This is a genomic window from Ideonella sp. A 288 (genome assembly GCF_002198735.1).
Lineage (GTDB): Bacteria > Pseudomonadota > Gammaproteobacteria > Burkholderiales > Burkholderiaceae_C > Pseudaquabacterium.
The window spans coordinates 1-56,920 of record NZ_MWLO01000065.1 but is presented as its reverse complement, the minus strand read 5'-3'; the positions used below and the strand labels follow the sequence as shown (position 1 = coordinate 56,920).

The following is a 56,920-nucleotide window of genomic DNA, read 5'->3' as shown; positions in this document are numbered from 1 at the left end:
TCGAACAGGATCGCGCCAAAGGATTTGGAGTCTCGTCGCGCGGGCGAGACAACGCCCGCGGCAGAGGTCGCCGCTTTGGGTTTCGGGTCAGTCTGTTCGTGCACGCAGTGAGGACGGAAATCCATCCCACTGTGCACAGTCTCGACACACAGGTCTAGGCAGAAACTCAGGTACGTTTTCCGTACCAAGTCCCCGCTGCAGGGCGTTTACGATGGCGCCTGTCATGTATACCGACCTTGCCGTCTTCTCCAACGCGTTTGACAGCCCGGCGGATCTGCCAGTTGTGCAATTGGTTGGTCCGGACCTCGCGAGCTTGACCAAACGTGAGGCGGCACGCCAGATCGAACGATGGCAGACCCAGGCGTTGACACAGGCTCTCTTCAACTCGTGGCAGGTGAGTAACGGTTACCAGCTTGAGCAGAAGCTGATGACAGAAATCTCTCACCTCGACTTTCAGATTGATCGACCTCGGTTGTTCCATCGCATGTTGGCAAGCGGTGAGCCGGCGGTTTTGCGTGAGCTTGCGCGGAACGACTCGAGCAGCGCACCATGGATACGGCGGGCCCTGTCACGCGCTCCAGAAGTAGAAGACCTCTTGTACGAGCCTACATGGAGACTGCTCGATCCGACGCCCATGAGCCACATTGAGTGGCATCTGGCTGCCGAGACGATGCAGCGGCTCGCCATGTCGGTGCTGGAGCGGCGGGAGAAGTTCGCAGCCTGGGTTGTGGAATTGCCGATCGATCAGGAAGGTCGTGAGGCCTTGGAATACTTCATTCCCCGATCCCATGGTTCATCAAGATGGGGCCTGCTTCTGACACTGCTTCAACTGCGCCGGTGGGAGGTACACGGAAATCTGATCGCCTACTACCTTCAGTTGCTCGAGGTAATCGAGCGATGCATTGTTCCAGTCCCAGATCCTGACTTCGCGTTCATGCTCCCAGCACTCAAGGACTACTTGACTGCGTGCTTTAGCCGGATTCATGTGGGACCTACCCACCCTGGGAACGTCGAGTACCAACTCGCCAGACTCATGAGGGCAAGGAAGGCGTTCATCGTGGTCAGGGGAGATCTGGCAAGTGGCGAGCCGAGCGTCATTCGCTCAAATGGAGCAGGCTCACTGCCGACGGTCTTTGACATCGGCACCGCAGGCGAGTCGTGAGCAGCACTCCGACCAAGGAGTACGGCGTGGTTGCCGACGCTAATAGTTGCGTAGGCGCCACATTCACCAGAAGCCGTAAGTGGAGGACCCTCATGAAATTGACTGAGAAGCTTGAGTTGGCGCAGTGGATGAGGGACGTCGTGGTCCCCGTGGTGCGCGCGAAAGGAAAGCGCCACGCGGCAGAAGTGAGGTAAGCGGTCAGTCAACCGCGTCCTTGCGCTGTGCGCCGGTCATTGATCAGCGATCGGCCGCGGCAATGCGCCAGGGCAGCAGGGCCTCGTAGTCTTCGACGGTCTTGGCTCTGGGCAGCGCAACCAGCAACGCACTGAGGTAGCGGTAGCCATCGATGGCAGCCGACAGATATCGTTCGAGTGGCGCATGGTCCCTGGGTTCAGAGCCTGACTAGTTTGGTGAACCCGGAGAGCTGAACAAGCTCGCGAGCGAAGGCGGTGACATGGCGGCTGCAGACTGCCAGCAGCCGTTCGGTTCTGGCGGACGAATGTCGGTGCACGCCGATACCTGCCGCTCAGGGTTCGCCGGGCCAGTTGGCCGCTCTGATCAGATACCTGCCGTTCGTCCCCAACTTTGTGGATAAGTGGTGAGGCCACTAGGTCACCGCATCCAACGACAGCTCCCATGTTTCGCGAACGGGTGCTGCCGACCCAAACCGGCCGGTCAGGTGCCCCCCAGCCTGCCTGACACTGGGACCGACTTCTTCCGGGCTGTGAGTCTACGAAGCCGCCGTTCGCGGCCACCTAGAGCCGGCCATGAGCTGTCACTCAGTTCATCCGCACAAAGCCGTCATTGATGCTCAATTTCCGCATTCGAACGCGCATAGCCAACTTGCGTTGCTGCGAGTTGATCAACCCGTCAATGCGGTATTCGATAGACAGCAACTGGGTTCAATCCAGGTTACTGCCGGGCTTCCAAACGGCGCGTGCGAGCCGCATCAAGTTGCCACCGAGTACGGCTTGCAGGTCCGCATCGCCGTAACCCCAGTTCTGCAGTGTCTCCACGATACCTGGCAACTGTTCCGGTGCCACCATGCGCATGCCCTTCACGTAGCCCAGTTCAGCCGGAAAGGTGTGGCCCATCTTGGCCAGGTAGTCATCCAGCTCTTGGGTGTCGAACACATAGTCCAGGCCCAGTGCCACGTGCTGCGGCCCGACCAGCTGCGCCACATGGTCGATGTGGCGGGCAAAGGTCTCGCTGCTGTTGTCGTTCTGGCCCAGGAAGCTGCCGATGCCATTGATGCCCACCACGCCGCCGGTTGCGGCGCAGGCTCGGATCAGGTCGTCGGGGATGTTGCGCGGGTGCGGATGCAACGCGCTGGGGTTGCTGTGCGAGAAGATGACGGGCCGGGTCGCCACGTCGAAGACATCTCGAACCGTCCGGTGCCCGGTGTGGCTGCAGCAGACTTGCATGCCAACCCGCTCCATCTCTGCGACGACTTCGCGGCCAAACGCCGTCAGACCGGTGTCTTCGTCCTGACAGCCCCCGCCGACACGGTTGTTGTTGTTGTAGGCCAGCAGCATCCAGCGCACGCCCAAGTCGTAGTACAGCGACACCAGACTGGGCTGGTCGGCCACCGCGTTGGCGCCTTCGATGTCGAATCCGACCGCCAGCCGGCCCGTGGCATGCGCCTGCTCGACGTCCTCGGCGGTGCTCAGCAGGATGTATTCCTCGGGCCGTGACCGGATCCAGTGGCGCAGGCTGGCCAAGGTGCGCACGTGCTCTTCGATGCCCATGTCGCCGAAACCCACATTGAGCATCACCGCACTCATGCCGGCTGCACGGTAGCGCTGCAACTGCGGGAGGAAGGATGTGTCGTGAGGGCGTGCTACCGGCATGCAGCCGTGGTTGTCCCAGACGATGCTCTGGCGCAGCAAGGCTGCCGCTTTCTCTCGGGCTGGCTTGGGTGTCGGGTTCATGCAGAGCGAACCATAGGCCAGCTCGGGCCTGGATGGGTTAGGCTCTGAACACGGAAATTTAGGAGTACCGAACGCATGCCCAGCCGTGCAGCAAAGCCCACCGAAGACGCCTGGTCGCCGCTGGACTTCGACCAGGAAGCCTTTCGCGCCGGCGCCAGTGAACATAGCTTCAAGCGCTTTGCACGCCAAGGCGTGCGCACCTTGCATGCTCACGAAGGCGGCAGCGGCACATCGGACACCGTGCGCCTCGACCAGGACCTGCTGCTGACGGTGATCAACTGCGTGCTGCCTCGCACCACACGCTGGCGCTACGACACCGATGAGGCGTTGATCATGCTGCGCGCATCGCTGTGCTGCGATGTCGCCTTTGAGGTGGGCAGTTCGGCACAACTGGTCTTCAACCGTCCGGAAGTGACGCTGGTGTGCCTGCCCAAAGGCCGGCCGCAAACCGTCGACATCGCAGGCGGCGTCCGCCAGCAGGGCCTGGTGGCCATCTTTCGTGCGTCAGCCTTCGCGGCGCGCTATGGGCTGCTGCCGGGCGATCTGCCGCCTTTGGTGCGAGACGCGGTCACCGGATCGGCCGAGGTCGGTCGCATCGCGTCGTTTCCGCTCGACCATCGTTTGGCTGCGCTGCTGGCCGACACCATCGACACACGCCTGGAAGGCGAGATGCGCGTGTTGCAATACGCCGGCCGCCTGGCTGAACTGGTGGCCTACACCCTGGACGCCATGCAGCATGTGCCGCTGCTGCGTGGCACTGCGCTGAACCGGCTGCGCGACGTGGAACTGGCGCATGCCGCCTTGGCCCGGCTGGAGCACAGCTATCGAAAACCACCGCTTTTCGCCGAGCTGGCCAGCGAAATCGGCACCAACCAGAACAAGCTCAAGGCCGTCTTCAAGGAAGCCTTTGGCGTGACGATGGCGGAGTACTGCCTGGAGCGCCGGATGCGCGAGGCGCAGCAACTGTTGCTTGCCGCCACGCTCACGATTGCCCAGGTCGCCGAGCGCGTGGGCTACGGGCACCAAAGCAGCTTTGCGGCGGCATTCAGCGGCCATGTGGGGATGTCGCCGCGCCAGTATCGACAGCACCGCGCGCCCTTCAACCTGTCGCTGAACGCAGGCGATGTGGGCGACCCTGCTCGAACCTAGGGTTCACCCGATCAGGCAGGCCATGCGAACGCGAGGTCGTGCCGATCGCCTAAATCTTTGGTGCAAGTTCAAATGCTGCCGGTTTGACGGGCCCCTATCGTGGCATGGAGTCTTCAGCCCACCTGCCCAAAGAAGGACCCGCACCATGACAAGCCCGCAACGCTTTCCCTTTCGCTTGACCGGCCTGGGAGCCGCCCTCGCCGTGGCGGGTTTGATGGCATCGCAGCCAGCCGCGGCGCAGCAGTCGCCGGCAGACAAGGCTGACGAGGACCGCACGCAAACCATCGTCATCTCGGCCAACAAGCGGCTCGAGAAGCAGCGCGAGGTGGCCGGCACGGTGTCGGTGTTGCAGGGCAGCGATCTCGAGCGCCGCGGTGCGCGCGACCAGGAAGACTTTCTGAAGCTGACGCCCGGCGTCCAGCTCAACCGAGGCGATCCCAACGGCAGTGGCATCACCATCCGGGGCCTGAGCAGTCAGGCCTCACCCGAGAGCGGCGGTGCGCAGCAGAACGCGAGCGGCTCGTACCTGGAAGACGTGCCCCTGGCCTCGCCCATCTTCAAGGGTGTGGTGACAGACATCCTGCCCTTCGACCTGGACCGCATCGAGGTGCTGCGCGGGCCGCAGGGCGCACTGTTCGGTTCGGGGTCACTCGGCGGCGCGGTGCGCTATCTGCTGGCCAAGCCAGAGCTGAAAGCCTTCGGTGCCGCGGTTCAGGTGGGGACCAGCAGCGTGTCGCAAGGCAAGACCGCGGCGTCGCTGTACGGCATGGTCAATGCGCCTCTCGGTGACGCGGCGGCGCTGCGCGTGGTGGCCTTTGATCGAACCTCACCGGGTTACATCGACAACAAGGGCACCAACACCCAGGACGCCAACGAAGTGCGCCAGACCGGCGGCCGGGTGCTGGTCACCGTGAAGCCCTTGCGTGAACTGACGGCCACCTTCTTGGCCAGCACGCAGAAGACCAGGCAGGACGACTTCAGCTATGTCTTTGGTGACCCGAAGAGGCTGGAACACGACAACCCCACGCTCGGCCGCGGCAGCTCGCAGTTCGACTTCTCCAGCCTGACGGTGGACTACGACCTGGGCGGCGCGATCCTGACGTCCGTCACCGGCTACTGGAAGACCAAGACCAACGCCAATGGAGACGACACCCGGCTGTTTGGCACGCTGGGGCTGCAACTGCCGCTGGTGGCGCGTATCGCCGCCAGCAGCAGTGACGCCAAATCGCAGGAACTGCGCATCAGCAGCAAGCCCGGTGGCGCGCTCAGCTGGGTGGCTGGCGTGTTCTACCAAACCAACAAGGGCAACAGTGCGGCCAAGCAAAGCGACGCCACGGCAGCGTTTGGCGTCGTGGACCTGGTGGACTTGAAGACCACCTCGAAAGGCACGGAGAAGGCGGCCTTCTTTGACGGCGAGTACAGCCTGGGCGGCGGCTGGAGCGCAGGGCTGGGTGGCCGTGTCTACAAGACCAGCACCTCGTTCCAGCAGACCGGTTCGGTCTTCGGTGCCCCGAGCAACGGGCCAGTGCTGGCCGGCGGCGACAGCGGCAACACGCCCAAGGTCAGCGTCAAGTACCGCTTCGGAGACAACATGTGGTACGCCCTGGCTTCCAAGGGCTACCGTTACGGTGGCGTGAACGAAGGGCCGCCGCAGTCGACCTTCAAGTCCGACAGCCTGTGGAACTACGAGACGGGTGTTCGCCTGTCGCCGGCAACGGGTGTGCAACTGGACCTGACGGCCTTCCTGCTGGACTGGACCAACGCGCAGTTCACCTACTTCGAGCAGCGTGGCCAACTGGCCTTCTCGGGCATCGGCAATGTCGGCAAGGCCCGCAGCACCGGGCTGGAAGCCGCGCTGCGCTGGCGCATCAACCCGGCCTTCGACGTGGCGGCCTCGCTGGCCAGCATCGACGCCAAGACCACCAAGGACGTGCAGACGCTGGCGGGCCGCAGACCCGTGACCATCGCCTCCGGTGCGCGGCTGCCAGGCACCGCCAAACTGCAGACCGCCCTGCAGGGCAATTACCGCTTCACGGGTCCGCTGGGCTCGGCGGGGCGGTTCAACATCACGCACACGCATGTCGGTGAACGTGTGATCGATCTCACTGCGTTCTACAAGGCGCCCGCCTACGACACGGTGGACCTGGGCGTGAACTTCAACAAGGGCAACTGGACCCTGGCGGCAGGCCTGAGCAACCTGGCCGACAAGCGGGGCATCATGAACATCCAGGGCACACCGGACGGCAACCAGGCCTTCCAGCAGTACTACCTGCAGCGCCCCCGCACGCTGGATTTCTCGGTGCGCTACGACTTCTGAGGCTGGATGGACGCGACCGCCCCACGGCCTTCACCGCAGGTCGCGCCCCTCGACTCCGCTGCCAGCTGGCGTGCGCTGGCCGGCAGCGGCGTGCTCGCCATGTTCGGCGTGTCCGCGCTCTATGGCAGCACCTTCGGCCTGTTTCTGCTGCCCTTGCAGCAGAGCCTGGGCTGGAGCCGCGGCGAGATCGCCTTTGCCCTCACCCTGGCCACCTTGTTCACGCCGCTGGTCGCGCCGCTGACCGGGTGGGTCGTCGACAAGGTGCCGCTGCGCCCGCTGATCCTGGCGGGCGTGGTGCTGCAGTCGCTCAACTTCGCCGCCTTCTCGATGATGCAGGGCAGCGTGTGGGTGTACTACGGCTTGTGTCTGGCGTTGATGGTGACCGCCGCCGGCGCGTCCTTGCTCAGCCTGGCCAAGCTGGTGCAAGGCTGGTTCGACCAATCCTTGGGCAGGGCCCTGGGCCTGCTGTTCGCGTGCGGCGGCGTCGGCGGCATCCTGCATCCACTGTGGACGCAGGCCGTCATCAGCCAGTTCGGCTGGCGCCAGGCATTCATGGTCATGGCGGGCCTGAGTCTGATGACCTGCGGCGTGGCGGCGCTCTTGTTCGTCCGCGAACGCGACCCGGCGGCGCGCCGCGGCGTATCAGCCATGCCGGATGCGCGCCCACCTGCCTCCATGGCAGCGGCTCCCGGTGCCAACGGCCCCGGGTCGATGGCCGCCTTCCTGCGCGACGCCATCTGGTGGAAACTGGCCTTGTTCAACATGCTGTTCGCCCTGGGCGTGGGGGCCATCTTCATGCACTTCGCCGCACTGCTTCAAGACCGCGGCGCCACCCCCGGGCAGGCGGCGTTCGCGATGAGTCTGGTCGGCCTGGGTGGCCTGACCGGCAACCTGCTGGCCGGCTGGCTGGCCGACCGCATGCCAGCTTCGCGACTGGCGGTGATCGTGATGGCCGTGCCCATGCTGGCCACGCTGGTGATCTATGCCGGTGGGGGGCTGTGGGTCAGCATCGCGGCGGGCGGCTTGCTGGGCTTGTGCTCGGGCGGGGACAACAGCGTCAGCCTGCTGCTGGCGCGGCGTTACTTCAGCGCCGAAACCTTCGGCCGCGCCAGCGCCACGCAGATGGTGGCCACTGCAGCGGGCGGCGGCATCTCGCCCTGGCTGGCCGGCCTGGTGCACGACCGTACCGGCAGCTACGACCTGGCCTTGATCATGGCGGCAGCCTGCATGGGCGCCGCGGCGCTGGCTGCCTGGTGGCTGCCTGAAAGCCGCGAGGCCACCACTGGTGGTGAATCCACCTTGACCAAGGTGGCCTGAGCCGTGAATCGCTGGCGCAACACCCTGCTGGCCGTGCTCAGCCACGATGCATCCGGGCTGCTCATCGCCGCGGTCGTCGGCCTGCCCTTCTTCGGCCTGGCAATGGTGGCCCCCGCCGCGTTGCGCTGGCCACTGGCCACACTGGGGGTCGTGCTGGGCGTGGTGCTTGGTTCGGCCTCCATCCACCATCTGTGGGCACTGTCGCGCGCACGCCGGGCCACGCCGCCGCCCGGCCGGCTGGTCGATCTGGGCGGCTACCGCGTGCACCTGACGGCCGAAGGCAGCACACCGCCCGGTCGTGTGCCCGTGATCTGGTTTGCCGGCGGCCACGCCAGCGGCTACGCCATGCACCACCTGCACCGCGCGTTCCGCGGTGAGACCCGCTCGATCCTGATCGACCGCCCCGGCACCGGGTGGAGCGACGCCGGCCCCTTCCCGCGCACCACCGCGCGCGAGGCCGACGAGATTGTGCTGGCGCTGGAGCGTGCTGGCGAACAAGGCCCGTTCATCTGGGCGGGTCATTCCTTCGGCGGGCTGCTCGCAGCCAACATCGCGCGCCGCCGGCCGGACCTGGTGCACACGCTGGTGCTGCTCGACCCCACGCCGCTGGAAACCATCGTGTTCGGCCCGCGCCTGGGCGCGCTGAAGGAGATGCGCCGCACCGCCTGGCTGGGCGGCTTCGCGCAGCTCTTTGGCGTGAACCTGCTGGCCCGGCACAACGCCCGCATGGCCCAGGTGCCTGCCTACAAACAAGCCATGGAGGCCACCCAGGCCGTGCTGGGGCCCGAGGTGGCCGCCGCGCGCACGGTGGAGGCGAACGCGGGCAACTTCTTCGCGCAAGCGTCCATCTACAGCGAACTCAGCCCCGAAGGCGTGGCCGCCGTGGCCTGGGACACGGTGGTCTATGACCGCGACCTGGGCGACCTGCCGGTGTGGCTGGTGGGCCCGAAGGACGACGAGGACGGCGACATTGCCTTGTTGCCCGAAGCCCAGACCGGCGGCGCCGAGAACGCCCGGCGCATGTTCCACTTCTTTGCAGCCACGCGCGAACGCTACCTGGCCACGTCCACCCGCTCGCGGCGCATCGTCGCGCCCAAAGGGGCTGGCCACAACTTCGTCTACGAGATGCCGGACTGGACGATTGCGGTGATGCGCGAGGCGATCTGCGGCGCACCCAGGGAGCAGGGCCCATGAACGAGCAGACCCAGCAGATCGCACCGCAGGCGTTGGCAACGCTGGCTGAGCACTATTGGGCCTTCGAGTGTCGTGAGCTGCCCTTGTCGGCCGTACTCGCCGGCCAGACGCTGCACGACGCGGTGCTGTTCCGTGAATCTGCGGCCGACCACCAACGCCGCGACAACGATGCAGGGCATTTGCTGGCGCTTGCGGAACAGATCGACGCCGGCCCCTTGAATGCCCAAGAGCGCGCCACACTGGCGCTCATCAAGCGCGAATTGGCGGGGCTGCGGGCGCAGCACGCTGTCGATTCCTGGCAGCGGCCCTGGTTGTTCCCGGCCGGGCCCGACTTCACGGCCATGTTCTGGGCCAACTCGACCAGCCTCACCGATGCCGCGGCCGCAGCGCTGTACGTGGACCGTCTCGCCGGCCTGCCAGCCTACCTGCGCGACGTGCAGTCCAACATCGAAGCCGGCCATGCGCGCGGTTACCGCTATCCCCGGGTCGTGCTGCAGAGCGCGGCTGCCAACACGCGCGGCATCCTGGGCGCCATACCCGAAGCCTCGGCCTGGATGTCGCCCTTCCAGCGTTCACCGGCTGCGGCGCAACCTGGGGTGCGGGCCCAGTCCGAACGCGCCCTGGGCGTGGTTCGCGACGCCTTGCTGCCCGCACTGCAGGCTTGGGCCGATTTCGTGGAGAGCCTGGTGGAGCGCGGCGCGCGCGAATCACTGAGTTGCGTGGACGGCCCTGCCGGTGCCGCGTACTACCGTACCTGGTTGCAGCACTTCACCAGCACCACCGCCGATCCCGAAGAGGTGCATGCACTGGGCCTGGCCGAGGTGGCGCGCCTGGAACGCGACATCCAAGCCGTCGCAGGCGACGCGGGCCACGCCGGCGACGTGCCGGGCTACCGCGCCTTCCTGGCGTCAGACCCTCAGTTCATCGCCCCGTCGCGCGACGCCTTGCGTGAAAGCATCGAGGCCTTGTGCAAGCGCGTGGACCGGCGCATCCCGGAATTCTTCGGCCTGATCCCACGCATCACCTACGGCGTGCAGAGCATCCCGGACGCCGTGTCGGCGCGCATGCCGCCGGCCTACGCGCAGCCCAGCCCGGCCGACGGAACGTCTGCCGGCATCTTCTGGATCAGCGGGCTGCCGTCCAAGGCGCCGAGCTATCTGCACCCCGCACTCGTCGTGCACGAAGCCTGGCCCGGCCACCTGATGCACATGGCGCTGATGAACGAGCAGACCGAGCTGCCGGCCTTCCGCCGCTATGGCGCGGTGAAGTACACCGCCTGCGTCGAAGGCTGGGCGCTGTATTGCGAGACGCTGGGCGTCGAGATGGGGCTGTACACCACGCCCCATGAGCACTATGGCCGCCTGGAAATGGAGATGTGGCGCGCCGTGCGCCTGGTGGTCGACACCGGCATCCACGTGCGCGGCTGGAGCCGAGAGCAGGCGGTGGCGTATATGTCCGAACGCCTGAGCCTCTCGCGCGAGACGATCGAGGGCGAAGTCGACCGCTACGCTGCGCTGCCAGCGCAGGCGCTGGGTTATCAGATCGGCAACCTCAAGTTCCGCGAACTGCGTCGCAGGGCCGAAGCGACACTCGGCACGCGCTTTCGGCACCGCGACTTCCATGCTGCCGTGATGAACGCCGGCGCGGTGACACTGCCGGTGCTGGATGACCTCGTGAGCGACTGGCTGCGGCGCCAGACCTCCGCCCTGGGGAAGCCCGACGAGGTATCGCATGCCCCTTGACCCGGCCAGCGGCGTGTTCTACGACGTGCAGGGACATGGCCAACCCCTGCTCATCGGCCTGCCGCTGATGGCCTCGTTCACCGAGCTGTTCGGCAGCGAGATGCAGCCGGTGCTCGACGGCTATCTGAACCGGCTGACCGACCGCTACCGTGTGCTGCGCGTTGACTACCCCAGCATCGGCGGCAGCCGTGACATCGCGCCGGAAGCTCTCACGGCCGATCGCGTGTGCGCCGATCTGCTGGCCGTGGCCAGCGCGGCCGGCTTCGACCGCTTCGTCTACTGGGGCTATTCCTGGGGCGCCGCCGTCGGGCTTCAACTGGCCGCGCGCACCGACCGGCTGACGGCCTTGGTGCTGGGCGGCTGGCCCCCGCTGGGTGCGCCCTATGCGGGCATCCTGCAGGCCACGCGGCTGAAGCAGGCCGACCCCGAGCCTTCATCGCTCAAGGTGCTGCGGTCGAAGGGCCAGTACCGTCAGTGGGAAACCTACTACGCGAGCATGCTGAACTGGCCCGAGGCCGAGGCCGAGTCCGTGGCCCGCATCGCCTGCCCGAAGATGGCGTTCTTCGGCGGTGAAGGCGACCTCATTGAGGCTGGCATCCCGATCCGCATCGCGTCGATCATCCGGGAGCACCGCGTGCAGCTCGAGGAGCAGGGTTGGACGGTGCACGAAATCGCGGGCCAGGGCCATGGCGTGTGCATGGTGCCAGAGCTGGCGGTGCCGCCAGTGCGCAGCTTCCTCGATTCCGTGCTGACGTGAAACCGTCAAGCTCAACACCTTTGGAACAGCCGGGCGTTGCTGGCGCAATGGCCTGGGATCAAGCCGCCCTCGGCGACCTGGCGTCGTACTGCGAGAGCCAGCGCACGACCGGCCTGCTCGTGCTGGAGAACCGTCGCACGGTGCTCGAACGGAACTGGCCGGTGGCCGCCGGCAGCGACGTGTTCGAGCGGCGCTACCTGCATGGCACTGCGTGCGACGGCGCTCTGCGCGAAGACGTGGCTTCGCAGCAGAAGAGCCTGGTCGCGCTGTTGGCCGCGATCGCGGTTGACGATGGCCGGCTCGACCTGGAACAGCCGGTATCGAACTACGTCGGCCGCGGCTGGTCGCATGCAGACCCAGCGCAGGAGCTTGCGATCGTCGTGCGGCACCTGCTCGAAATGTGCTCGGGCCTGGACGACTCACTTCGCTTTGAGGCGCCGGCCGGTACCCGCCACCACTACAACACGCCGGCTTATGCGCTGATGCTGCCCGTACTCGAAGCGGCGGAAGGTCAGTCGATCGGTGCGTTGACCCAGACGAGGTTGACGGGACCACTTGGCATGGTGGACACCGGGTGGTGTCAGCGCAGCAACGAACTCGCTGCCCTCCTTGGCAACTCGCGCGGCCTCGTGACGACGCCGCGCGACATGGCGCGCCTGGGCCAGTTTGTGCTCGACGGCGGACTCGCTGAGAACGGTGCACGCCTAGTCAGCTCAGCGGGACTGTCGGCGATCTTTCGCCGCACTGCCCTGCACCCGGCTTACGGCCGCCTGTGGTGGCTCAACGGCGGCACGCATTGGATCGTACCGAACCGCGGTCAGGGCGACGGCAGCCTGGTGCCGACCGCGCCGGCCGATGCCCTGTTTGCCCTCGGCTCGGAGAATCGCGTGCTGATGGTCGTGCCGTCACTGGCTCTGATCCTGGTGCGGCTCGGCCAGCAGGCGCCCGATGCCGACCTGCGCGAGAGGATGGCCAGCGGCCTGGCACGCGCGATGATGCGAACTGCGATCGAATGACGATGGAACCGAACGCAACCGTCTCGGCCGACGCCCAGGCCCTGCTTGCCCCCTGGCCCGGCCCCTATGGCGGCCTGCCGCCGCTGGAAGGTGTCAGCCCTGCCGCCATCGAAGATGCCGTGCGCGCGGCGATAGAGATGAAGCGTGCCGAGGTGCAGGCCATTGTGTCGAGCACCGCACCGCCCACCTTCGAGAACACGGCCGAGGCCCTGGAAGCCTGTGGCTGTGCCCTGCGCCGGGTGCTGTGCGTCTACCAGGTGCACGCGAACAGCCTGAGCCTGGGCGACATGCCCGCGGTCACGCGGCGCATTGCGCCCATGCTGGCAGCGCTGGACAACGAAATCGCGCACGACGAGCGTCTGTACACGAGGCTGAACGCCGTGTGGGACAAGCGCATGCAGGCTGGCCTGTCGCTCGAGCAGCAACGGCTGGTAGAAGTCTTGCGCAAGCGCCTGCAGCGCCTTGGCGCCGGGTTGGCGCCTGCGGCCAAGGCGCGGTTGGCAGCCATCAACGGGCGTCTGGCCACCCTGTCTTCGCGTTACAACCAGAACCTGATCGAAGAGGCCGGCGAGCAAGTCGTCTTCATCGGTGACGAGTCAGGGCTGGACGGCTTGCCCGATGCGCTGCGCGCCGCCGCCGCAACGGCTGCGGCCGAGAGGGGCCGGCCGGGCCAATGGGCCATTCCAAATGCGCGCGGCGCCGTGTGGCCATTTCTGACGCTGTGCACCCGGCGTGACCTGCGCGAACAGGTCTGGCGCATGTGGACGAACCGCGGCGACAACACCGGTCCCCAGGACAACAAGCCCGTGGCCACCGAGATCCTGCAACTGCGCGGCGAACTGGCGCGCCTGATGGGCTACCCGAGCTACGCGCACCTGGCGCTGGCCGACCGCATGGCTGGCACGCCTGAAACCTCACTGGCCCTGCTGCATCGCACCTGGGCCAGCGTGAAGCCGCGCGCGCTGGCGCAGATCGCGGACTATCAGGCCCTGGCCGACCGCGAAGGGGCTGGCATCCGACTGGCCCCCTGGGACCGGCAGTTCTACGCCGAAAGGCTGCGCCGCGAACGCTTCGGCCTCGACGGCGACGCTGTGAAGGCGCATTTCCCACTGGATGCCGTACTGCAGGCCATGTTCTGGGCCGCGGGCCGCGTGCACGGTCTGGCCTTCAAGGCCATCGAAGGCGCGCCACTCATCCACCCCACGGTGCGCGTCTTTGAGGTCAGCCGCGGCGACGAGGTCATCGGCGTCATCTACTTCGACCTGTTCAACCGCCCTGGCAAGGCGCACGGCTCTTACCAGACCCAGTACCGCGAGGCCGAGCACTTCCGCGGCCGCGTGCTGCCGATCTCAGGCGTGTACTCCACATTCCCACCGCCGCCTGACATGGACAAAGGCCAGCCCGCGCTGCTGCCCTGGGAGTACGCCAACGTCTTCTTCCACGAGTTCGGCCATGCGCTGCACATGCTGCATTGCACCTCCGCGTACCGGTCATTGGGCAGCCAGCATGTGGCCTGGGACTTCGTCGAACTGCCGGCGCTCATCAACGAACGCTGGCTGCGCGACCGCGAACTGCTGGCCCGCTTTGCGCGCCACCATGTCACCGGCGAGCCGATTGCGCCGCAGTTGGTCGACCGCATCGAACAGGGCCTGAAGTACGACCGCATCTTCAGCCTGAACCCCGACTTCCTGCTGCCGGCCATCGTCGACATGCGGCTGCATCTGCGGGCTGATGGCAGCGGCCAGCCGATCGACCCGGTGCAGGTGGAGAACGATACGCTGGCCGAACTGGGCATGCCCGAGGCCTGGGACCTGATCATGCGCGTGACGCACAACTTCCATGTCTTCATCGGTGCCTATGCGGCCGGGCTGTACGCGTACCTGTGGGCCGATGTGATGGCGGCCGATGCGGTGCAAGCCTTCGAGCTTTCGCCCGGCGGCATCTACGATGCAGCCACGTCCAAGCGGTGGATCGACCACATCCTGAGCGTGGGCCACCGCGTGCCGGCCGACCAGGCGTTCCGCAGCTTCGCCGGCCATGACCCCGACCCGACGCCGCTGCACCGGCGATTCGGGTTGCAGCTCCCTGCCGAAATGCCAAAGACATGACCCGCAACCCTGACCCGTACATCCTGGAGCCGCTGCCCGCCTACCGCGAGTACCCGCAACCAGAGATGGTGGAGCGCGCACGCGCCTTCCATGCCGATCTGCAGCGCCGCCGTACGGTGCGCGACTTCGACAGCCGGCCCGTGCCGCGCGAGGTCATCGAACACTGCCTTCTGGCCGCTGGCACCGCGCCATCGGGCGCCAACCAGCAGCCCTGGTTCTTCAGCGTCATCACCGACCCCGAGCACAAGCGTCGCGTGCGCGAGGCGGCCGAGGTCGAGGAGCGCAGCTTCTACAACGAACGCGCGCCGCAGGAATGGCTGGACGCACTGGCGCCGCTGGGCACCGACTCGAACAAGCCCTTCCTGGAAGAGGCGCCGGTGCTGATCGCCATCTTTGCGCAGAAGTACGGCGTGCATCCGGATGGTGAGAAGTTCAGCCACTACTACGTGCCCGAGTCGGTGGGCATCGCCTCGGGCTTCCTGATCGCCGCACTGCACCACGCCGGGTTGGCGACGCTGACGCACACGCCCAACCCGATGAGCTTTCTCAACAAGCTGTGTGGCCGGCCGAGTTCAGAGAAACCGATCATCCTGCTCGTCGTGGGCTACCCGAAGGCGGGCTGCCAGGTGCCGGTGCACGGTGGCATCAAGAAGCCGCTGACCGCTATTGCGCAATGGCTTGGGTAGGACCCGCCGAAGACTGAAGGCCAAGACGCCCCGCGGCGCAATGCAGCAGGGCTTCTGCGCCACTTCAAGCGCGCAGGCGGATGCTCAGCCCGCCTCCACGGCGCGCGCTGCGCGTGTGGTCTGCACATAGCCACGGCCGCAGAGCAGCATCAATCCAGCGGCCAACATCAGGGCGGTCGTGGATGTGGCCGTCATCGCCAGCATCAGGCCATCGGGACGCGACTTCAGGGCGTCGGAGATGGCGCCCACCACGGCGGGGCTCAGGGAACCCAGCACCATGTTGAACATGATGACCAGCGAAATCAGGCGCGCACGCATAGGTTGCGGCGTCATCTCTTGAAGTGCCGTGGGGAAGACCATCGTGCCGGCCATCAGGAAGGTGTGGTGCAAGGCCATCAGTGTGAACAGCTCCACCGGCGTCCTCGCCAAGTAGAGCGTTGCGGCAAAGACACCGCTGGCTGCCGCGGCGAAGGCCAGAACCCGCACGGGCAACATCGGGCCCAGCCGAGGTGTCAGCCACTTCATGCCCACATTGGCGATCAACAACCCCACGGCCGATGACACGAACGTGGCGATGCCCATCGCATTGCCCAGGTCCAGCGATGTCACGCCCATCTGGCGCATGGCCACCACGGGGATGAAGGCGCCGGTGGCGCCAAAGCCGAACACCAGCAAGCCCACCGACAACATGAAGGTGGCAAACGAGAAACGCTGGCTGCGCAAGAACGGCCAGACCGACGGCTGCTTGGCTTGCACAGCCGTCGCGGCACCCGGGGGCGGTCGGGCCGGCCCACGCTTGTTGATGGGCAGCAACAGGATCATCGGCACGAACACGATGCCCGGCAGGGCCGTGGCAAAGAATGCCAGTCGCCAGGTCGGCAAGGCCTGCAGCACGTCGGGCAGCAGCGGCCGCCAGAGGTCAATGGCGTGGATCATCCACCCGCACATCGCAATGACCAGACCCACCACCAAGCGCCCGGTGACGATGAACAAGGAGTTGGCCAACTGCCGCTGGCCGCCGCGGAACAGTTCAGGAATCAAGGCATAGGCGATCGGCAGCAAGCCGGCCTCGGCCGCGCCCACCAAGGCACTGGTGACAAACAGTTCGTTGAAGTCACGCGCCAGGCCGCAGGCACCAACGGCCAGGCTCCAGGTGGCGATGCAGCCGGCCAGCACCGTGCGGCGGTCAAAGCGGTCTGACAACCACGCGATGGGGTAGCCGACCACGGCCGCGAACAGGGCCACACTGACCCCCTGCAACAGGCCGAACTGCAAGTCAGACAGCCCCAGCGCCTTGCGCAAGGGCTCGGCCTGCAATCCGAAGATCTGCCGGTCCATGTAGGTGTACAGGCCCAAGGCCACCAGCACCAGCAGGCTGACCCATGCGGACATCGGCGCCCGCTCGGCGGCAGCGCCCTCTGGCAGTGGTACTGCGGCCTCAGTGGAGGCGGCCATGGCGCTGCTCCAGTTGCTCACGCAGTGCGGTGGCGGACAAGGGTTTGCCGGTGGCTTGTTTCAACATGGCATCCAGATCGTGGCGCGCACCCTGTTGCCAGATGCGCGGGGCGAGCCAATCACCGATGGGCCTGCAGTTGCCGCCCGCCACCTGGTCTGGCAGGTCTGGCACTTCACGCCGCAGGGCGTCGAAACACTGCGCCGCCACCATGGCACCCAGCAGGTAGGCCGGGAAGTAGCCGAACATGCCGTGCACCCAGTGCGGGTCTTGCAAGGGGCCTTGGCTGAAAGCGGCCTGCGGTCCCACGCCCAGCAGAGCTTGCATGCGCTCGTGCCACCAGGCGGGCACGTCACCCACCCCGATCTCGCCCGCCACCAGAGCCTGCTCGATGTCGACGCGAACGATGACGTGCAGTGGGTAGGTCAACTCGTCGGCCGCAACGCGGATGGGGCCGGGCCGGATGCGTTGCAGCAGCCGCGTCAGGTTGCCCGGCTCGAACGCGGGCTGAGGACCAAAGGCCTGGTGCAGCAGCGGCGCCAGCAGCTGGCAGAAGGCGGGCTCGGGCGCCAGCTGGCGCTCGAAGATCAACGCCTGGCCTTCGTGCAGGGCGGCCGAGTGTGGCCCGGCCAGCGGCTGGCCCAGCCAGGCCCGTGGCAGGTTCTGTTGGTAACGCGCATGCCCCGTCTCGTGAATGGTGCCGACCAGGGCCGGCAGGAAGTTGGCCTCGTCGAAACGGGTGGCCGTCCGCACGTCTTCGGGCACGCCACCGGTGAAGGGGTGCTGCGTGGTGTCCAGGCGGCCGGCATCGAAGTCGAAGCCGAGCAAGGCCATCACCTGTTCGCACAGCCGTTGCTGCGCTGACGCTGGAAAAGGGCCGACAGGCTCCAACGGCTGCGGCGAGTTGGCCTGCGCAACCAAGGCCTGTTCAAGCAGCGGCGGCAGCCACCCCTGAACTTGCCCAAACAAGGCGTTGACCCGAGCCATGCGCAGGCCCGGCTCCCAACGCTCCAGCAAGGCGTCCATGGGCTGCAGACCCAAGGCATCGCCCAGCCGCGTGGCCGATTCGCGCGTCACGGCCACCACCGGCGCCCACGCGTCGGCAAAGGTGTCCCAGTTGTCGTCCTGCCGGGCGCGGCCCCAGGCCTGCATGGCCGCACCAGTGGCGAGTTCACGGCGTTCGGCCAGGGCCGCGGGAATCGCGGCTTCGATGCGACGCGCCTGTCGCATGCGCGCGAAGTTCAGTGCCGCATCGCCCAGCAAGGGCTCGTCAGCGGCGGCCTCGAACTGCCGGGCGAGGGTGGGATCGGCCTGCAACTGCTTGATCAACACGGCAAGCGCCGCCTGAGCGGCCGCGCGAGCGGGTCCGCCTGCGGGCGGCATGTGGGTCATTCGGTCCCACGTGGCGATGGCCTGCAGATGCTCCAGGTCATGCACGCGTCGGTGGTGTGCCACCAGGGCGTCGTAGGCAGGCGACGGGCTCATTCAGACCTCTCGGCATTCGGTTCCCGGCAGCGCCGCGTCTATCGCCGAAAGGCGAAGCGCACGCCGCGCGCGATGCCTGCGGGCGGCACCATGTTGTGGTCGTCGCCCTCGTGCACCACGGTTTCCACATGGAAGCCGGGCGATGCGAGCGCTGCGAGCCTGGCGCCGAGCTCGACCGTGTTGGGCACCATGCGGCACTCTTCGGTCATGTCGCGGAAGTCTTGCTCGCCAGCGGGAAGTCCGGGGACAAAGCGAAACGTGGACTCCAGCGCGCCCACCGTGATCAACGCGCGGGCCTTGACCTGCCCCGACCGGACCCGGTCACTGAAGCCGGCCTCGTTCGCCAGCACCGCACGGTCGTTGTACCAAATGGATGGGCTGATGGCCACGAACTGCTGGAACGACGCGGTGTGGCGGAACAACGCATGCAGCGTCGTCAGCCCGCCCAGCGAATGGCCCATCAGCACCTGGTCCTGCCGGTTGATGGCCACCAACGCCTCGACACGCGGCTTGACCTCTTCCTCGATGACGCGAAAGTAGTGGTCCATGCCGCCAAAACCTTCGGATGGCCGAGGCATCTTCGCGATGAAACCCTTCTTCAACCGTTCTTCGGAGATCGGCGTCGTCAGGTCGATCATGCGCAGGTCCAGCGCGGTGCTGACACTGTCGGTGGGGTAGCCGATGCCCACGACGACAGGGTCGATGACATCGGGCCAGCAGGCCTGGATGCGGGCTGTGTCGACGGCGATGCCGAAGTGCAGGTTGCCGTCGATCAGGTAAAGCACCGCATGCCCCTCGGGCGGTGTCGGCCGCCGCGTGGGGATGGAGACAAACAGCCGATAGGCACGGCCGTTGACCTTCGAGGTGAAATCGATCACTCGGGCGTTCAGGGCCATCTCGGCGGTGGGCGCTGTGCTCTCGGCAGGTTCCATTGGGTGCTTCCTGATGGGGGTGGGTGAGGGGTCGTCTTGCATCTGCGCGGTCAACCCCACAAGGCGGTCTCAGGCGGCTGCACGATGCCCAGGTGGAAGGTCATGGCCGCAGCGCGGTCGCCCACCTGCAGCAAAGGTCCGTCGAGATCGGCCCACCGGGCGAACTGGGCCACCAGGAAGGCGGGTGCCATGCCCAAGGAGGTACCGCACATGTTGCCCACCATCAGTTCGAACCCCAGCGACCGCGCCTCGTGCGCCAAGGCCAGCGCCTCGGTGAAACCACCGCACTTGTCGAGCTTGATGTTCACGACCTGATAGCGGCCTTGCAGGGCGGGCAAAGAAGACCGATCGGTACAGGACTCGTCGGCGCAGATCGGGATCGGCGAACGCAGGCCCGCCAGGGCAGCATCCTCGCCACGCGGCAGGGGCTGCTCGATGAGCTCGACGCCTGCTGCAATCAACCCGTCCATCAGCTCCGACAGCAGCCTGGCCGTCCACGATTGATTGGCATCGACCAGGATGCGGGCGTCGGGCAATTCGTCGCGAACGATGCGCAAGAGCTCGAGATGGCGGTGCGCGTCGAGCTTCAGCTTGATCAGCGGCAGACCGCGCGCCGCACGGGCTCTGCGTCGAACGTCGTCGGGGCTGCCCAGCCCGAGGGTGAAGGCCGTGATCACGGGCTTGGGCGCCGGCAGGCCGGCCGAGACCCAGGCCGGGACGTCGGCCTGCTTGGCCCGCAGGTCCCACAGCGCGCAGTCGAGCGCGTTACGTGCGCCGCCGGCTGGCATCAGCCTCAGCAGATCTGCTCCGCTGAGGTCGTCGCGCAGATGCGCGGCCACCGAATCGATCTGCGCTGCCATCGATGCCAGCGTTTCGCCGTCGTAGTCCACGCCTGCCGCTTCGGCGCAGCCCGTACGCTCTGCGTTGTCGCTCAGTTTGAGCGCGATCAGGGGCAGGTCGTGCATCACCTCACGGGCGATCTCGAAGGGCTCCAGCAGCGGCCAGTGCTCGATGGCAAGCTCGACACGCAAGGTCATGCCAGCAAGACCCGGGCAATGGCATCCACTCCGCCACGCATGGGGTCGCAGACCGGCAGGCCCAGCTCGCCAGCCACCGCTTGGCGATAGTGCGTCCATGCGCCGTCGCCCAGTGTGGACGAGTTGATCGCCACGCCCACGCAGCGCACGGCAGAATTGGTCAGTTGCGCGGCCTCGACATAGCGGCGGATGGCCTCTCGCAGGCTGGGCAAGGGGATGTGCGGGTAGTCCTCGATCGTGGTGCGCGAGGGGTCGTGGCAGAGCACGAGGGCGTCAGGCTGCGAGCCGTGCAGCAGCCCGAGGGTCACACCCGAATAGGCCGGGTGGAACAGGGCGCCTTGGCCCTCGATCACGTCCCAGTGGTCGGCCGCGTTGTCGGGCGACAGCTGCTCGGCTGCACCGGCGATGAAGTCGGCCACGACGGCGTCGATGGCGATGCCTTCTCCGGCAATCATGATGCCGGTCTGGCCGGTGGCCCGGAAGCTGGCCTTCGCGCCGCGGGCCTGGAGCGCCTTGGTCAGGGCCAGCGCGGTGTACTTCTTTCCCAGCGCACAGTCGGTGCCCACGGTCAACACACGCAGGCCGCTGCGCTTGCGGCCCGTGCCTGTGGGCAAGGGCCCGTCGCTGTGACGCACGTTCACCAGCCGCGCACCGCTGCGTGCCGCTGCAGCGGCGAGGGCGGGATGGCTCTCCAGCCGCGTGTGCATGCCGCTGACGATGTCCAGCCCCGCGTCCAAGGCCTGCACCAGGGTCGGCACCCAGGACTCCGGCAACTGGCCGCCCACCGGTGCCACACCGATCAGCAAAGAGCCCGCGCCCTGCGCCGCAGCCTCTGCAGGCGCGATCACCGGCAGACCCAGGCTCACGGTGGCCTGGGGCAATGCCCATTGGCCGATCACATCGGCGGGGCACCAGTCGCGCAGGCCGAAGCCGGTCTTGGCATCCGACTTCAGCGTGACGCTGCCGAGGAACAGGAGATAGGGCTTTCGCAGACTGGGCATACAGTGGATATTATTTCATCCACTCAATGCCGTAAAGCCGAGATTCGCCCCCAGGGCGCGGCAACGTCGCAGCGACTTACAGCGGTGGTGTGTTGGCGCTGACCACGACCGCCTCGGCGTCGCCCACATTGCGGAACCGATGCGGCAGGCGGCTGGAGAAGAGGTAACCGTCGCCCGGCCCCAACACCTTGGCTACGCCGCCGACCGTGACTTCGACCTGACCCTGAATCACGACGCCGCCCTCGTCACCCTGGTGGCTGTACGGCTGCGCAGCCGTCTCTGCCCCGGGTGCATAACGCTCCAGCAGCACCTGCAGGGGGCGACCCTTGAGGTTGTGTCCAACCTGCAGCAGAGAGATGCCGCCGGCACCGACTTCAAGCAACTCATCGCGCTGGAAGAAGATCTGCGTCTCGACGTCCGGATCAAGCGAGAAGAACTCCGACAGCGTCATCGGCAGGCTGTCCAGGATCTTGCGCAGCGAGCCGACAGAGGGCGAGATCGTTTCCTTCTCGATGCAGCCGATGGTGCCGTGGTTGAGGCCCGCGCGGCGTGCGAGTTCACGCTGAGACAGGCCGTGCAACTCGCGAACGTAGCGCAGCCGTGCGCCGACGCCGGCCGAAGGTTCGACATCGGACCGCTCGGTGCCCGGCTTGGCGGGAGCGCCGGCGTCGACTGCAGGGCTTGCCTTGGGGGCGGCCGACTTCCTGCGGGGCCGGGCGTCTTGCGTCGTCTTGGTCTTCATGGGGCAATGGCACTTCGAAGTGGCATGGCGAGTTTAGCGACCACCCTGCGGGTCTTGCCGCGCCCCATGTCAGTGGCTAGGATACTGAACACTACCCAAGGCCGCCCATGCACGAACAATCACCCCTGCCCGCCGCACTGGCCGCCACCCTGACCGACAAGGCGCGCGAATTCGGCATCCCGGGGCTGGCGATCGGCCTGGTGGCGCCCGGGCGCCACAGTGTCTTCACCACGGGCGTCGAAGCCCCAGGTTCCGAACGGCCGGTGACCGCCGACACCTGGTTCTCGGTGGCTTCCTTGGGCAAGCATGTCACGGCTTGCGCGGTGCTGGACCTGGCCCAGGCCGGCGCATTGGACCTCGAGGCACCGATCGGCCGCTACCTGGCCGATCTGCCGGCCGCATGGTCGCAGCGCCCCGTGCTGTCCTTGCTGCGGCACACCAGCGGCCTGCCCGAGTACCTGGCCTATACCGAGTCCGAGACGGTGCCTGAAAGGCGCGGCGACTTCATGCGCACCTACGGCAGCATGGCCACGGCGTTCGAGCCCGACCAGGGCTGGATCTACACCAACACCAACTACATCCTGCTCGGCTTCCTGATCGCCGAGTTGGCCGGGCGGCCCTACGCAGCGGCAGTGCAGTCGCTGTTCGACCGGGTGGGCTGTGTCGGCGCCACGGTGGCCAGCCCGCAATGGACCCGGGATGCCAACGTGCAGGGCCTGGGCATCACGGGTCGCGATGGGGCCAGTGCCCGGCGTGAGGTGATCGGTGATGGCGACATCTCCTTCACGGCGCAAGGCGCGCTGGTCTGGCTGCAGGCCCTGTTGGGCCCTCGGCTGCTGTCGACGGCGAGCATGACCACGATGCTCTCGCCCGCGCCACTGCGCACGTCGAGACCATCGCCCTATGGATGCGGCTGGTTTGTCGATTCCCTCCGCGGAGCGGCCATCGGTCACCATGCAGGCCACTACGACGGCTGGACGGCAATGGCCGTCCTGGTGCCCGCCCAGGGCTGTGGCGTGGTGGCCATGTGCAACCTGGCGCCGGGCAATACCCGTGCCGTTCGGTATCTGGCGCAATTCGCGCTGGAGAGCTTTGCGCCCGGCAGCACGCCCCTGTCGCTGCGCCCCATCCCGGATGACTCGCCGGCCCTCACCGCCAGGATCAAGACGCAACTGTTTCGCAACGGCACCGCGCTCGATCAGGACTGCTTTGCCGACGAACTGCTGCATGTGGTGGCTCATGGCAGTGCAGTGCGCAACGTCATCGACCTGTGGACAGGCGTCGAACCACTGGCCTTTGACCTGGTGGAGCAGCAGCGCCATGCCACGCACAGCCTGCGGCGCTACCGCATCCGCTACCTGGAGCGTGTCGAGCACCTGCTGGTGGGTACCACGCCGCAGGACAAGATCTACTGGGCCTGGCCGCTCTGAGCGGCCAGCGCACCACGCACGATCTGCGCCGGTGTGGCCACACCTTGGGCGATCCGATGGCAAGCCGCCGCCCAGCGACACCAGACCCGGATGCCCCATGAGCTTCATCAGCGCCACGATCATCGAGGGCGCGAATCGACGTGTGCGGTGTGCGAACCCGAGATCGGTACGGTCATGTGAGAGGCCACCTGTCGTCTATTAAATAGACCACCGAAGCATCTGGCGAGTGATCAAGAGGCCGCATGCATAGGCAGATTTACCCTGCATCGAGCCGCACCAGATCTGTTGACGGATAGTATATTGACCACTAGCATGGTGCAGTCAACCCCATCACCAAGGACCGGACCGCATGGACACGCGCACACTCAAAATCTTGCTGACCCCGATTGCCGCAGTGTTGGCGTCTTGGCCGGCAATGGCCCAGACCACAGGCGACGCGTCAACGGGCAAGCAGCTGGTCGAGGTCACGGCGTCCAAGCGCAAGCAGTTGGTGATCGATGTGCCGTACTCGATCACCGCCATTGGTGGCAGCGAAATTGCCGACCGCGGCGTCACCGACATCCAGCAGATGCAATCGGTGGTGCCGTCGCTGTTCATCAACCAGAACGCACCGGGCGCCAGCCGTATCCAACTGCGCGGCCTCTCGCAAGGCGTGGGCTTCGGCGCCGCGCTGGTCGGCACCTACCTCGACGAGATCTCGCTGAACATGCCGGACGCGCAGCGCTCGCTCGACGTTCCCCTGGTCGACATGGCCCGCATCGAAGTGTTGCGGGGGCCACAAGGCACGCTGTACGGCGATGGTTCGATGGGCGGCACCATCCGCTTCATCACCCGGGCGCCGCGGTTGGACAAGTTCGAGGGCAGCGTTGAAGCCGGCTTCAGCCAACTGAGCGGCGGCCAGACAGGCTGGCGCGCCAATGGCGTGGTGAACGTGCCCTTGTCGACGGGAGTCGCGGGCATGCGGCTGGTGGCCGGCCATGAAGACCTGCCGGGCTGGGTGGACAACAGCGCAAACGGTGCCAAGGACATCAACAGCGCCAAGCGCGACTTCTTGCGTGGCAAGTTGCTGGTGAAGCCAGGCGCGAATGTCGAGGTGACGGCGATGTTCTTCCACACCGAAACCGACACCAAGAACAGTTCAGGCTCGAACGCCGAGCGCGCCATCGCTTCGTACATCGCGTCGCCGACCAAGGACAAGACCGACCTGTTCAACCTGGCGGTGAACGTCGACCTGGGCAGCGTGCGACTGGTCAGTTCCACAGGCTACCTCGATCGCAAGATCGACACCACCTCTGAACTGACTGCCGTCTATGCTGGTGCGCCCTTCAAGGCGCTGGTCCTGCCCAAACCAAGCTCCGGCGGCGCCTACCGGCAAGACATGTCGCAGAAGATCACGACCCAGGAGCTTCGCCTGGAGTCGGATGACAAGGGGCCTCTGACCTGGACGGCGGGAGCCTACTACCGCAAGACCGACACGCACTCCGTCACCTCGGACGTGTGGACCGATGCCACGCTTCGGCTGCAGGGTGGCTTCGATGGCACCGGCCCCACCAACGTCACCCAGACGGCCCTGTTCGGCGAACTGACTTACGCCCTGTCGCCTCAGTTGTCGCTCACCGGTGGCCTGCGCTCGTTCAAGGAGAAGGCGGAGAACGTCGGCTCCAAGCTGCCGTCTGGCTTTGCGCCTCCAGGCACGCCTTCGACCCTCTACAACGACCATGCGGAGTTCAGTGCCACGACGCCCCGGCTGAACATGCTGTGGCGCTATTCAGCCAAGGGTGCGCTCTATGCCACCGCCTCCAAGGGCTTCCGAAGCGGTGGCTTCAATTCCACGGCAACGCCGCGCAACTACGGACCCGAAGACATCGTCAGCGTCGAGATCGGCAATCGAGGATCCTTGTTTTCCGACGCCCTGCAGTACGAAGTGGCTGCGTACCGCAGCAAGTACAGCAACGTGCAGGCGCAAGACCTGGCGCCTGGTTGCACGCCCGCAACTTGTCAGGCGCTCACGGTCAACTCCGGCAAGGCCTCGGGGCCGGGTCTGGACATCACTGTGTCGGCGGCGCTGACCAAATCCACGACGCTCGACGTGGCGCTGGGCTACTCTGACCTTGTGTACGACGTGAAGACCGCGGAGCGCAACCAGGGCGATCCGTTGAACTTCGTGCCCAAGAAGACGGCTTCGGTGTCACTGAACCATCGTTTCAGCTGGGCGCCTGGTTTGCCCGGCATGGCTCGGCTCGACTACCAGCACTCCGATCCCGTGAAGTTCATCGTCCGCAATCAAGGTGTGAATGCCGCCAGCAACAACATCGACACGCTGAACGCACGCCTCGGGGTGGAAATGCCCACCTGGCAGGTCTACCTGGAAGGCAAGAACCTCACCAATTCGAATGGCGTGACGTTCCCGGGAATCTTCGGCTTGCCCGATTTCAGGGTCGCACCGCGCTCACTCGGCGTGCTGGCGCGGGCCCAGTTCTAGAGCTCGGCCGGCACGCGATGGGCCGCGTCATCACGATCGCGGCTGCGACCCATTGCAAGCCCCAGGCCTGCAGCCGGATCGCTGAATGCCCAGGTGCAGTGCCGCCGAACTGAGCGGCACTGCCTGGTGGGCTGCGGGTGGGATTGACCGACGCGAAACCGCCGCCGCTATCGCAGAGTCTCCATCAACCGCATCAACAACCGGGTGCGCGGAATGATGCTGCTGATGTACAGCCTCTCGTCCAGGGTATGGCCTCCATCGCCATCGACGCCAAGGCCATCGAGCGTGGGAGCGATGGCGGCGGTGAAGTTGCCATCACTGCCGCCGCCGGTCTTCAGGTCGATCAGCTCGAAGCCGATCTCGGCAGCCAGCCCTTTGGCATGCTCGTACAGCGCTGCGATCCCGGGCGTCTTTTCGTACCCTGGGCGGTTGATGCCGCCCTCGACGGTCAGCGTGACGCCTTCCAGGTGGGGCTTGAGGCCTCGGATGCGACGCACGATTTCCTCGCCGATTTCGGGGTTGGGCATGCGCACATCCACTTCCACGGATGCTGTGTCTGGCACCACGTTGGACCGCGTGCCGCCCTTGATCAGGCCCACACTGACGGTGAGCTCGCGCGTGTAGTCGGTCATCGCTTCCAGTGCCAGCACCTGGTGCGCAATCTCGTGGATGGCGTTGCGACCGAGGTGGTGTTCGACGCCGGCGTGCGCCGCCACGCCATGGGCCGTGACCGTGAAACCCGCGATCCCCTTGCGCGCCGTGACGATCTTGCCGCCCGAGCGGGCCGGTTCGGTGACGAGCACGAACTTGGCCCGTCGTGCTTCGCGCACGATGTGCTCGCGCGAGGTGTCGCTGCCCATCTCCTCGTCGCTGACCATCAGATGCCGCACCGGCAGGTGCGTCTGCAGGCCGGCCCGACCGATCTGGCGCACGGCGGCCAGCGCCAGGTAAGTGCCGCCCTTCATGTCCTCGGCGCCTGGGCCATAGGCACGGTCGCCCTCAATGCGGAAAGGCAAAGGCCCGGCCAGGGTGCCGATGGGGTGCACGGTATCGATGTGGCTCAGGATCAGCAGCCCCGGTCCGCCGGCGGCCTCGGGTGGGCAGTGCTTGTCGGCGATGGCCAGCAAATGGTCGCCAAACCCGTCCCTGCCGGCAATGCGCTCAACGCGCACCCCGATGGCTTCGTAGTCGGCCTGCACCCGGGAGGCCATACGGGCCATGCCTTCGGGGTCGTCAGTGGGGCTCTCGATTTCGATCCAGGCGCGGATTCCGGCCAATATTTCGTCCAAGTTCAGGGATTGGGTACTGGTCATTCAGGGATCCCCTATCGAATGTTGCACGGACCGTTGCAAAAAATGGATAGTATATTGTCCACTTGTTGGCGTGGTGGACGCTCGACAACTTGTCTCGACAGAGTTGCGCCAGAGAGAACCCGCAGGCCACCCGCAATAGCGGCCGAACGGAAATTGCAAACGACCAACTATTCGTGCGGCAGGCACAAGTCCTGGCCTCTCACTCGCACTACGCTCGGATCACCTTGATGCCCAACCCGACACCGCCGCGCAAGCGCTACTCTGCCTGGAACCTGTTCGCCGCTGCCCGCACAGGCCACAGCGACTGGGCGCCTGCATGGCGCGAGGCCGAGCCCAAGCCGCGCTATGACGTCATCGTCATCGGCGGCGGTGGACACGGCCTGGCCACTGCCTACTACCTGGCCAAGAACCACGGCGTCACCAATGTCGCGGTGCTGGAAGCCGGCTGGATCGGTGGCGGCAACACCGGGCGCAACACCACCATCGTGCGCTCGAACTACCTCTATCCAGAGAGTGCGCGCTTGTACGACTTCTCGGTGCGCCAGTACGAGCACCTGGCGCAGGCGCTCAACTTCAACATCATGTTCAGCCAGCGTGGAATCGTCACGCTGGCCCATTCGCGGCACGACCTGGACGCCCAGTCACGCTGGGCCAACGCCATGCTGTGCAACGGCATCGATGCCGAACTGCTCGACGCCCGGCAGGTGCAGGAACTGGAGCCGCGCCTGAACTCCAGCGCCGATGCGCGGTTCCCGATCCTGGGCGGCTTCATCCAGCGCCGCGGCGGGTCGGCGCGGCACGACGCCGTGGCCTGGGGCTATGCCCGTGGCGCGTCGGCCATGGGTGTGGACATCGTGCAGAACTGTGCCGTGACGGGTTTCCTCAAGCAAGGCAAGGCCGTGGTGGGGGTGGCGACCAACCGCGGCGAGATCCGCGCCGACAAGGTGGCCATGGCGGTGGCAGGGCATTCGTCGGTGCTGGCCGACATGGCGGGCTTTCGATTGCCAGTCACCAGCTATGCGCTGCAGGCCATGGTCAGCGAACCCGTCAAGCCCGTGCTCAACACGGTGACCTTGTCTCCTTCCCTGGGCGCTTACTGGAGCCAGAGCGACAAGGGCGAAGTGGTGATCGGCGGGGCGCTGGACCACTTTCCGTCCTACGCCCAGCGCGGCAGCTTCGACGTGATGCAGCACGTGGTGGCCGCCACCGTGGAGATGTTCCCGAGCTTCAGCCGACTGCGCCTGCTGCGCCAATGGGCCGGCATCGTCGACGTGGTGCAGGACAGCAGCCCCATCATCGGCGCCACGCCGGTGCCGGGCCTCTACATCAACTGCGGCTGGGGCACCGGTGGCTTCAAGGCCATCCCGGTGGGCGGTTGGACGCTGGCCCATGTGCTGGCCACGGGACACAACCATGAACTGGCAGAACCCTTCCAGCTGCAGCGCTTCCACACCGGCCGGCTGATCGACGAAGCCGCCGCGGCGGGCATCGCGCATTGAGGAGCCTGGCGCGATGATGCAATTGACCTGCCCCCTGTGCGGCCCGCGCGCCGAGAACGAGTTCCACTGTGGTGGCACCACCGGCATTGCGCGGCCGCCTCTCGACTGCAGCGACGAGACCTGGGGCACCTACCTCTACTTTCGCGACAACCCCAAGGGTGACCATGCCGAGCGCTGGCGCCATACCTATGGCTGCGGCCTGTGGTTCAACCTCTTGCGCGACACCGTCACTCACGAGGTGAAAGCCGTCTACGGGATCACGGCCACTCGCCCGGAAGGGTCGTCATGAGCGGCTTCCGACTGCCGGCACCCCATGGCGCCTGGATCGACCGGACCCAAGCGCTTCGTTTTCAGTTCAACGGCCGCGAAGTGCAGGGCTTTGCCGGTGACACGGTGGCCTCGGCCCTGCTGGCCCAGGGCATCGTGCATGTGGGCCGCAGCTTCAAGCTGCACCGGCCACGCGGCATCTTCAGCTGCGGCGTGGAAGAGCCCACCGGTCTGGTCGACATCGGCCAGGGTGGCGCGCGCACGCCCAACACGCGGGCCACCGACCTTGCCGCCAGCGCGGGCCTGCAGGCCTTCACCGGCAATGCCTGGCCCAGCCTGGGCTTCGACCTGGCGGCGCTGACCTCGCGATTTGCGGCGCTGCTGCCTGCGGGCTTCTACTACAAGACCTTCATGTGGCCGCACTGGCACCTGTTCGAGCCCGTGATCCGGCGCATCGCGGGTCTGGGGGTGGCCGCCGATGCGCCCGACCCCGACCGCTATGACCAGGTCTCGCGCCAGGCGCAGGTGCTGGTGGTGGGTGCCGGTGCGGCGGGCGTGCAGGCCGCGCTGGCGGCAGCGCAGGGCGGTCAGCAGGTGCTGCTGGTCGAGGGTGCGGCGCGGTTGGAGCCGGCCGCTGCCGCGCGCCTGCCAGACCTGGCGCTGGCGGGTATCGAGGTGCTCACGGCTTGCACCGTGTTTGGCCTGTACGACCACGGCCTGGCGGCGGCGGTGCAGACCGTGGCGGGTGCCGTGCGCGAGCGGCTGTGGCAGATCCGCGCCGGTCGCATCATCCTGGCCACCGGCGCCTTCGAGCGGCCCATGCTCTTCCCCGACAACGACCGGCCCGGTGTGATGCTGGCCAGTGCCGTGCTGCGCTATGCCACCCACTACGGCGTGGCCTGCGGCCGCCGCGTGGTGGTGGCCACCGCTTGCGACAGCGGCTTTCTGGCGGCGCGGGAACTGGTGGCCGCTGGTATCCATGTCGCTGCCATCGTCGACCACCGCAGCGCCGCCGCCATCGATTCACCCGCTGGCGTGCCGGTGTTTCGGGGCAGTGCCATCGTGGCCGTACAGGGCCAGCGAGCGGTGAAAGGCGTTGTGGTGGCCGCCCACGGTGGCGGTGCGCTGCAGCACCTGGACGCCGACTGCATTGCCAGTGCCGGCGGCTGGTCGCCTGCCGTCAACCTGTATTCGATGGCCGGCGGCAAGCTGCGCTGGGTGGACGAGGCCGCCATGTTCGTGCCGGATCGCGCGGTGCCCGACATCGATTCGGTGGGTGCCTGTGCCGGCGTGTTCGACGAAGCGCGAGCGCTGGCGCACGCCGCGGCTGTAGGCCGCGGCATCCCACATCCCGCGGCGGTGGGCCGCGGCACCGCGCAGCCGGCACCGGTGGGTGGCCTGGGCGTGGTCTCGTCGAACAGCAGCCCCTCGGCTGCAGCACTGGCGGCTGTGCGGCGCAAACCCGGCAAGGTCTTCGTTGACCTGCAGAACGATGTCACAGCCGACGACGTGTCCTTGGCCGCGCGCGAAAACTACCGCTCGGTCGAGCATCTCAAGCGCTACACGACCATGGGCATGGCCACCGACCAGGGCAAGACCAGCAATGTCAACGCGCTCGTGTTGATGGGCCAGCTGACCGACCGCAGCCCCGGGCAGGTCGGCACGACCAAGTTTCGTCCGCCGTTCAAGCCGGTGACCTTGGGCGCACTCGCGGCGGGGCGCTGCGGCGCCCGCTACAAACCACTCAAGCGCATGCCGGGGCACGCCTGGCACGACGCGCACGCACCGGTGTGGGAAGAGTTTGGCGGCTGGCAACGTCCTGCGGCATACGTTCGGGATGGTGAGTCGCTGAACGACGCCGCCGAGCGCGAAGCACTCCACGTTCGCACACACGTCGGTCTGTTCGAGGCCTCACCGCTGGGCAAGATCGAACTCTACGGGCCCGATTCAGCGAGCTTCCTCGATCTGATGTACGTCGGCACCATGTCCACACTCGCCATCGGCCAGGCGCGCTACGGCCTGCTGCTGCGCGAAGACGGCGTGATCTTCGACGACGGCATCGTGGCACGCCTGGGTGAGCAGCACTACTGGGTCAACACCACGTCGGGTGGCGCAGAGCGTGTCGGTCTGGCTTTCGAGGAATGGCTCCAGTGCGAGCATGTGAACTGCCGTGTGCTGGTCACGCCCGTCACATCTGCGTGGGGCAACGTCACCGTGGCGGGACCCAAGGCCTGGGCCGTGCTGCAGGCCGCCGGTTTCGATGACGCCCTGGCACCCACGGCGATGCGGCACATGACCTTCCGCGAGGTGAACCATGGCGGCGTCACGATGCGCGTCTTGCGCGCCAGCTTCAGTGGCGAGCTCGGCTATGAGATCAATGTGCCTGCGCAGCACACGCAGGCGCTGCTCGAACAACTTTGGCAGGCCGGCCGGCCCTTTGCAGTGATGCCCTACGGCGTGGAGGCGCTGATGATCCTGCGCACCGAGAAGGGCTACCTGCATCTGGGCGCCGACACCGATGGCACGACCTTCCCGGGTGACGTCGGCCTGGACCGCGGCATCTCCAGGAAGGCAGCCAACTTCGTCGGCCGGCGCTCGCTGTTGCGGCCGGTGGCGACCGATGCCGACCGCATGCAATTGGTCGGATTGCTGACGCTGGATCGCCGCAGCCGACTGCCCGTCGGCGCCCACATCACTGTGGACGCCCCACCAGCTCCGATCGAAGGCTACGTCACCTCCAGCGCCTTCAGTCCGGTGCTGGGTCACCCCGTCGCGCTGGCCATGCTCAGGCGTGGCGGCCAACGCGTCGGAGAGCACGTGACGGCTTATCACCTGGGGCGGCCGTTTGCAGCCGAAGTGGTCAAGACTCCATTCTTCGATGTCGCCGGAGATCGTTTGAATGGTTGAGCGTCTGGTCGCTTCAAGCAATTTCGAAGCTGAGTTGCAGGCAGCGTTGCCAATCGCCACGCAGGCACTGAAAGTGTCCGTGGTTGAAGGCCTGCGTGTGCTGGTCTTTCGCCATCTCGCGGGAGGAGCAGCGGCCGTCCATGAAGTTCTCGCGGCCAACCATCTCACTGCCATGCCCACGCCGGGAACTTGCCTCGGCGACGACCCGTGGCAGGTGTGGATCGGCCCCGCAGAGAGCCTGCTGCTGACGGCAAGCGGCAGGGCCGCCGACGACGTTCTGGCGGCACTGCACCCGGGTTGCAACAGCCTGGCCTGCGTGGTGGATCAGTCGGCCGGTTGGCTGGCGTTCGAATTGCTCGGCGCGGGCATGGACGATTTACTGCCGCGTCTGTTCGATGCCAACGCCATCCCTCGGCACGCGGGTCAGGGCGCGCGCGCAAGGTTCATGGACGTCAGCGCCGTGGTCATGCGCGTGGGGCCAGACCGGGTCTTGCTCGCGGTTGAACGACCGCACGGAAGCTATGCGGTCCAATGGATCGGCCATGCGTGGCGTGCTGCTTTGGGTTGAATGTAGGTATGCGCACTGAACTCCGTATGCGCTTTGAGTGACCGCTTTCGCTAGTGAAGTACGACCGCTGCGGGTCGAGGGCTGCCTTATGCGTCCCCGATCGCACAACCGCAAAGCTGCCGTTCACGTTGGCCGGCAGCACAGCCGACGTCTGGGAAGACCCGGACTCGACCCGAAGCAGAACTCGGTCCACCGCAGGTGGGTGGCCCAGAAGCGGACAATCACGTTTGCGATGAACGGCGCTTGGTTGGAAGCGATCATGCTGGCAGGTTCCAAGTTCGGAAGATGCTAGCGACTTGCCGTTATCGAACTCGGGGCCGCGGGCCGAGCCGCCAGTAAAGTGGTGGCTTGAGAAAACCGTGAGATTGGGGCTTGCCTATGCCGGAAACCTACCGACAGACCTGGGCCCGCCTGCTCAGAGACGCCGTGCTAAGCGTTGGGCGAGCTGAAGATTGGCACTGGTTCCGCTATCACTTCGCCAATTTGCCGCCGCACCCGATGGCGCGCAGCATCATCGATGCCTGCGCCGACTGTGAGATGAAGGTGCCAGGCCTGGGGGCGCAGTTCATCACGGAAGTGGCCGCTATTGGCGGGAGGGAGGGACACCTCCCTCACTACGACCAGTTGCTGCAGAAGCTAGCCGAAATCTTGGTTGTCCGTAAGCGTCGCCCCAAGGCCCTCTTGACCTCCGCTGCGGCTTGAAGGCAGCGACGGTCAGATGTCGAGCACGTGGCGCAGCATGTGGAAGGGCACCCGCCAGGTGCCGCCGTCACCGGTGCCGATCGTGGCGGTTCGCTGGTTGATGCGCACGATCACGCCGTTGATGCTGCGTCCATCGCGATCGTCGAAGGTCACGGTGTCGCCGCGCTGGAACTCACGCGCCTTGGTTGCCGCGGTGGCAGGCTCCGGCGGTGGGATGTACTGCGTTTGCTCGTCCTGCCGTTCGGCGTCGGTGTAGCCCTGCATCGACACGCAGGGGATCTTCCAGGTTCGCTTCGTGCCTTGTTCGAGCACGGTGGCCTGGGTGTCCTTGAAGGCGATGATCTTGCCGCTGCGCATCTGCCCGTCGCGGAAGTCGACGAAGCGCACGGGCTGGCCGAGATGCAGGTTGGCGCGCGCGGCCAGGCCGCGACGCGGGTCGGCCAGCATGCCTTCGATGATCGCCTTGAGCTGGTACAGCTGCAGGCTGCTGGCGCCCTCCAGGGCTTCGATCATCCGCGGGTCGATGGCTTGCAGGTTCACGCCTGGGTCCTTTAGACCTGCCGGCGTGGCTCACCGTCCTCAAGCGGCCATGCTGCCAACAGTCTGTCGTTGCTCGTCGCACTGCCGCCCGATGTTCCACGGCAGCAACTCGTCGATGCGGTTGATGGGATGGTCTGCGATGCGACCCAGCACCTCGCGCAGGTATCCCTCAGGATCCAGCCCGTTGAGCTTGGCCGTCTGCACCAGACTGTAGATCGCCGCCGCCCGCTGCCCGCCGGCGTCCGACCCCATGAACAGGAAGTTGCCCCTGCCCAGGGCCACGCCGCGCAGGGCACGCTCGGCCGCGTTGTTGTCGATCTCGATGCGGCCGTCGTCGCGGTAGCGCGTCAGCGCCTGCCAGCGCACCAGGCTGTAGCCGATCGCCTGGGCGAGCTCGGACTTGGCCGAGACGCGTCCGACCAAGCTGCTCAGCCAGGCGTGCAGGTCGTCGAGCAGCGGGCCAGCCCGGGCCTGACGGTGCGCCCGTCGGATGTCGGGCGGCTGGCCGCGGATCTCCTTCTCCACCGCATACAGCGCCGCGATGCGCCGCAGCGCCTGGGCAGCGATCGAGTCCTGCGCCTTGCCCGTGCTCAGGTACAGATCCCACCAGGGTCGCCGCGCGTGAGCCCAGCACGCTGCTTCGGTCACGTGGCCCGAGTCGTACAGCTTGTTCCAGCCGCCGTAGGCGTCGGCCTGCAGGATGCCGCTGTAACTCCCGAGGTGGCGCTGCGGGTGTTCGCCCTTGCGGTCGGGCGAGTACTGGTACCAGGCCGCGGGCGCATCCTTCGATCCGGCAGGCCGGTCATCGCGCACGTACACCCACAGCCGGCCGGTCTTGGTCTTGCCCAGGCCGGGGCTGAGCACGGGCACTGGCGTGTCATCGGCATGCACCTTGGCCCCAGCCAGCGTGTAGCGAGCGAGCGCGGCCACCAGGGGGTCCAGCAGCCGATCGCCCCGGTCGACCCAGCCCGCCATGGTGGAGCGATCGATCTCCACGCCGTCGCGGGCGTAGATGCCGCTCTGCCGGTACAGCGGGATGTGGTCGCAATACTTCGAGACCATCACATGGGCGATCAGCCCGGGCCCCGCAACGCCGCGCGCGATCGGCCGGCTCGGCGCTGCGGCCTGGAAGATCGTCTGGCAGGTCACGCAGGCCAGCTTCGGCCGCACATGGCGGATCACCTTGAAGTGCGAGGGCACGTACTCGAGCTGCTCGGAGACATCCTGCCCGATCTGGCGCAGCCGGCCTCCGCAGGCCGTGCAGCCGCAACGCTGGCCCGCGGTGTCGTGGTGCGCAGCCGTGGCGTCGGGCCGATGGACCTCAGCAACGCGCGGCAGGTGTGACGGCAGGCTGCGGTCGATCTCGGGCGCGTTGGCTGGCGGGGTCCTTGCCGGTGCGGCAGCCGCAGGCTGTGTCTGCACCGCGGTGAAGTCGATCAGGTTGATCTGGGTGTCGAGCTGTTCGCTGGAACTGCCGAACTCGGCCCGCACGCGCCGCAGCAGTTGCAGCTTGAGCTTGTCGACCATCAGCTTGAGCAGCGCCACCTCGGAGTCGCGTGCCTCGATGACCCGCAGCAGCGAGTCGATCGTGGGGGTCGGATGAGTGGGTGTCGACACAGGAACCTAGTGTCCGATATGCGCGTACCAATGACCATTGGTGCTGCCCCTCAGGCGACGCTGATCACACCGCTATGCCGCCAGTTCCGGAGGGTGCGTTCTCACCGGCATGCGCCAGTCGATGCCCTCCAGCAGCATGGACAACTGCGCGGGGGTGAGCGACACGCTGCCGGAGGTGGCCTGCGGCCAGACGAAGCGCCCGCGCTCCAGTCGCTTGGCCAGCAGCATCAGGCCCTGGCCGTCGAACCACAGCACCTTGAGGATGTCGCCGCGCCGGCCTCGGAAGACGAAGACGTGGCCCTTGAACGGGTTCTCGGCCAGCGCGGTCTGCACCAGCGCGGCCAGACCGTCGAAGCCCTTCCTCATGTCGGTGTGGCCGGCCACGATCCATACGCGGGTGCCTGCTGGGAGGCCAATCATGTGACACGGGCCAGCGCACGCAGCACGGCGTGGATGCTGGTCTCATCGACGGCGCCACGCAAGCGGACTCGGGCGCCGTTGATATCGATCTCGATGGTGCCGGCCGGGACGGCGCGGTGTGGGAGCGCTGCTGCTGCTGCTGCTGGTGGTGGTGTCACCGGCTCCGGCGCCGACTCTGAGCCCAGCACCTTGACCGGCAGCAGCACCGCAGCCGGCTTGCCGCACGTTGAAGGCCCCTGGGCCTGCAGGTGCAGACGCCGCCAGTTGAACAGCAGGTTGGCGTTGACGCCAGCCTCCTGGGCAATGGCCGCCACCGACGCACCGGGCTCCAAGGTGCGGCGCACCAGCGCCTGCTTGAAATCCTCGGCATGCCGACGCCGGGTGTCCTGGGGCTTCGTGACTCGCTTGTCCATGTGTGCACTTGTCGGGTTACGTGCACACACCCAAGTGTGGCGACGTCACCTGATCGTGCTCACGACCGGGGCGCCGGGCAATAGGGCCTTAAGGCCACGCTTACGGTTGTCCGGCGCCTGCTGACCTTTGACTGGCCCGAAGGCACAACTTTCCAACACGAGCCAGCGCTCACGGCCGACGGGAAGCGTCCTGAGCTTCGCGTTGTCACGCCCCAGCGCCCGTACCTCTTCGAGGTCAAGGCGCCAGCCCTGCGCGAGCACGCAGGTGCCAGGCGAACCAATGATTTCCAGGTTCCGGGGCGAGCGCTGCCGAGGGAGCGGGTCCAGCAACTTGTCGGAGACAGGGGGCTCACCCTTCCGCGCGACAACCCCGTCAAGGACTTCCTGCTAGATGCGGATGCCAAGTTTGCCGCCTTTAGGGCGGTTCAGCACGAGACCTCGGTGCTCATCATTGTGTGGGACGACTTCATCTACGAGCCCATAACCGCGCTGAAGCATGAGGCGTGTGGGCTCCTCACCGCCAACTCCTATTTGAGGGATTCTGCGGGCGCGCCTGTGCAGTTCGCGAACATAGACGCGGTAGTGCTGGTGAGGCATCTGACTTACTTTGCAAGGGCGGCAGGAGATGTTCCGCTTGAAGAGCGAGCGCATGCGCTCGACTTCGGCGACGAACGGGCGCTTCCGAATGTGTTTATCCCCGTGGGTGACACTGAACTCGTTCCGGCGCTCATCCGCTACGGGCTTCGCGCCGTCAACTGGGACGATCCGAACGTTCAGCGTGCCGCCGATTACAGGCCGAATGACATCGTGATGTGGACATAAACACTTGCGAGGTGAGGATTCGTAAGACCGCCCTGAATGGGACGCTACGTATGTTGGCCGCTATGGAAGGTGGGAAGCTCCTTGTTGGACGGCTGGCCCTCTTCTGACACCGTCGGGCGCTTGTCGAAGCGGAACTCCAAGGCCTCTGCCTTGTCGACACCGGTGAGGGTCAAATCCCCTCGGACCCTCACGTCCAGGTTGGTCAGCGGGTCGAAGATGAAGCGGACGCGCAGCTGACCCGCGCCGTCCTCAAGGCCGCTGACGATGGCTAGGAAAAAGTCCTCATCGTTCCGCGCAGCCTCCACCTCGCTGGCGGTCAGGGTCACATCGCTGGGCATGCCAGTGCCCGAACTCATTTTGATCTCGTAGCACTGCCTGAGCTCATCGATCGCGTCGACTCCAACGCCCCTGGTCGCGCGCAGGTCGTTGAGCTGCTTCACGTCCAACCGCAGCGCACTGCGGACAGCATCGAGCGCCATCTGCTCACGGTCACTGCTGGGTGGCAGCACTGTCCGTACTTGGGGCCCGCCGGACTGCTCCGCCTTCCTTTCGCCGTCGGTGAAAACGCGTGGCTTGGCCATCCGACGCTTCGCGAAGACCATCCCGCCCGAGGGCTTGGCACCCTCGTTCACGATCACGCCCGCCGATGGCTCCAGATCCTCCAGCTCCCGCAGCTTCCGCACCTGTACCGGCTGCTTGCCTATCGGCTTCGGAGCTTCGCTTTTCTTCGCCCCCTTCTTTGGCTTGGTGCGCTGCGCGGCCTGCTTAGCGAGCCTGTCAAGACGCGCCTTGCCATCGCCGCGCTCCGCGCGCGTCTTCGGCATCACCGCACCCTCGGCCTGCTCACCGGCGACCGCGCGCGGCCAGATCGAAGCCCATGCCCAAGCCGCTTTCTGGCGGTCGCCGGAAAACAAGGACGCGACTGCTGCGCCCGCACCTTCGGCCGTCACCAGCTCGCCCGCGTCCCGCACGATCAGGCGCAACGGGTCACGACCCATGTGGGCACGGGCCGGCAGGACGACCTGTCCAGAGGATAGGTTTGCGACGATCGACAGCTGGGGGTCGATCACGACGGGTGCGCCGAGCAACTCGTCCCAGTCGAGGGCGAGCGAGTCGAGCAGGACCTGATCAGCCCTGACTAGCTCCTGCCGCAGGAGAGAGACGGCGCCGGCGAAGACCGGGCGGTGCGACTCGCCTTCGGCCAGCCCGTAAGCGGGCGTCGATGCCGCCTGGAAGTCCGCCGGCGTGAGCCGCACTACTCCGAGCGGCTCCAGCAGCGCCTCCACCGCCGAGAAGGAGGTGATCCCAGCTCGCCAGACGCGCATCTCCGGAGGAGCGCTCGCAATGAGCGCCTCACCCTCGAGCGCGTAAACTGGCCGCGCGGTCACCCACGCGCTCCCGGTCCAGAGCGGCAGTCGCTTCAGCGTAGTGCGCAACTGTGGTGACATCTCCCCCAACTCGGCCGCGATCAGCGTGTAAGCGCGGATGGCGATGCCAAGGTCGGCGACGGACGGCCGGCCCACCGCAATATCCTTGAGGACGGCGATCGCGTCAGCAGCAGTCGGCAGGCCGATTCCGAGCACCTTCCATAGCGGTTCTAGACCCTCGACGTGCGGCGCAAACGCGCGTCGCGCGCCGAACACCCCGGGGCCCCGGAACACCTGCTCTGGCGAGTTCCATTGACCGCCGACCAGCAGCAGGCCACGGCCGTCGACCTCCGCGCGGAATGAGTTCCTAAGCTGCGCCTGGGTCATCCGCCCTTCCGGAACCCCATCGCTCCGATCGCGCAGGGACGCCGCTAGCAACTGATAGGTTGCGGAGGCCTCCTCGCTGACGGACGCCGTGACTACCTGCTTGCGCAGCACTTGGAGTCTGGCGACGAGATCCCGCTGCGTCGGACCGGCCTTCACCCCCAGCGCGGCGAGGACGCCCGAACGCAGTATCTGGCTGTCGAACTTGGCGACCGTTGTCGATCGCTCCGACGGGCTAGGCGGACTGCCCGGCACCTGGAGTTGCAGGTCCGTGGGCCGCTGGAGGCCGTTTGCGGCATCCGGCATCCACTTCACGATGGCCAATCGAGCCAGCCATGTCGCGCGGACCTCGGTGCTGCGATGCCAGTAGCCGTTGTAAGCATAGGCCGGGATCGCGGTCGCGGCTTCGGAGTAGCGCCGCTCCCACCCGCGACTCAGCGTCGCGAGGAGCGCCCCCGCACGTGTGCGTCTCAACTTCACGGCCGCCTTCGCGATGTCGGCGGCCACGATGTCTGCGTCGGGCGACCAGTGGTCGTCGATCAGGTGGTTGTTCCCACCCGCCCGGATCACCTGCAGTTGCTCCGAAGTCTGCATGTGTCCGACCGAACTCGCCGGAGTCCTGTCGCGCGCCCAGCGGGCCGCCTCGTCGGCCGGCTTCACGAGCCGCGGTTCGCGCGCGACGCCCCAGGCCGCTAGGAGCCGCTGGGCACCGATGGCTGAGCGGCCGGACTGCTGTTTGAGGAGCCGAGCATATTCGGGGGCGACCCACTTGAGACCCGACGCACGGCCGGCCGCCTTGGCGAAACTGTCGACTTCGCGATCGATGGCGGCGGGAAGGTAGGTCTCGATGGGCCGCGCCCAGCCCGTCATACGCTTGCCGTCGGCACCAAACCACATGGCCTTGAGCACGATGCTGCGGCCGATCCTCTGACCTAGCATCGCATGCTGGTCGCGGGACAGCTGCGACCATGCGTCGCGCAGGGCGATGAGGTCATCGTCCTGCAGCCTCACTGGCACATCCAGTCCGGCGCCGGTCGCAGGACCACGGCCGAGCACGGCTAACACGTCGCCGTCCGAGTCACGATCGTCAAACAGAACGCCGAACTTCTCTAGTTTGGAGAGGAACGCCGTAGTGGGCGCCGCGGAGTCGAGGTAAGCCGGATGGATGCGGCGGGCCAGACCGAGCCGTGTCGAGAGGGCATCGGGCGACGATCTCCTGACGAGCACCCAAGGATCGCCTTGCTTAGGCCGGGCTGTCGCCACGCCGTCGTCGAGCAAGATGCCGGGACGAACCGAGAACTCGTCAGTCAACTGATGGCGCTCCGCCAGTTCCGCGAACAACACGTACCACTCCGGCCCGCGCTCACCCTGCCCATCGACCACGTCAAGCGCGTTGATGACCTGGACAACCTCGCAACGGTCGAGCTCGTCGAGCACCTGTCGCCACCGCCCTTCGGCATCTCGGCGGGCGCGAGGCATCGCCACACTATTCGGCCGGAGCCGCTCGACGTCGGCCTCCGTTAGCAGCGCTTCGAGATCTTCGTGCTCGTAAGCTATGTCCGTGAGGGCTATCGGACCCGCGTCGGTGCCGATACGCAGCTGTTCTCGGAGATCGTTCTGGCAATTCGTGATGAGTGTACGGACCCGTTCCTCCGTCCAGCCTTCTCCGTCGTTGGCCTCCGCCTGGAGTGGGACGTGGCTCCATGACGAGTCTCGCCCCTCGGTGAAACTCTTCAGCGCAGCCCAGGTGACCAGACGTCGGAGATCGGCGAAGCGTGCGACGTTCCAGTCGTTGGGCTGCAGCGTGGACCTGGCTGAGTCCGGATCGAATTGAGCGTTGAGTCCAATGGGGAGACCGGTCCGGCCCGGCAGCGGCATTCGGTCATACAGCCGCAGCGGTCGCGCCGTCGCCAGCGGCACGCAGATCCCGATGGGCGTGCTGGATCCCGTCGCTTTATTGGATCGCTTCTCAGCGGGTCCGACAGCACGTCGGGTTGTGTAGCGGCGGTAGCGTGTCCGCTCCGCCTCCTCGGCTGGCGCAAGAACCCTAACCTCCGTCACGTCCACCGCGGCTGCTTCGCCCCCAAAGTCGATCGCTCCGCTGCCTGCAGACGTCACCTCGACGGCGAAATCCAGATCCTGGGAAGGATCTTCGAAGCTCCTGAAGTGAAGCCCGCGGATGCTCTTCAGGAAGATCAGGGAGTCGACGTTCAACTCGAGCACCGCTGCGGCGATCGCACTGCCGGAAACGATCGGGAGCAGGGGAATGACGAGCATGGTGTGACGCAGAGCCGAGACATAGATGTTCTCGACGTCTGCCTCCGGCTCGCACGGTTCCGGACCATCGTCCCCCATGACGAAGTGAAACGGCGGAGCGTGCATCTCGATGGGGCCGCCCAGCGAGCTGAGCGTGCGCTGGCCGATACCAAAACGGCCGGATGCCTCGGGATCGTCTTCCTTGGTCGACAGCCATGGAAGCAGCATCGCGCCGACGTTCGCCAACGTGACCGGCGACCCATCATGGGCAATCAGAAGTTCGGGGCGGGGCGACGTTCGATAGGCGATCCGCATGGAAGCTGCACCGAGGTCGTCTGCGTTCTGGAGGCACTCCACCAGACCCTGGAACGGACGCGGGCTCAACGTGCTAGCGCCCTTGCCGGCGCCCCGCATGCTTGCGCGGAGCATCGACGGCTGCGTGGCGATGATCTCGCCGAGCCGCCCGATCGCGGCCCGCGCCCAATCCACCGAGGGATCGAGCGGCACCCATCCACGGTCGGCCCATTCGTTGGCCAACCGGTCTGCCGCAGCTCTTCCCTCGACCTCATCCCCGCTGAACTCGACCGTCGCCACGATGTTCACCCCCTTTCGACGGAGCTTATCGCGACCGGATGCAGTCTCACACGTTGGAGGGAGCGGTACGCGTCCCAATGCGATCACTGAGACCGCTATTGATGTCCCCTGTTGGTCGCTTGCTGAAGGAGGGAATAATTCTTCGGAACGTCACGCAGGGACTACCCGCAAGCAGCCGGAGACGAAAGCCCGCTTGTGGCCGTGACTACCAGTTCGCGGTTGATGCCGACACCAGCCATTCAGCGCTCGGCAAGGTGGCTGCTACGCAGCCTTCGCAGTGGGACCCCCCTAATTTGAAGGTCAGCTGTCTGCACCGTCTGCTCGCGGCAGGTCCCGGCCAGTTGCGGGTGCTGACGAGGGTCCGGTTCAGGGTGACCTACTTGATGGGTTTTGCGCGGCCGTCAATCAAGTCCTTGATCTCGACGCCAAGCGCTGCCTGAACTGCGGCGCCATGGCGTTCAACACACGCCGCAAGTCACGCCCGAGTTCTTCAGATAGCGACGGTAGGCAGCGCTCAGGCGGTCGGCGGCAGAGTGCACTTCACCGCCGCTGATGGGCAGGCGCTTGGGCCTTTGTGATTCGAGAACCGGCTTGTCCTGCCCAAAGATGGTGAGCTGGAATTCACGGAGTTGCTCTTCTGTGGTCGAGGTATCAGCCGTGTATTGACCCATCCAGACGCGGCAGCTTTCGGCGTCCAGCGGACTGGTCCACATAGTGAAGCTGTCCCCCGGGCTGCCGTCATCTGGCTGCTTGGTCAGCAAAGCGCAGTAAGGGCTGAGCACCTCGTAGCGGTAGGTCACCCAGCCGCCCTCGGCGGCGGCGGCGGTCGCGCGCGGCTGCCATGCCTTGTATCGCTCAATCAGGGGTCGGCCGTCGGCGGTGTGTGTGACTTCATGGTCTGGCACTTCGGCATGGCTGGTTTCACCCAGCCAGCCGCGGTGCACATAGGCGAAGTGAGCGGTGTCCAGGAAGTTCTCCACCACGCGTGGAGCGGCGACGGCGACATCGAACGGCCCGTAGACCAGGCGACGCTCGGCCAAACCCCGAAGGACAGGCGCTTCAGTGACCGCGTCACCCAAAGTGCCCCAGAGCAGCCCATGGCGCTCCATCACCTGATAGGCGCACGCCCGGTGAGACGCTGGAGGCTTGAATCCAGGCACTGCAGGTGTGCCCACACAAGCCCCTTGCGGATCGAATCGCCAACCGTGGTAGGGGCACTCGATACTGTCGCCTTGCACGCGGCCCATCGACAGTTGCGCACCGCGGTGCGGGCATTGGTCCCTCATCAGAACCGGTTGCCCGCTTGCATCACGCCAAAGCACCAAGGACCGACCCAGCAGGGTCAACGCCAGCGGCGCTTCAGCGAGGTGATCGTCCCTGCTCAGCGGATGCCACAACTGCATTTCCATCATCTGCCCCTCCAACAGACTGCCCCTGTGATCCCTGCTGCCCCATCGCTCGCAGACGGACAGTCGGCCGCTGAAGCCGCCCGACCCATTCACCGGCTATGCGGCCGCCACCGAAAGACCTTGCTCAGTATGCGCGCCTTGCTCGACCGGCTGGGCACTGCCGATCAACGGTTTGAACGTCTCGTTCTGGCTGGCTGAGCGAATTCCCAAGATTCGCTGTCAAACCCCCTCGTCGGTCAAGGCGCGCCCGTCGAACGTGGGCTTCTTGGCTCGGCCTCGTACTCACGTTGCCGGCCCCAAGGGGTCGTTCCCGGGAGGCTGGTTCGCGGTTGCGCGGCAACGGCGAGTCTCGCTCGCGCGGAGTTGCGACATGCGCTACGCCAGACCGGTGGTGATGCCCAGGCCAGACCCGCTGGAGACTGCTGCAGCCACCGATCATTGAGGTCATGCTGCCAAAGGGTCAGGCACTGCGCGTCTTCACGGCTCAGACCTCTGCCTGACGATCTCTTCCTCGACTTCTCTCAAGCGATCCTTGCCAAAGAACAACTGGTCGCGTACGAAGAACGAAGGTGATCCGAAGGCGCCACGCTCGAATGCTGACTGCGTGTTGGCCGCCAGTCGCGCCTTGACCTCTGGGTCTTGCGCCCGCGCCAGTAGAGCGGGGCCGTCAAGACTGGCTTCGCGCAACACGGCGGCGATCTCGTCAGGGTCGTCCATGTTGCGGGCCTGCTCCCACATCGCCGAATACATCGCATCGATGGTTTGGGGTCCGCACCCCAACACCTGCGCCGCCACCGCCAACCGCATGATCTTCAGCGTGTTCACCGGAAAGTGCGGATTGAACTTGAAGCGGGTGAGTTGGTGCCTGGCAATGAAGCGCTGCACCTCCAGCTTGGCATAGGCTCGTTTGTTGGGAATGTCGGCGAAGGCCTCGGCCGGAGAGCGGTTGTTGCTGAGCTTGAAAAGTCCGCCGAGCAGGATGGGCAGGTACTCGAAGCGCACGCTGGTGCGCGCCTCAATGTCCGCCAGCACCTTGTGGCACAGGTACGCATTCGGGCTGCCGAAGTCGAAGAGGAACTGAACTAGAAGTGGCTTCATGGCGTTTGGGTGCAAGGTGTCGATGCGCTCGTGTTCTGCATTCACCATGATTCCATCCAGGGCCGCAGTTCGGTTTCGTGGGTCCAGGCGTCGCGGGGCTGCCGGTGAATCTGCCAATACGCCTCGGCGATCGAGTCCGGGCTCAGGATGCCTTGCTGGTCCTTCATCGCGTAGCGCTCGGGAAAATTCGATCGGATGAACTCCGTGTCGATGGCGCCGTCGATCACCGGGTGCGCCACGTGGATGCCCTTGGGCCAGAGTTCGCGGGCCATGCTCTGTGCCAGGGCGCGCAGGGCGTGCTTGGCACCGGCAAATGCAGCGAAGCCTTCGCGCCCGCGCAGGCTCGCAGTGGCACCAGTGAAGATGATCGTCCCGCGCCCACGCGGAAGCATCACCTTGGCTGCCTCACGTCCCATCAGGAAGCCGCCGAAGCAGGCCATCTCCCACACCTTGTAGTAGACCCGCGCAGTGGTTTCCGTGATGCCGAAGCGCACGTTGGCGCCGATGTTGAAGACGGCCACCTCGATGGGCGCGATGTCGCGCTCGATGCGCTCGACCAGTGCGACCATTTCTTCCTCCTTGCGCGCATCGCTGCCGAATCCGTGGGCTTGTCCGCCGTCGGCCGTGATCTGCTTGACCAGGGGCTCGAGCTTGTCGGCAGTGCGTCGGGTCACGCACGCGATGTAGCCCTCGCGCGCGAAGCGCCGGGCGATGGCGCCACCGGTGGCGTCGCCGGCACCGATGACGAGGATGGCTTTCTTGTCGGTCATGGGGACGCTCTCTTGGATTGACTCACGCTGGAGGGGGTGACGGTTTGCTGTGGCTGAGCGTGGTGATCCTCAGCGGATAAGGTGCACCAGCTTTTCAGTCCGGGCCTTCCACTCGTCCGCATCCGGCAAGGGCGCCTTGCGTTTGGTGATGACCGGCCAGCCTGCAGTGCGGGCGAGTTCTGCGTTCAGTACGAGCATGTGCCGCTGGCCCGACGGCACATCCTCTTCGGGGACGATGGCGTTCACCGGGCATTCCGGGATGCACACGGCGCAGTCGATGCATTCATCCGGATCGATGGTCAGGAAGTTGGGGCCCTCGCGGAAGCAGTCCACGGGGCAGACATCGACGCAGTCGGTGTACTTGCAGCGGATGCAGGCTTCGGTCACGACGTGCGTCATACAGTGGTCTCCTGCGTTGCGCCCAGCCGCACGATCTGGACAGGCACGTGCTTGTGCCACGGTGTGCCGGCGAACGGGTCGCGGCTTGTTGTGTCGGTGAGTTCGTTGAGTGATACGCCCTTGTGTACCGGCGTTCCGTCCGCTGTTGTGTAGTCAAGCCCGTGGCCATTGGGCAGTGCCACGTGGCCGGGCTGCAGGTCTTCACCCAGTTCGACTGGTGCTTGCGCATGTCCGCGGCGCGTCGTCATGCGGACCCAGTCGCCCTCCTTGCAGCCAATCTTCTCGGCGTCGGTGGGGTGCATGCGCAGCGTGCCGAAAGTGCCGCGGCGGTGCCATCCGGCATCGCGGATCGAGGTGTTGCTGGTATCGCTGCGGCGCTCGCCGGCGGACAGGACGAAGGGGTAGTCGGCGTCCTGTTGCGGCAGCTTGCTGCCCAGCGCTTCCAGCTCCGCCAGCATCTCTTCGATGCACAGGTTGATCTTGTGGTCGGGCAGGCGCACCGCGTGCCAGCTATCGGCGTACTCGCTGACCGAATAGATCACCCCGGAGGGTCGGGTGAGGATGGCATCAAACAGCTTGTTGCCAGCCGCCAGCACGCCGCCGCCGAAGCCGGCCCGGACGGCCGCCTTCCTGTTCTTGCGAACGAACATTTGACTGAGACCCCAAAGCGAAGCAGCCGGCGCAAAGCCCTTGGGCAAGGTCTCGCCCAACGTTCGGTACAGAACGACCGGCGCGTAGCGCGCCACCTTCGTGTCTCGCGCTGCCTTCCAGGCGAACGCCAGTCCGAAGGCCGTACGGCCCCAGCGTGCGGCGCCGCGCAGCAAGCGGTACTGGCCCTCGCCGATTTCTCCCAATGCCTCGATCAAACGAGCGTGGATCTCGGCCTCGGTCAGCGTGCCCGGGCGCGGTGCGAACAAGGGCTGCCTGAGGTGGAAGCCATTGCGCGGAAACTCCACGTTGAAGAACGTGGCCTCGGCTTTCTCGAACTGGCTGGTGGCCGGCAACACATAGTCGGCCTGCCTCGCGGTCTCGGTCATCGCCACGTCGATCACGACGCTGACGTCGAGTGCCCTCAGGGCCTGCCGCATGCGCTGGCTGTCGGCCAGCGAGTGCACCGGGTTGCTGCTCTCGATGAACATCGCCCGGAAGCGCTTGGGGTGGTCGGTGAGGATCTCCTCGGGAATCACGTTGCAGGGGATCAGCCCCATGATCACCTTAGCGCCTGTGACCGGGCTGTGCGATCCGGGCCTCGGCTTGCCACCTGCACCGGGGCTCGCACCTGACTTTGCCGCGGTTTCGCGCGTCGACGACGACAGGTTGAGCAGCGGCACGAACGCGTTGTTGGTCCCCGGCCGGGCGTAGTGCCCGGTCAGCAACCACACCAGACGGTTCAGGTAGCTGTTGAGTGTGGAGTGCAAGTTCATCTGCACGCCCAGGTCCTCGATCATCGACACGCTCTTGGCCCGGGCGATGCGTTCGGCCACCTGGCGCAGCAACGTGATGTCGATGCCGCACGTCTTCGCGAAGTCGGGCACCGGAATACGCTGCAGGACCTCGGCCACGCGCGAGTAGCCAGTCGTGTGCTCGGCCAGCCAATCCTTGGCGACCAGTCCTTCCTGGACCAGGATCGCTCCCAACGCCGCCAGGCACCACGCATCGGTGCCCGGGCGCACGGCGAGGTGGTAGTCGGCCATCTCGGCGGTTTCGCTGCGGCGCGGGTCGATGACGATCATCGAGCGCTTCGGGTCCTTCTGGATCTCGCGCAGGATCACCCGTGTGCGCGCGAAGCCGTGCGACTGGAACGGGTTCTTGCCCAGGAAGACCGAGACCTCGGCGTGCTCGAAGTCGCCGTGCACGCCGGCGCCCATCATCTTGCCCTGGACCCAGGCTTCGCCGGTCTTCTCCTGCGCCAGGGCGTTGGAGCGGTAGACGACGCCCAGGGCCTTGATGGTGCTGTCTGCATAGGTGCCGCCGAGGTGGTTGCCCTGGCTGCCGCCACCGTAGTGGAGGATGCTGGCGCCGCCGTGCTGGGCTTTGACGGCCGCCAGCTTTTCGGCGATCTCTGAGATGGCGGTGGCCCAGTCAATGTCTTCGTAGCTGCCGTCGGCGCGCCGGCGCTTCGGGCTGGTGATGCGGTCGGCGCCGTTCTGATAGAAGTCCATCCGCTGCGACTTCTCGCAGACATAACCCTGTGACGTGGGATGGTCCTTGTCACCCCGAGCCTTGACGATGCGGCCGCCCTCGGTCTGCACCTCCAGGCCGCAGTTCAGCGAGCAGATGATGCAGGCCGTCTTCTTCCACTCTGCCGCCAGCGGTGCGCTCATCCGTTGCCTCGTTCCTTCTGTCAGGCACAGGGTTGCGCCATGAGATAATGAACGTTATCCTATAAACACGCACCCCCGCTGTCAACCTCGGGACATCACAGACAGGCCATGCGCTACTCCAAGGATCACAAGGACACCTCTCGTCAGCGTCTCATCGAGCTGAGCGGAAGCCATGCGAAGAAGCATGGGTTCAATGAGAGCGGTATGGCATCGCTGGCCGCATCAGCCGGGGTGACCACCGGCGCGCTGTACAAGCACTTCGATGGCAAGGCCGATCTGTTCGCTGCAGTGATCACTGCCGAGCTGGAGCGCACGGCGAAGATGTACGACGGCTTCGACCCAGCCGACGATGCCAGTGCCGCCAAGTCATTGGCGGGCTACCTTAGCATCCAGCACGTCAGGCATCCGGAGCAGGGGTGCCCATTGCCATCGCTCACGCCCGAAATCACGCGCGCTGACGATGCCGCCAAGGCGGCCTACCAAGCTGGACTGCTGGAAATACACGCCAAGTTGCGGCGTCTGACAGGCACCGCGGAGGACGCATGGGCGCTCATGGCGCAGAACGTCGGCGCCGTGATGCTTGCCCGTGCAATCCCCGATGGAAAGCTCCAGCGAGAGATCTTGACTGCGCTGCGGCAGGCGGGTGAGAAGTTGCTTGCGGATAGCTCCAGCCGCTCGATCAGTTCGGGAGCTTGAACGTCGGCTTGGCGGCGGCGAAATCGCCGATCGGTAAGACTGCTTTGGGTCGGATCGAGTCGGCGACGCTGGTGGGGACCGGTCGCTCGCGGAGCACTGCAGCGAGGGGGCAACACGGACGGCAGGTGTCCAGCGCATTGCCGACTCTCATGGCGTCGCGGGCCGGCTGGTTGAAGGTCGGCTCCATGACGATGATCGTGAGTTCGGTCTCACCCAGCGACCGGCTCCTTACGCTGCACTGCTGCCCTTTGCCGCCCATCAGCCTCGGTTCGTCGTGAGTTGGCAGCGCGTGCCTGTTGGTCGCATTCCTCGCAAGAGGATTGAAAGCAGAGGGTGACTGCGGATGGGAGGCATCGGTAGCAACACCGTCCGTTCGCTGGTTCTCCCGAAGTTATCGTGAATTATTCGAGACCAATGATCTTCTGCTTCTTGGTCCGATAGGTGACGATCAAGTCCTGTCGTCGAGGCCGCCGTGGCCTGCAAACGGCCTCTGCCAACCGCGCAGGCCGTGGTCTACACGGTCGTTTACGACTTTGTTTGTGGATCCGGGACCTTCCAGGCGGTTCTGAGGGTGCGTGTTTACGACTTCTCAGTGCCGTGTGGTCGAATCGCCACGCCGGATCGCGAGGATTTCCGCGGGGCGCTGTTTACGACTGTATTTGGCCGGAACAGCGAAGCGCCCGCGCCATCGGCGCGCAAATGGCGCGGCTTGCGTCGCAGGCTGACTTGGCGCAGCCAAGTCATGGCCCGCAGGGCCGGCCGGAGACACAGACCGAGAAACCTTGCCAAGTCCGTGACCGTCGAATAACGGGCAGGGGCTTGCGGCGCGGTGTTCCGTAGGAGCAAGGTCTGCCAGACTCCAGCACTGCGCGGTGTCATCCTGTGCACGCCTCAACCCAACCCCAGACCATGCGCCACCTTCTCGATGCCCGGTTCCTTCTCTTGTCGGCTGCCCTGTGGCTGACAGCCTGTACCACCGTGCCGGCCACCGGGCCGATGGGCTTCTTCATCACCAGCACCAACCCCGGCAAGGGCGCCGACTTCGGCGGCCTGGCAGGCGCCGACGCGCACTGCCAGCGCTTGGCCGCGGCCGCTGGCGCTGGAAGCCGCACGTGGCGCGCCTACCTCAGCACCAGCCCTGCGGCGGTCACCGTGGCCAATGAAGCCGTCAACGCCCGAGACCGGATTGGCAAGGGTCCCTGGTTCAACGCCCAGGGCGTGCTGATCGCCGCCAACCTGGAACAGCTGCACGGCCCCGGCAACAACATCACCAAGGCCACGGCATTGACCGAAACCGGCGCCATCGTGAAGGGCCGCGGGGACACACCGCACGACCACGACATCCTCACCGGTTCGCGCATGGACGGCACCTCGCTGTCGCCCACCCCCAACCTGACCTGCGGCAACTGGACCCAGAGCGGACCGGAGGGCGCTGCGATGACGGGCCACCACGACCGCGTCGGGCCGGTGGCCGAGCCCTGGGCGCAATCCTGGAACAGCTCGCACCAGACGCGCGGCTGCGGGCTGGCGCAACTGCGCGTCACTGGCGGCGCGGGGCTGCTCTACTGCTTTGCCGCCGATTGACCTTGGCCCGAAAGCAGGGATCCCCTGCGTTGCCATCGTCATGGGCTCGCTCGGCGCTTCCTCGCCACGGCGATGCAGGCCGGCGGCTGCGCACAGGTCGAGGCGTTGAAGGTGCCCAGCGTCCGGATGCCGACCGAAGGCCTGACGAAGAAGAAGCGCGGGACGGTCGCCCGATCAAGCCGACCATCCCGCCAAGACCTGCAGGGCGGGCTTGCAGGATCGATGCAGAGAACATGGGCGCAGGCCCGCGGCCAGTCTAGGGGCCGGGCCGCGACCGCGACCCGGGAAATGCTCCTGAGTTGCGCGTGGTGGCTGGCGGACGCCGGCGCGTGCAAGCGCGCCTGGGGCCCCGTTCAAGCGCCTGCCAGCAACGCCGCGATGGCCTCAGCCGCCATCGGCGGCCCCAGCAGGAAGCCCTGCGCCGCGGTGCAGCCCAGGTCGCGCACCGCCGACAGCTGGGCCTCGGTCTCGACGCCTTCGGCGGTGGTCTGCATGCCCATGCCCTCGGCGATGGTGATCACGCCGCGCACGATGGCGCGCAGGTCGGCGCGGTCGGGCATGTCGTGCACGTACGAGCGGTCGATCTTGAGCTGGTCGAACGGAAAGCTGCGCAACTGGCTCAGCGACGATTCGCCCGAGCCGAAGTCGTCCAGCGCGATCCGCACGCCCTTCTCGCGCAGCGTGTGCAGCGCGGTCAGCACCGTGGTCGGGTCCCTGACCATCGCCGTCTCGGTGATCTCCAGTTCCAGCCGGCGGGCCGGCAGGCCGCTGTCGGCCAGGGCGTGCAGCACGTCGATGACCACGGCGCTCTGCGCAAACTGCACCGCCGACACGTTGACGGCCACCGTCACGTGCGGCGGCCAGGGCAGGGCGTCGCGGCAGGCGTGCTCGAGCACCCAGCGGCCGATCGGCACGATCAGCCCGGTCTCCTTCGACAGCGGGATGAACTCGTCCGGCACCACCATGCCGCGCTGCGGATGCCGCCAGCGCAGCAGGGCTTCGACGCCCACGATGCGGCCGTCCCGCAGGTCGAACCGCGGCTGGTATAGCAGCTGCAGCTGGTCGAGCTCGATCGCCTCGCGCAGGCTGCTCTCCACGCCGCGGCGGGCGTCGATGCGCTCGTTCATTGCCGGCTCGAAGTAGCTGATGCGCGCGCGCCCGTCCGACTTGGCGCGGTACAGCGCCAGGTCGCCGTGGTGCAGCAGCGTCTCGGGGTCGTCGCCGTCGACGGGGGCCAGGGCGATGCCGACGCTGGTGCCGATGTGCACCACATGGCCGTCGACGTCGAACGGGTGGGATAGCGCCTCGATGATGCGCTGCCCCAGCCGCGTCGAGCCCTCCGGCTGCGCGGCCCCGCGCTGCACCACGGTGAACTCGTCGCCGCCCATGCGGCCCACGACGTCGATCTCGCGCACGCAACCGCGCAGGCGCTCGGCCACCTGCCGCAGCAGGTCGTCGCCGGCGGCATGGCCATAGGTGTCGTTCACCGGCTTGAAGCGGTCCAGGTCCAGGCACAGCAGCGCCAGCGTCTCGCCGCGCCGGTTGCCGGCCAGGGCGCGCTCCAGCTCTTCGCGCAGCACGGCCCGGTTGGCCAGGCCGGTGAGCAGGTCGTGCCGCGCCAGGTAGCTGATGCGCGCCTGCGCCTCGCGCTGCTCGGTCACGTCCTCGTGCAGCGCCACGCAACTGCCGTCGGCGCGGCGCGAGACCACGATCTCGATGAGGCGGCCGTCGTCCAGCTGCCATTCGCGCGAGCGCGTGCCTTCGGTGCCGGGTGCGGGCTGCGGTCGGCTGCGGCTGGCGTCGGTCTCGCTGCCCGGCGTGGCGTCCATGATCTGCCGGAAGGTGGCCCCGGGGCGCACCACGTCCGGCGGCAGGTTCCAGATCTTGCGGTAGCGCGCATTGGCCAGCACCAGCCGGTCGTCGCCGCTGAAGGCGCACATGCCGTGCGGGATGCGCTCGAGCGCGTCGCGCAGCAGTTCCAGTTCGCTGCGCATGGCCTCGTTCTCGGCGCGCAGGGCGTCGATGAGGGGGTCGTGCGGACGGGGGTCCATGATGGCGTTGCTCCGGCGGGGTGTCCCCTCAGGTGCCGTCGCCGCGAATTCTCGACCGCACCGCGTGCCTGCCGCTGGACGCCCCCGTGGTCGACCCCGACACGGGTGCGGTTCAGCGCAAGAAAGATGAATCGGCTGTCTGACGCCTGTGCCTGCGCGCGCAGCCTGTACCGTAGCCGTTCGGCCGCCGGAAGTACAGCACCCCGCGCCGGGCAGGGTTCGGCCGCCAACGCGCATCGGCGCCTGGCCGGGTGGATTTGCGCGGTCGCCGATTGCTCATCGAGCGCGTAGAGTGCAGGCCATGCCGTCGCCGACCGCGCTGCGCCAGGAACTGCGATTCGCGCATGTGGCGTCGGGCGCGCGCATCGCCTGGGCGCGCAGCGGACGCGGGCCGCCGCTGCTGCGCGCCGGGCATTGGATGACCCACCTCGAGCACGACGCCGTGTCGGCGCTGTTCCGCCCCTGGCTCGAGCGGCTGGGCCGTGGCGTCACGGTCTACCGCTACGACGAGCGTGGCTGCGGCTTGTCGGGGGTGGACGACGTGCCCCCGGGCCTGGCCTCGTCGGTGGAGGAGATCGGCGCCGTGGTCGACGCGGCAGGGCTCGACCGCGTGGCCCTGCTGGGCATCTCGGGCGGTGCGGCGCCCTCCATCGCCTATGCCGCGCGCCACCCCGAGCGGGTGAGCCACCTGGTGGTGCTGGGGGGCTATTCGCATGGCCTGCTGCACCGCGCGCTGGGCGACGCGCAGCGCGCCTACCTCGAGGCGCAGGCCCGCCTGATCGAACTCGGCTGGGGCGTGCGCGATGCGCCGGTGCAGCAGTTCTTCACCGCGACGATGATCCCCGACGCCACGCCCGAGCAGGCGGCGGCGTTGAACGAGCAGCAGCGGCGCTCGTGCGACGGCCGGCGCGCGGCTGCCCTGTTCCGCTCTCGGCTTGCGCTGGACGTGCGGGACGAGATCGCCGCGGTGCGCTGCCCGACGCTGGTGCTGCACGCCGAAGGCGACGCCGCGGTGGCCGTCGAGTCCGGCCGCGAACTGGCGGCCGCCATCCCTGGCGCGCGTTTCGAGTCGCTGCGCACCCGCAACCACGTGCCGCTGGCCGGCGAGCCGGCCTTCGATCGCTTCTGCGAGGCTGTGGCCGAGTTCATCGGCCCGGGTGCAGCGCAGGTCGATGGGCGCGCCTTCACGCCACGCGAGCGCGAGCTGCTGACGCTGGTGGCCCGCGGCTGCGACAACCTGCAGATCGCCGCACAGCTCGGCCTGGCCGAGAAGACGGTGCGCAACGCGCTGTCCAGCCTGTACACGCGCCTGGGGGTGGATGGCCGCACCCATGCCGTGGTGCGGGCGCGCGAGCTGGGCTTCTCCTGATCATGGCGGCCCGCGGGGCGGGCTGAGCGCCTGCCCCGGCCCGCCTTCGCTGCGCCGTCGGCGGGACATCTGTCCTGCGACTCCGGTGCTGCCGGGCGACCCGAGGACGGATGTCCCGTGGCCACGCAGCGCACCGTGGCGTGCAATGGGCCCGTCCACAACGAAGGAGCCCACGATGAGCCGACCACCCCCGAGCCCGAACGCCGCCGCGCGATCGATCCATGTCTTTGGCGTGTACCTGTGCACCACCGGCGCGCTGCTGCTGCTGGCGCCGTCGCTGGTGCTGGCGCCGCTACAACTCGAGGTGCCGCAGGACGTGTGGATCCGCCTTGTCGGGGTCCTGGCGCTGGCGTTGGGCTTCACCGACCTGCTGATCGCGCGCCAGGGCGTGGCGGCCTTGATGCGCGCGTCGGTGTGGCGCCGGCTGGCTGCCGCCGCCGCGATGCTGGGGTTGGTGGCGATCGGCCTGGCGCCACCGGCGGTGACGCTGTTCGCCGCGGTCGACATCGCCGCGGCGGCCTGGACCGCGCTGGCCTTGCGCGGCCTGTCGGCGGCACCGCTGGTGCACGCCTGAGGGGTCGCGATGAACCGGACCTTCCTCCCCAACCTGGCCCGCAGCGCCAGCGAAAAAGTCTCGCGGATCCTTGCCGTGGGCCTGCTGTGGGTCACCGCCGGATTGGCACAGGCGGCCCTCATGCCCTTCGACGCGGTGGTCGACGGCGTCTCTCAGATCGTCGAGGTCGTCGATCCCGCTGGCCCGGTGGTGCGCGTGCAGACGCTGGCCTTCGGCACCGGCTCGCCCGGGTCGCTGCGCTACCACTCCGGCGATGTCATCGACCTGGCCACCGGGCTGGGCTCGGGCACCAACCGCTTCGTCACCGACGACGGCGACGAACTGTTCGGCCGGTTCACCGTGCAACTGGTGCCGGGCGCCGACCCGTCGCTGTTCGACCTGTTCGGCGAGGTGGTGTTCGACGGCGGCACCGGCGGCTTCGTGGGCGCCGTGGGCACCGCGTCGTTCGTGGCCACGGGTCAGTTCGTGTCGGCCTCGGAGGCGCGCACGCACTTCGAGTTCACGGGGCGGGTGTTCACGGTGCCCGAGCCCGGCACCGCTGCGCTAGGCGTCGTGGCGCTGGCGCTGGCCCTGCGCCTGCGGCGACGCCCGCCTACTTCGCCTGGTCGGGCAGCTCGATCTTCACCTCGAGCACCTCGAAATCGTCCTGGCGCTCCAGGCTCACCTTCACGTCATTGGGCGAGATGTTGACGTACTTGCTGATCACCGCGATCAGCTCTTCCTGCAGCTTGGGCAGGTAGTCGGCGCGCGAGACGCCGCGGCCCGAGCGCTCGTGCGCCAGGATGATCTGCAGCCGCTCCTTGGCGACCGAGGCAGACTTCTTCTTTTCGCCGAGAAAGAACGACAGGAACGACATCGCGCTCACCTCCGGCCGAACAGGCGCTGCAGCAGGCCGACCTTCTCTGCGCTGGTGAAGCGCATCGGCACCGTCTCGCCCAGGAAGCGGCCGACCACGTCGCTGTAGGCCTCGCTCACGTCCACGCCCTTCAGGTGGATGGCCGGCACGCCCTGGTTGCTGGCGTGCAGCACGTTCTCGCTCTCGGGGATCACGCCGATCAGCGGGATGCGCAAGATCTCCTGCACGTCCTGCAGCGACAGCATCTGCCCGCCTTCCACGCGCGTGGGGTTGTAACGCGTGATCAGCAGGTGCTCCTTGATCGGCTCCTTGCCCTCGATGGCGCGGCGGGTCTTGCTCGACAGCATGCCCAGGATGCGGTCGCTGTCGCGCACCGACGAGACCTCGGGGTTGGTGACGACCAGCGCCTCGTCGGCATAGTGCATGGCCATCAGCGCGCCGGTCTCGATGCCGGCCGGTGAATCGCAGACGATGTACTCGAAGCCCATCTCGGCCAGGTCGTCGAGCACCTTCTTGACGCCCTCCTGGCTGAGCGCATCCTTGTCGCGCGTCTGGCTGGCGGCCAGCACGAACAGGTTCTCGCAGTTCTTGTCCTTGATGAGCGCCTGGTTCAGGTTGGCCTCGCCCTGGATCACGTTGATCAGGTCGTACACCACGCGCCGCTCGCAGCCCATGATCAGGTCGAGATTGCGCAGGCCGACGTCGAAGTCGATCACCGCGGTCTTGTGGCCGCGCAGGGCCAGGCCCGACGAAAAGCTGGCACTGGTCGTGGTCTTGCCCACGCCGCCCTTGCCGGACGTGACGACAATGATTCTGGTCATTGGGAGGGGTGTCCTTTGCTGAGTGAATTCGGCAGCCGCATCAGCCGCCCAGGGGCTCGACGAGAATCTTCTCGCCCACCAGCCGCACCTGGGCGGGCTTGCCAGCCACATCGGCGGTGAGCGGGGTCTCGGTGGTGCGGTAGATGCCGGCGATCGACATCAACTGCGGCTCCATGCAGGTGCTGAAGATGCGCGCCTCGGTGTCGCCGCGCGCGCCGGCCATCGCGCGGCCGCGCAGCGGCGCGTAGACGTGGATGCTGCCGTCGGCGATGACCTCGGCGCCGAAGCTGACCACCGACAGCACCACCAGGTCGCGGCCCCGCGCATACACGCGCTGGCCCGATCGCAGCGGCTTGTCGACCACCAGCGCCGGCGTGCGGGTTGCGGCGGCGGGCTGCGGGGCGGTCTCTGGTGGCTGGCCTGCCGCCAGTTCGACCACCTCGTCCGCCGCGGGCTCGGCCGCCTCGTCGCGTGGTGCCGTGTGCAGGGCCTCGAGGGCCGCCACGCTCACTTCGTCCATCATCACCGGCAGCCCATCCATCGGCACGGCAGCCGCTGTGGTGGCGGCGGGTGGCTCGTCGCGCACGGCGGCCGGCGGTTCGGCGCGCGGGTCGTGGCGCGGCTCATGCCGCGTGTCCGGCTCCATCGCCTGCACCAGCCCGGCCGCGCGCGCGGCGGCCATCTGTGCGGGCGAACCGCCCTGCGCAGCGATGGCCGTCATGCCCAGTCGCCGCAGGTGAGTGAGCAGCCCGCCGACATCCAGGTCGGCATCGGCCTCGCGCAGCGGGCTGAGGTCGATCACCAGCGGATCGTCGTCGAACAGCCCCGGGCTGTCGGCGAAGCGCTCGTCCAGCGCCGCAGCCAGCGCGCCGAGGTCGGCGCTGTGCAGCCGCAGGGCGGTCAGGATCCAGGAGGTGCTCTTGAGGTCGAACGGGGGTTTGGCCGTGGGGGCGTGTGACATGGGGGGACGAATCGACGGGTGCCAACCCGTCGGCCGGGCGCGCCGGTGCAGTCTGGGTTTCGTGGGGCGCCCGGAGCGAATGCCCGGCGCGGTGCGTGGATCGGAGGTCGAAAGTCTCGGGCGCGCAGCGATGCGACGCGACGAAGTCTACTATGGCGGACTTTCGTCACGCGGGCGGCCGAGTGTGCCCAGACCGCCGCCGCACCCCGGGGCAGATACAGGTGCTTGCATGGGATCGCGCGAGGCGGTGGTTGGCTTCGGGGCTCATTGCAGCCGTTTGTTCCGTCCGACGATCTGCGCGGCGCGGCGCGGCAGGCGGCAGCCGGCGGTGGCGCTGACTGTGGCGGTCGGCTGCGCCGACTGCGCTGCGATGCTCGTCTCGGGGTCGCGCCGCAGAA

General features: G+C 66.8%; 48 protein-coding genes (1 of these 48 cut by a window edge). 23 read left to right on the top strand and 25 right to left on the bottom strand.

From position 1 onward, the window contains the following. Window positions 1–125, bottom strand: the 5' end (the start) of a protein-coding gene (locus EOINJALH_RS33435; RefSeq protein ID WP_088279064.1) for a helix-turn-helix domain-containing protein. 337 nt of this gene lie to the left of the window's left edge; 125 of the gene's 462 nt are visible here — the first part of the coding sequence; the start codon lies at window positions 123–125; its stop codon lies off the left edge, out of view. Between the two features lie 98 nt (window positions 126–223). Here EOINJALH_RS33435 and EOINJALH_RS04210 point away from each other — a divergent pair, with 98 nt between their 5' ends. Continuing rightward, window positions 224–1,162: a hypothetical protein gene (locus tag EOINJALH_RS04210; RefSeq protein WP_144289856.1), complete on the top strand. Its 939-nt coding sequence runs from the start codon at window positions 224–226 to the stop codon at window positions 1,160–1,162. A 237-nt stretch (window positions 1,163–1,399) separates the two neighbouring features. On the opposite strand, the gene EOINJALH_RS33430 is transcribed toward EOINJALH_RS04210, so the two are convergent. Both EOINJALH_RS33430 and EOINJALH_RS04205 read right to left on the bottom strand, forming a co-directional pair. Further along, window positions 1,400–1,510 (bottom strand): transposase domain-containing protein, encoded by a 111-nt coding sequence (locus tag EOINJALH_RS33430; RefSeq protein WP_404872731.1) that lies wholly within the window; start codon window positions 1,508–1,510, stop codon window positions 1,400–1,402. Between the two features lie 554 nt (window positions 1,511–2,064). Beyond that, the gene (locus tag EOINJALH_RS04205) at window positions 2,065–3,093 is read right to left on the bottom strand and encodes a dipeptidase (protein ID WP_158219646.1); all 1,029 of its coding nucleotides are present in this window, start codon (window positions 3,091–3,093) and stop codon (window positions 2,065–2,067) included. A 75-nt stretch (window positions 3,094–3,168) separates the two neighbouring features. On the opposite strand from EOINJALH_RS04205, the gene EOINJALH_RS04200 reads away from it, so the two are divergent. The 9 genes from EOINJALH_RS04200 (at window position 3,169) to EOINJALH_RS04160 (ending at window position 15,379) form a co-directional block, all read left to right on the top strand. Continuing rightward, entirely contained in the window at window positions 3,169–4,242 is a 1,074-nt protein-coding gene (locus EOINJALH_RS04200; RefSeq protein WP_088279062.1) for an AraC family transcriptional regulator, read from the top strand. A gap of 145 nt (window positions 4,243–4,387) precedes the next feature. Further along, window positions 4,388–6,559, top strand: a complete 2,172-nt coding sequence (locus EOINJALH_RS04195) for a TonB-dependent receptor (protein WP_158219645.1) — start codon at window positions 4,388–4,390, stop codon at window positions 6,557–6,559. A 6-nt stretch (window positions 6,560–6,565) separates the two neighbouring features. Continuing rightward, window positions 6,566–7,876: an MFS transporter gene (locus EOINJALH_RS04190; protein WP_088279060.1), complete on the top strand. Its 1,311-nt coding sequence runs from the start codon at window positions 6,566–6,568 to the stop codon at window positions 7,874–7,876. Window positions 7,877–7,879: 3 nt separating this feature from the next. After that, window positions 7,880–9,070, top strand: coding sequence for an alpha/beta fold hydrolase (locus EOINJALH_RS04185; RefSeq protein WP_088279059.1), 1,191 nt, complete (start codon window positions 7,880–7,882; stop codon window positions 9,068–9,070). Continuing rightward, window positions 9,067–10,812 (top strand): DUF885 family protein, encoded by a 1,746-nt coding sequence (locus EOINJALH_RS04180; protein WP_088279058.1) that lies wholly within the window; start codon window positions 9,067–9,069, stop codon window positions 10,810–10,812. Before EOINJALH_RS04185 ends, EOINJALH_RS04180 begins: the two co-directional genes overlap by 4 nt. Further along, on the top strand, window positions 10,802–11,569 hold the full coding sequence (locus EOINJALH_RS04175) for an alpha/beta fold hydrolase (RefSeq protein ID WP_144289855.1): 768 nt from the start codon (window positions 10,802–10,804) through the stop codon (window positions 11,567–11,569). Before EOINJALH_RS04180 ends, EOINJALH_RS04175 begins: the two co-directional genes overlap by 11 nt. Before the next feature lie 47 nt (window positions 11,570–11,616). After that, window positions 11,617–12,585, top strand: a complete 969-nt coding sequence (locus tag EOINJALH_RS04170; protein WP_088279057.1) for a serine hydrolase — start codon at window positions 11,617–11,619, stop codon at window positions 12,583–12,585. A 2-nt stretch (window positions 12,586–12,587) separates the two neighbouring features. Continuing rightward, complete coding sequence (locus EOINJALH_RS04165) at window positions 12,588–14,693, top strand: M3 family metallopeptidase (RefSeq protein ID WP_158219644.1); 2,106 nt, start codon at window positions 12,588–12,590, stop codon at window positions 14,691–14,693. Further along, window positions 14,690–15,379 carry a nitroreductase family protein gene (locus EOINJALH_RS04160; RefSeq protein WP_088279055.1) on the top strand — a complete coding sequence of 230 codons (690 nt, stop codon included), beginning with the start codon at window positions 14,690–14,692 and terminating at the stop codon, window positions 15,377–15,379. The genes EOINJALH_RS04165 and EOINJALH_RS04160 overlap by 4 nt, the downstream gene beginning before the upstream one ends. 84 nt (window positions 15,380–15,463) lie before the next feature. Here the strand turns inward: EOINJALH_RS04160 and EOINJALH_RS04155 are convergent, their stop codons facing one another. The 6 genes from EOINJALH_RS04155 to EOINJALH_RS04130 form a co-directional block, all read right to left on the bottom strand. Continuing rightward, the gene (locus EOINJALH_RS04155; protein WP_088279054.1) at window positions 15,464–16,834 is read right to left on the bottom strand and encodes an MFS transporter; all 1,371 of its coding nucleotides are present in this window, start codon (window positions 16,832–16,834) and stop codon (window positions 15,464–15,466) included. Beyond that, window positions 16,818–18,317 (bottom strand): carboxypeptidase M32, encoded by a 1,500-nt coding sequence (locus tag EOINJALH_RS04150; RefSeq protein WP_088279053.1) that lies wholly within the window; start codon window positions 18,315–18,317, stop codon window positions 16,818–16,820. The genes EOINJALH_RS04155 and EOINJALH_RS04150 overlap by 17 nt, the downstream gene beginning before the upstream one ends. A 38-nt stretch (window positions 18,318–18,355) precedes the next feature. After that, the gene (locus tag EOINJALH_RS04145; RefSeq protein ID WP_158219643.1) at window positions 18,356–19,249 is read right to left on the bottom strand and encodes an alpha/beta hydrolase; all 894 of its coding nucleotides are present in this window, start codon (window positions 19,247–19,249) and stop codon (window positions 18,356–18,358) included. 50 nt (window positions 19,250–19,299) lie between these two features. Further along, on the bottom strand, window positions 19,300–20,286 hold the full coding sequence (dgcA, locus tag EOINJALH_RS04140) for an N-acetyl-D-Glu racemase DgcA (protein ID WP_088279051.1): 987 nt from the start codon (window positions 20,284–20,286) through the stop codon (window positions 19,300–19,302). Continuing rightward, the gene (locus EOINJALH_RS04135; RefSeq protein WP_088279050.1) at window positions 20,283–21,287 is read right to left on the bottom strand and encodes a DUF1611 domain-containing protein; all 1,005 of its coding nucleotides are present in this window, start codon (window positions 21,285–21,287) and stop codon (window positions 20,283–20,285) included. Before EOINJALH_RS04135 ends, dgcA begins: the two co-directional genes overlap by 4 nt. 76 nt (window positions 21,288–21,363) lie before the next feature. Then, window positions 21,364–22,029 (bottom strand): cupin domain-containing protein, encoded by a 666-nt coding sequence (locus EOINJALH_RS04130; RefSeq protein ID WP_088279049.1) that lies wholly within the window; start codon window positions 22,027–22,029, stop codon window positions 21,364–21,366. A gap of 107 nt (window positions 22,030–22,136) precedes the next feature. On the opposite strand from EOINJALH_RS04130, the gene EOINJALH_RS04125 reads away from it, so the two are divergent. Then, the gene (locus tag EOINJALH_RS04125) at window positions 22,137–23,459 is read left to right on the top strand and encodes a serine hydrolase (protein WP_088279048.1); all 1,323 of its coding nucleotides are present in this window, start codon (window positions 22,137–22,139) and stop codon (window positions 23,457–23,459) included. Between the two features lie 349 nt (window positions 23,460–23,808). Next, window positions 23,809–25,941, top strand: a complete 2,133-nt coding sequence (locus tag EOINJALH_RS04120) for a TonB-dependent receptor (protein WP_088279047.1) — start codon at window positions 23,809–23,811, stop codon at window positions 25,939–25,941. Between the two features lie 167 nt (window positions 25,942–26,108). On the opposite strand, the gene EOINJALH_RS04115 is transcribed toward EOINJALH_RS04120, so the two are convergent. After that, window positions 26,109–27,254, bottom strand: coding sequence for a M20 family metallopeptidase (locus EOINJALH_RS04115; protein ID WP_088279046.1), 1,146 nt, complete (start codon window positions 27,252–27,254; stop codon window positions 26,109–26,111). A gap of 227 nt (window positions 27,255–27,481) precedes the next feature. Between EOINJALH_RS04115 and EOINJALH_RS04110 the strand changes: the two genes are divergently transcribed. The 5 genes from EOINJALH_RS04110 to EOINJALH_RS31015 all read left to right on the top strand — a co-directional run bounded on the left by EOINJALH_RS04110 (window position 27,482) and on the right by EOINJALH_RS31015 (window position 33,197). After that, window positions 27,482–28,753 (top strand): sarcosine oxidase subunit beta family protein, encoded by a 1,272-nt coding sequence (locus EOINJALH_RS04110; RefSeq protein ID WP_088279045.1) that lies wholly within the window; start codon window positions 27,482–27,484, stop codon window positions 28,751–28,753. 13 nt (window positions 28,754–28,766) lie between these two features. Next, window positions 28,767–29,042: a sarcosine oxidase subunit delta gene (locus tag EOINJALH_RS04105; protein WP_088279044.1), complete on the top strand. Its 276-nt coding sequence runs from the start codon at window positions 28,767–28,769 to the stop codon at window positions 29,040–29,042. Further along, a complete protein-coding gene (locus tag EOINJALH_RS04100; protein WP_088279043.1) occupies window positions 29,039–31,927 on the top strand; it encodes a 2Fe-2S iron-sulfur cluster-binding protein in 2,889 nt (962 codons plus the stop codon). The genes EOINJALH_RS04105 and EOINJALH_RS04100 overlap by 4 nt, the downstream gene beginning before the upstream one ends. After that, complete coding sequence (locus tag EOINJALH_RS04095; protein ID WP_088279042.1) at window positions 31,920–32,495, top strand: hypothetical protein; 576 nt, start codon at window positions 31,920–31,922, stop codon at window positions 32,493–32,495. The genes EOINJALH_RS04100 and EOINJALH_RS04095 overlap by 8 nt, the downstream gene beginning before the upstream one ends. Before the next feature lie 378 nt (window positions 32,496–32,873). Next, window positions 32,874–33,197 (top strand): hypothetical protein, encoded by a 324-nt coding sequence (locus EOINJALH_RS31015; protein WP_144289854.1) that lies wholly within the window; start codon window positions 32,874–32,876, stop codon window positions 33,195–33,197. Window positions 33,198–33,209: 12 nt separating this feature from the next. Here the strand turns inward: EOINJALH_RS31015 and EOINJALH_RS04085 are convergent, their stop codons facing one another. The 4 genes from EOINJALH_RS04085 to tnpA form a co-directional block, all read right to left on the bottom strand. After that, a complete protein-coding gene (locus EOINJALH_RS04085) occupies window positions 33,210–33,737 on the bottom strand; it encodes a hypothetical protein (RefSeq protein ID WP_144289853.1) in 528 nt (175 codons plus the stop codon). Between the two features lie 39 nt (window positions 33,738–33,776). Next, the gene (tnpC, locus tag EOINJALH_RS04080) at window positions 33,777–35,354 is read right to left on the bottom strand and encodes an IS66 family transposase (RefSeq protein WP_088279039.1); all 1,578 of its coding nucleotides are present in this window, start codon (window positions 35,352–35,354) and stop codon (window positions 33,777–33,779) included. Between the two features lie 72 nt (window positions 35,355–35,426). Further along, window positions 35,427–35,774 (bottom strand): IS66 family insertion sequence element accessory protein TnpB, encoded by a 348-nt coding sequence (gene tnpB / locus EOINJALH_RS04075; RefSeq protein WP_088279038.1) that lies wholly within the window; start codon window positions 35,772–35,774, stop codon window positions 35,427–35,429. Then, window positions 35,771–36,187 (bottom strand): IS66-like element accessory protein TnpA, encoded by a 417-nt coding sequence (tnpA, locus tag EOINJALH_RS33425; RefSeq protein WP_088279037.1) that lies wholly within the window; start codon window positions 36,185–36,187, stop codon window positions 35,771–35,773. Before tnpA ends, tnpB begins: the two co-directional genes overlap by 4 nt. Window positions 36,188–36,628: 441 nt before the next feature. Here tnpA and EOINJALH_RS04065 point away from each other — a divergent pair, with 441 nt between their 5' ends. After that, window positions 36,629–37,009, top strand: a complete 381-nt coding sequence (locus tag EOINJALH_RS04065) for a hypothetical protein (RefSeq protein ID WP_088279036.1) — start codon at window positions 36,629–36,631, stop codon at window positions 37,007–37,009. Between the two features lie 44 nt (window positions 37,010–37,053). Here the strand turns inward: EOINJALH_RS04065 and EOINJALH_RS04060 are convergent, their stop codons facing one another. The 6 genes from EOINJALH_RS04060 to EOINJALH_RS04035 form a co-directional block, all read right to left on the bottom strand. Beyond that, complete coding sequence (locus tag EOINJALH_RS04060; RefSeq protein WP_088279035.1) at window positions 37,054–41,619, bottom strand: sacsin N-terminal ATP-binding-like domain-containing protein; 4,566 nt, start codon at window positions 41,617–41,619, stop codon at window positions 37,054–37,056. A 449-nt stretch (window positions 41,620–42,068) separates the two neighbouring features. Continuing rightward, on the bottom strand, window positions 42,069–43,022 hold the full coding sequence (locus EOINJALH_RS04055; protein WP_088279034.1) for an aromatic ring-hydroxylating dioxygenase subunit alpha: 954 nt from the start codon (window positions 43,020–43,022) through the stop codon (window positions 42,069–42,071). Window positions 43,023–43,496: 474 nt separating this feature from the next. Continuing rightward, window positions 43,497–44,117 (bottom strand): 2-hydroxychromene-2-carboxylate isomerase, encoded by a 621-nt coding sequence (locus EOINJALH_RS04050; protein WP_088279118.1) that lies wholly within the window; start codon window positions 44,115–44,117, stop codon window positions 43,497–43,499. Between the two features lie 41 nt (window positions 44,118–44,158). Then, a complete protein-coding gene (locus tag EOINJALH_RS04045) occupies window positions 44,159–44,887 on the bottom strand; it encodes an SDR family oxidoreductase (protein WP_088279033.1) in 729 nt (242 codons plus the stop codon). A 69-nt stretch (window positions 44,888–44,956) separates the two neighbouring features. Next, complete coding sequence (fdxA, locus tag EOINJALH_RS04040; RefSeq protein ID WP_088279032.1) at window positions 44,957–45,286, bottom strand: ferredoxin FdxA; 330 nt, start codon at window positions 45,284–45,286, stop codon at window positions 44,957–44,959. Next, on the bottom strand, window positions 45,283–47,610 hold the full coding sequence (locus EOINJALH_RS04035; protein WP_088279031.1) for a molybdopterin-dependent oxidoreductase: 2,328 nt from the start codon (window positions 47,608–47,610) through the stop codon (window positions 45,283–45,285). The genes fdxA and EOINJALH_RS04035 overlap by 4 nt, the downstream gene beginning before the upstream one ends. A gap of 108 nt (window positions 47,611–47,718) precedes the next feature. On the opposite strand from EOINJALH_RS04035, the gene EOINJALH_RS04030 reads away from it, so the two are divergent. Then, window positions 47,719–48,306, top strand: coding sequence for a TetR/AcrR family transcriptional regulator (locus tag EOINJALH_RS04030; RefSeq protein WP_088279030.1), 588 nt, complete (start codon window positions 47,719–47,721; stop codon window positions 48,304–48,306). Here the strand turns inward: EOINJALH_RS04030 and EOINJALH_RS04025 are convergent. Continuing rightward, on the bottom strand, window positions 48,290–48,493 hold the full coding sequence (locus EOINJALH_RS04025; RefSeq protein ID WP_144289852.1) for a hypothetical protein: 204 nt from the start codon (window positions 48,491–48,493) through the stop codon (window positions 48,290–48,292). The two genes, EOINJALH_RS04030 and EOINJALH_RS04025, sit on opposite strands and share 17 nt — an antisense overlap. 722 nt (window positions 48,494–49,215) lie before the next feature. Between EOINJALH_RS04025 and EOINJALH_RS04020 the strand changes: the two genes are divergently transcribed. Then, a complete protein-coding gene (locus tag EOINJALH_RS04020) occupies window positions 49,216–49,890 on the top strand; it encodes a hypothetical protein (RefSeq protein ID WP_088279028.1) in 675 nt (224 codons plus the stop codon). 353 nt (window positions 49,891–50,243) lie between these two features. Here the strand turns inward: EOINJALH_RS04020 and EOINJALH_RS04015 are convergent, their stop codons facing one another. After that, window positions 50,244–51,941, bottom strand: coding sequence for a bifunctional diguanylate cyclase/phosphodiesterase (locus EOINJALH_RS04015; RefSeq protein ID WP_158219642.1), 1,698 nt, complete (start codon window positions 51,939–51,941; stop codon window positions 50,244–50,246). 301 nt (window positions 51,942–52,242) lie between these two features. On the opposite strand from EOINJALH_RS04015, the gene EOINJALH_RS04010 reads away from it, so the two are divergent. The 3 genes from EOINJALH_RS04010 (at window position 52,243) to EOINJALH_RS31010 (ending at window position 54,574) form a co-directional block, all read left to right on the top strand. Continuing rightward, entirely contained in the window at window positions 52,243–53,310 is a 1,068-nt protein-coding gene (locus EOINJALH_RS04010) for an alpha/beta fold hydrolase (protein WP_144289851.1), read from the top strand. A 175-nt stretch (window positions 53,311–53,485) separates the two neighbouring features. After that, complete coding sequence (locus EOINJALH_RS04005; protein WP_144289850.1) at window positions 53,486–53,884, top strand: hypothetical protein; 399 nt, start codon at window positions 53,486–53,488, stop codon at window positions 53,882–53,884. 9 nt (window positions 53,885–53,893) lie between these two features. After that, window positions 53,894–54,574 (top strand): hypothetical protein, encoded by a 681-nt coding sequence (locus tag EOINJALH_RS31010; protein WP_144289849.1) that lies wholly within the window; start codon window positions 53,894–53,896, stop codon window positions 54,572–54,574. Here EOINJALH_RS31010 and minE read toward each other — a convergent pair. Genes minE through minC form a run of 3 tightly spaced genes read right to left on the bottom strand, consistent with a single transcriptional unit; the run spans window position 54,477 to window position 56,522 of the window. Further along, window positions 54,477–54,740, bottom strand: coding sequence for a cell division topological specificity factor MinE (minE, locus tag EOINJALH_RS03995; RefSeq protein WP_088279023.1), 264 nt, complete (start codon window positions 54,738–54,740; stop codon window positions 54,477–54,479). The two genes, EOINJALH_RS31010 and minE, sit on opposite strands and share 98 nt — an antisense overlap. Window positions 54,741–54,745: 5 nt before the next feature. Continuing rightward, entirely contained in the window at window positions 54,746–55,561 is an 816-nt protein-coding gene (gene minD / locus EOINJALH_RS03990) for a septum site-determining protein MinD (RefSeq protein ID WP_088279022.1), read from the bottom strand. Between the two features lie 40 nt (window positions 55,562–55,601). Beyond that, a complete protein-coding gene (minC, locus tag EOINJALH_RS03985) occupies window positions 55,602–56,522 on the bottom strand; it encodes a septum site-determining protein MinC (protein WP_088279021.1) in 921 nt (306 codons plus the stop codon). Window positions 56,523–56,920 lie beyond the last annotated feature (398 nt).

Excerpts from the sequence above, each read along its gene's own strand:
- EOINJALH_RS04205 (WP_158219646.1), bottom strand. The coding sequence starts at position 3,093 with ATGAACCCGACACCCAAGCCAGCCCGAGAGAAAGCGGCAGCCTTGCTG.
- EOINJALH_RS04190 (WP_088279060.1), top strand. The coding sequence starts at position 6,566 with ATGGACGCGACCGCCCCACGGCCTTCACCGCAGGTCGCGCCCCTCGAC.
- minC (WP_088279021.1), bottom strand. The coding sequence starts at position 56,522 with ATGTCACACGCCCCCACGGCCAAACCCCCGTTCGACCTCAAGAGCACC.
- EOINJALH_RS04020 (WP_088279028.1), top strand. The coding sequence starts at position 49,216 with ATGCGCCACCTTCTCGATGCCCGGTTCCTTCTCTTGTCGGCTGCCCTG.
- EOINJALH_RS04150 (WP_088279053.1), bottom strand. The coding sequence starts at position 18,317 with ATGAGCCCGTCGCCTGCCTACGACGCCCTGGTGGCACACCACCGACGC.
- EOINJALH_RS04165 (WP_158219644.1), top strand. The coding sequence starts at position 12,588 with ATGGAACCGAACGCAACCGTCTCGGCCGACGCCCAGGCCCTGCTTGCC.
- EOINJALH_RS04010 (WP_144289851.1), top strand. The coding sequence starts at position 52,243 with ATGCCGTCGCCGACCGCGCTGCGCCAGGAACTGCGATTCGCGCATGTG.
- dgcA (WP_088279051.1), bottom strand. The coding sequence starts at position 20,286 with ATGACCTTGCGTGTCGAGCTTGCCATCGAGCACTGGCCGCTGCTGGAG.
- EOINJALH_RS04125 (WP_088279048.1), top strand. The coding sequence starts at position 22,137 with ATGCACGAACAATCACCCCTGCCCGCCGCACTGGCCGCCACCCTGACC.
- EOINJALH_RS04115 (WP_088279046.1), bottom strand. The coding sequence starts at position 27,254 with ATGACCAGTACCCAATCCCTGAACTTGGACGAAATATTGGCCGGAATC.
- EOINJALH_RS04050 (WP_088279118.1), bottom strand. The coding sequence starts at position 44,117 with ATGAAGCCACTTCTAGTTCAGTTCCTCTTCGACTTCGGCAGCCCGAAT.
- tnpA (WP_088279037.1), bottom strand. The coding sequence starts at position 36,187 with ATGGACAAGCGAGTCACGAAGCCCCAGGACACCCGGCGTCGGCATGCC.
- EOINJALH_RS04030 (WP_088279030.1), top strand. The coding sequence starts at position 47,719 with ATGCGCTACTCCAAGGATCACAAGGACACCTCTCGTCAGCGTCTCATC.
- minD (WP_088279022.1), bottom strand. The coding sequence starts at position 55,561 with ATGACCAGAATCATTGTCGTCACGTCCGGCAAGGGCGGCGTGGGCAAG.
- EOINJALH_RS04170 (WP_088279057.1), top strand. The coding sequence starts at position 11,617 with ATGGCCTGGGATCAAGCCGCCCTCGGCGACCTGGCGTCGTACTGCGAG.
- EOINJALH_RS04025 (WP_144289852.1), bottom strand. The coding sequence starts at position 48,493 with ATGGAGCCGACCTTCAACCAGCCGGCCCGCGACGCCATGAGAGTCGGC.
- EOINJALH_RS31010 (WP_144289849.1), top strand. The coding sequence starts at position 53,894 with ATGAACCGGACCTTCCTCCCCAACCTGGCCCGCAGCGCCAGCGAAAAA.
- tnpB (WP_088279038.1), bottom strand. The coding sequence starts at position 35,774 with ATGATTGGCCTCCCAGCAGGCACCCGCGTATGGATCGTGGCCGGCCAC.
- EOINJALH_RS04015 (WP_158219642.1), bottom strand. The coding sequence starts at position 51,941 with ATGGACCCCCGTCCGCACGACCCCCTCATCGACGCCCTGCGCGCCGAG.
- EOINJALH_RS04135 (WP_088279050.1), bottom strand. The coding sequence starts at position 21,287 with ATGCCCAGTCTGCGAAAGCCCTATCTCCTGTTCCTCGGCAGCGTCACG.
- minE (WP_088279023.1), bottom strand. The coding sequence starts at position 54,740 with ATGTCGTTCCTGTCGTTCTTTCTCGGCGAAAAGAAGAAGTCTGCCTCG.
- EOINJALH_RS04100 (WP_088279043.1), top strand. The coding sequence starts at position 29,039 with ATGAGCGGCTTCCGACTGCCGGCACCCCATGGCGCCTGGATCGACCGG.
- EOINJALH_RS04055 (WP_088279034.1), bottom strand. The coding sequence starts at position 43,022 with ATGATGGAAATGCAGTTGTGGCATCCGCTGAGCAGGGACGATCACCTC.
- EOINJALH_RS04155 (WP_088279054.1), bottom strand. The coding sequence starts at position 16,834 with ATGGCCGCCTCCACTGAGGCCGCAGTACCACTGCCAGAGGGCGCTGCC.
- EOINJALH_RS31015 (WP_144289854.1), top strand. The coding sequence starts at position 32,874 with ATGCCGGAAACCTACCGACAGACCTGGGCCCGCCTGCTCAGAGACGCC.
- EOINJALH_RS04095 (WP_088279042.1), top strand. The coding sequence starts at position 31,920 with ATGGTTGAGCGTCTGGTCGCTTCAAGCAATTTCGAAGCTGAGTTGCAG.
- EOINJALH_RS04195 (WP_158219645.1), top strand. The coding sequence starts at position 4,388 with ATGACAAGCCCGCAACGCTTTCCCTTTCGCTTGACCGGCCTGGGAGCC.
- EOINJALH_RS04120 (WP_088279047.1), top strand. The coding sequence starts at position 23,809 with ATGGACACGCGCACACTCAAAATCTTGCTGACCCCGATTGCCGCAGTG.
- EOINJALH_RS04145 (WP_158219643.1), bottom strand. The coding sequence starts at position 19,249 with ATGGAACCTGCCGAGAGCACAGCGCCCACCGCCGAGATGGCCCTGAAC.
- EOINJALH_RS04105 (WP_088279044.1), top strand. The coding sequence starts at position 28,767 with ATGATGCAATTGACCTGCCCCCTGTGCGGCCCGCGCGCCGAGAACGAG.
- EOINJALH_RS04210 (WP_144289856.1), top strand. The coding sequence starts at position 224 with ATGTATACCGACCTTGCCGTCTTCTCCAACGCGTTTGACAGCCCGGCG.
- EOINJALH_RS04130 (WP_088279049.1), bottom strand. The coding sequence starts at position 22,029 with ATGAAGACCAAGACGACGCAAGACGCCCGGCCCCGCAGGAAGTCGGCC.
- EOINJALH_RS04200 (WP_088279062.1), top strand. The coding sequence starts at position 3,169 with ATGCCCAGCCGTGCAGCAAAGCCCACCGAAGACGCCTGGTCGCCGCTG.
- EOINJALH_RS04160 (WP_088279055.1), top strand. The coding sequence starts at position 14,690 with ATGACCCGCAACCCTGACCCGTACATCCTGGAGCCGCTGCCCGCCTAC.
- EOINJALH_RS04035 (WP_088279031.1), bottom strand. The coding sequence starts at position 47,610 with ATGAGCGCACCGCTGGCGGCAGAGTGGAAGAAGACGGCCTGCATCATC.
- EOINJALH_RS04180 (WP_088279058.1), top strand. The coding sequence starts at position 9,067 with ATGAACGAGCAGACCCAGCAGATCGCACCGCAGGCGTTGGCAACGCTG.
- EOINJALH_RS04045 (WP_088279033.1), bottom strand. The coding sequence starts at position 44,887 with ATGACCGACAAGAAAGCCATCCTCGTCATCGGTGCCGGCGACGCCACC.
- EOINJALH_RS04175 (WP_144289855.1), top strand. The coding sequence starts at position 10,802 with ATGCCCCTTGACCCGGCCAGCGGCGTGTTCTACGACGTGCAGGGACAT.
- EOINJALH_RS04005 (WP_144289850.1), top strand. The coding sequence starts at position 53,486 with ATGAGCCGACCACCCCCGAGCCCGAACGCCGCCGCGCGATCGATCCAT.
- fdxA (WP_088279032.1), bottom strand. The coding sequence starts at position 45,286 with ATGACGCACGTCGTGACCGAAGCCTGCATCCGCTGCAAGTACACCGAC.
- EOINJALH_RS04110 (WP_088279045.1), top strand. The coding sequence starts at position 27,482 with ATGCCCAACCCGACACCGCCGCGCAAGCGCTACTCTGCCTGGAACCTG.